The organism is Pantoea sp. E956-1, assembly GCF_982223955.1.
In genome coordinates, this window is sequence record NZ_CEUYZP010000003.1 from 346,030 (window position 1) to 402,310 (window position 56,281).

The window sequence follows — 56,281 nt, forward strand, 5'->3', positions numbered from 1 at the left end:
CCGGGAGGCTGGTCAGGCATGAAAATCAGCCAGTGTGGCAGGATCCGGAAACCGGCTATCTGCGTCGCCACGTTTCACCGGGCGAGATGCCGGTCGATCTGGTCAGCGTCGAATTGCCGGCAAATACCGCTGTGCCGATGCCGGCAATTTCCTATGTTTCAAGACGCCAGCTGATATGGGTAATTGAAGGGACACTGACTTTTGAAGCAGGTTCCAGCACCTATGAGATGGCTGCTGGCGACTGTCTGGAACTGGGTGATCCGGCTGATTGCGTGTTCAGAAATAAAACGACTAACGGCTGTCGATATGCCGTTATCGTACTCCGGCCTGCCTGAGCAGGCAGAGGGCATAACTCCCTGAGTCAATCGACCATTGGCAGAGGGATGTTGTCACTCAGTCCGGCTAGTGATCGCCTTTCAGGAATCAAATCGCCAGCCGGACTGAATCTGATCAGGGAAAGATTATTTCCCCAGAATCTCTCTGCGGACGATCTCAGCGCCCGCACTTAACGCATGCAGTTTGCCATTGGCAACCTGATGCGGCAGTGGAATCATGCCGCAGTTGGTTGAAGGATAGAGATTTTCAGCATCCACAAACTGCAGCGCTTTGCGCAGTGTGTTTGCCACGTCTTCAGGTGTCTCAATGGTATGAGTTGCCACGTCGATGGCACCGACCATCACTTTTTTACCGCGAATCAGCTCGATCAGATCCATCGGAACCCGCGAGTTCTGACACTCCAGTGAGACAATATCGATAGCTGAACGCTGTAATTTAGGGAAGACCTCTTCGTACTGACGCCACTCTGTACCCAGAGTCTTCTTCCAGTCGGTATTCGCTTTAATGCCGTAGCCGTAGCAGATATGAACCGCGGTTTCACACTTCAGACCTTCGATGGCGCGCTCTAATGCGGCGATGCCCCAGTCATTCACTTCGTCGAAAAAGACGTTAAACGCAGGCTCATCAAACTGAATAATATCCACGCCAGCGGCTTCTAATTCTTTGGCTTCCTGATTCAGAATCTTTGCGAATTCCCAGGCCAGCTTTTCGCGACTTTTATAGTGATTGTCATAAAGGGTATCGATCATTGTCATCGGACCCGGCAACGCCCACTTAATAGGGCGATCGGTCAGCTTACGCAGGATTTTGGCATCTTCAACAAACACGGGCTTCTGGCGTGAGACTTCACCCACCACGGTCGGGACGCTCGCATCATAGCGATTACGGATTCGAACCACTTCACGCTTTTCAAAATCCACACCGCTGAGGTGTTCAATGAACGTCGTCACGAAGTGCTGACGGGTCTGCTCGCCATCACTGACGATATCAATACCAGCCCGAACCTGATCGTCCAGACACAGACGTAACGCATCTCTTTTGCCGTCGACTAACTCTTCATTCTGCAGTTTCCAGGGTGACCAGAGCACCTCTGGCTGCGCAATCCAGGAGGGTTTAGGCAAGCTGCCAGCAGTAGATGTCGGTAATAAGGTTTTCATAGCAGGTGACCTTCTATATTTAATTAATCAAAGAACGGATTCAGCAGACCATTGCGCGAGAAGTGTCTGATTCGGTTTGATAAAATGCGTCTCAGTAAACTTACCCTGCTCGACGGCCAGGCGGCTGCGTTCTTCGCGATCGTAAACAATGCGGGTTAACGAATAATCCTGATGCTGCAGCGTGGGTTGATAGCACTGTCCCGCTGCAGAATTCGCGTTGTAAATTTCAGGGCGATAGATCTTCTGGAAGGTTTCCATGGTGCTGATGGTGCTGATCAACTCAAGATTGGTGTAATCGCTGAGCAGGTCACCGTGGAAATAGAAAGCCAGCGGCGCAACACTGCCCTGCGGCATGAAGAAACGCACTTTCAGACCCATTTTTCCGAAATAGAAGTCAGTCAGGGAAGGTTCATCCTGCTGATATTCAATGCCCAATACCGGATGCTGATTACCGGTGCGCACGTAGGTGTTCTTGCTTGATACACTCAGGCAGATAACCGGCGATTTACTGAAGTTCTCTTTATAGACCGCTGAGTTCACGAAACTTTTGAAAATATTGCCATGCAGCTGACCAAAATCATCCGGCAGGCTGAATTCAGTCTGACCTTTGTTATGTTCTGACAGAACAACGCTGAAATCATAATCACGCACATAGGAAGAGAAGTTATTGCCGACAATCCCCTCGCTGCGCTGACCGGTTTTATGATCCACGATATGCGTTTTTAAAATCTCAATCGCCGGGAATGATTCGTCGCTGCTTGCGGGACGAAGATTCAGCTCAGCAGAAATAATCTCAAGTTCAACAGAGTAGCGGTCGCCCTTTGGATTGTCCCAGTGCGCCAGAGAGTTGAAGCGATTGTCGATCATCACCAGGGCGTTGTGCAGGTTTTCCTGACGTTTTTCGCCGCGCGCTAAATTAGCGAAGTTAGTCGTCGCCCGCGTATTTTTCGAAGGATTATAGTTTTCGTCGAAACGAATGCGCTTAAGGGTAAAGGCTAAGTTATTCATCGCTATCGGGTATCCTGGTCGCTGATATGCGTTGTTGCATTTAAGGGTTATCCAGCGTGGCTAGCCCTTTACAACTCATCATATGACTCAAAGTTATTAACAATTCTTACTTTATGCCCTAACGCCCGGTTGAAAAAAAGTGATTAAATTTCAATGAACATGAAGGAAATTCATGTTGAGGCCGTAAAGCGGGGGATTTTTCATGAGGCAGCGAGCCTTTTAACACCTGAGGTAAAATCCGGGTGTCAAAAGCCTCGCATAAAGAGGGCTTAGCAACAGATGTCAGAGGTGGCGAGACCTTTCACCTCCACTTATAGTGCGGAGGCTTTCATGATCCCATAATCATGCACGCCAGCGTGCTGTTAGTCATTAGCGGTAACCAATCGGTATCCCTCGCAGAGCGTTAAAACACAACACGGATGGGGAAACTGATACATCCCGTTCACAGCAAAGCAAGACGACTAAATTTTATAAACGTTATCACACATCACTTTATGTGCGCCTGATTTTACAGAAAGTCTGCAGGCCGCCTCTTTCATCAGTTTTCCCATCTCACTGTCGCGCATCGACTGCGCCAAGCGTGAAGCCGGACCGGTTAATGCCAGCGCCGCGAGCAGTTTGTTACCTTCACCAAACACCGGTACGGAGAATGCCGCGATATGCGGATCGCGGATACCTGACGTGAACAGTGGGAGTTCAGGTACAGAGTCAAACAGGGGTTCATTCAGCCCCCAGTAACGAAGCACCTGTCCGATGGCAGAATTATCCAGCGGCAGATAAGTGCCGGGCAGACGTGTTTCACGCAGTCCTTCAGAGGGCTCCGCTCTGAAAAGACAGAGTCGTTGACCGTTTTCAATCACATACCATGTGGCGCTTTCGCCTGTCGCAGTCGCCAGTGCGTGAAGTTCAGGCTGAACGATACTGGCCAGATGAAAGGATTGTTCATAGAGCTTGCCCAGATAAAGCAGTCTTGGCCCAAGGGTATAAACGCCATTGTCGCGACGAATGACATAGTTCATGCGCTCAAGTGAGTTCATCAGCCGATAAACTGTCGTTTTATGGTACCCCGAAAGCTGCGCCAGCGCGGTCAGCGTCAATGATTCCTCACCAGGCCTGAAACAATCCAGCAGCGCCAGCGCTTTTTCTACGGCAATTACGCCTTCATTCCCCATCGGTACGTCCTCCTGTTTGCGACGGCAGGCAGTTTACCGCGCAATTTGTGATTCACATCGTATTTACATCACAAATGAATGCTTAACACTGGTGCGAACTCAATTAACATCGATATAGTAGTTTTATATTGTACAACTTAGCTGTGCCTGGTAAAACAAAGAGGATTAATCTATGCCCCATGCAGAGAATACCTTCATCAATCGCGACATTATCCGTATCGCACCAGAGCGCGTAAAACAGGCTGCTCAGTTTCAGGCGGCGATCCTTGCTGATGTTGCCGGAAGACGCGGAACGCTGCACGGTCGCGTAAAACCTGTGTCCCCCACAATGAAGGTCGCCGGACCGGCTATCACTGTCGAGGTGAGACCGGGCGACAACCTGGCGATCCACGCCGCGCTGGCGATTGCCCAGCCGGGCGATGTTATTGTGGTCGATGGCAAAGGCGATATCAGTTGTGCATTAATCGGTGAGATAATGTCCACCCAGGCAGAAGCCTCCGGCATCGCCGGAATTATTATTGATGGTGCGGTGCGTGACGCCGATGCACTGAGCGCGAACGGCTTCCCGGTTTTCTCTGCGGGCCTGAATCCCTGCGGCCCGACCAAGTCCATTGCGGGACGCGTCAACTACCCGGTTTCTGTGGCGGGCGCAGCCATTCAGCCTGGCGATCTCGTCATCGGGGATATTGATGGCGTGGTGGTTTTGCCGCGTGAAGACGTTCCTGCGTTGCTCGAACTGGCGCAGAAAAAACTGGATTTCGAAACCAGCCGTATCGCAGCCATTCGTGATGGCGACCTTCGCGCGCCGTGGTTAGAGAAAGCCCTGCAAACCGCTGGCATGCTGGTCGATGGGGAGACGCTCTGATGACCACCTCTTCTACCGTGATCCTGGTGACGGGCAATGACCTGGCACCACAGGCAGTAAGCCTGCTTAGTGACTTCAGCATCGTTTATGCCGGCAAACAGCCCAGTGAAGATAGCCTGTTTCAGCTCTGCCAGCAGCATAACCCTGTGGCGATTATCGTCCGATATGGAAAAATCAACGCCCGCATTATGGATGCCGCGCCTGACCTGCGGGTTATTTCCAAACACGGCAGCGGCATTGACGTTATCGACCAAAAGGCGGCGGCTGAACGTCATATCTGTATTCAGTCAGCGCCGGGGGCCAACGCAGCGGCCGTGGCCGAGCATACCTGGGCGTTGATTTTAGCCTGTGCCAAATCGGTGATACCGCTTGATCAGCGCATGCGCCAGGGGCATTGGGACAAATCGACCCATAAGTCGATGGAGCTGGAGGGCAGAACGCTGGGTCTGATAGGGCTTGGCGCTATAGGTGGTCGTGTTGCCCGTATTGGCCGTGCTTTTGGCATGAAGGTGCTCGCTTATGATCCTTTTGCCCGAACCTTTCCCGATGAGTGTGAATCCTCCTCACTTGACGACCTGCTGCAACAGGCAGATGTCATTTCGCTGCACTGCCCGTTAACCGAACAGACGCAACAGATGATTAACGCTGATAAACTGGCTCTGTTTAAAAAAGGCGCCATCCTGGTGAACACGGCACGCGGTGGTCTCATCGATGAAGAAGCGCTGTTAGCAGCGCTGGATAATGGCACTGTCGCCTGGGCCGCACTGGACAGTTTTGCCACAGAACCCCTGACTGCGCCGCATATCTGGCAGAGTGTCGGTAATGTGATTCTGTCGCCACACATTGGCGGCGTCAGCGATAATTCCTACGTGAAGATGGGTACCGTCGCGGCCAGTAACATATTAAACGTACTGGCAGAACCGCTGAAAAACGAAAGTCCGGTAGCCTGAACCGCCCTCTCCAGCCGATCAGACAGGTAACAGCGCTGTCTGGTCGGCTGGTTAATGGGTTTAATCTGCTGCATTAGAGCGTAATGCTTAGCTGTCAGGTTTTACGACACGAATCTTATTCTGTTCTATGCCGTCCTGGCTTACTTGCCTTCGCCCACATAAATGGGTTTATTACCCTTTAATCGTTAACGACTCTTCTTGGGTATTGAATGAGATGGCTCACTTCCGCGTCTCTTTTGGTGCTGACTGCTCTCTCATTTACGCCTCCACACTTCCTGATGCCCGCTAATACATACAGAAATAAGCATGTCTCTGTGGAGTTGAGCAGTTATGTTTGATGACGATCAAAAAGTTTAATTGATGTCTATATTTCACGAAGATATGTCCGCTATGAGTTTTGATCTCAATCTATTGGTGCAGCACACTGATTGAACCGTTCAACGAATATTCAGTTTTTCAATCGTTGATAGCTTGTCCTTATAGTTGAAATCTTTTAACGTTTATATCTCAGAAGGCACCAGTTAAAGGATACCGAGGGAAATGGAATGAATGCAACAATGCTGGCCCGCTCAATCGTATCAGGCGTTGCTTCTGTACCAATGGATTTCTATCCTGGTCTGGAGCGCCCCTTCAGGATTTGAATCTTTCTGATGGTGGACGAAGTACCCAATCACGTAATATGCATGATGACATCCGGATAGGCCGTGTTGTTTATCAAGCTTTCAAAGACAGGAACGAGATAGCTAAAATCGTAAAGATCATTATTGATGATTCGCTGCAATACCTTCCAGAACCCGTGCTCCGAAAGGTCTATGACACACTCATTGGTGGCGCAACTTCAATGACCAGTCGTACGGCAACACAGCTGTCACTTTCCTCTTACCTGGGTTCTAAAGTCGTAAGTGGCGTCATGCTGTCATTCATTTCCCGTGTGGCACTGCGCGGACTTACCGGCGGTCTGACCGGCGGTGTTATTGCTCAGGGGGTAATCTCACGAGCCTGTGAAGCATCACGGAGATTGCAGATGCAAAATCCTGAATTGTGGAGAAAGCTGCGGATCAACGATTACGACATGCTTTATTTTATGTTTGAAGAACCTCTTCAGAACTTTATCAAAATGGGCGAAATGCTGCGTAAAAATCCTTCAGCCTCCAGAGAGTTTATCCATGCTATCGAAAACTATTAGACTGCTCCGTAAGCTCATTGCAGAAGTATCAGGTGGTTTTGTCTTGATGGCTATGGTGGTTGGAATATTCCTGACAGCCACCCTGAATGAGGGTGCCATGCGCATTATCGGACCATTGCTCATACTCATAGTCGGACTGGTTGTTTATGGACTCACATATCTGATTGCAGACAAAACTGATCGACATTGATTAGCTTTAGCACCGCATGTAGAGAATCAGTCGTTTATTGTCAAAATCTGTCATGACGTGACCCGTTTTCTTGCTATCAGCGCTATGCAACAATTTTAACCAGGCTTGTTTGATGAGCGCAAATATCACGGTTATTGTCTTGATGTCACTGATTAAGGCCTGCATAACAAAGCAGGAATGATGTACCAGTAGGATGATGACACAGGATTTTTTCAAGCGCTGAATCATATCGCCTTCTCATTTGTCGGAGACAGAGATAAAGCCGGAAGAACCCGCCTGCAGACGCGCTGATAAGCGTCTGCAGGCGGGATTACTTTATTTACTGACTGACGAAGCTCTATTTTCAATGTCGATGGTTAACTCTTTTTTGCGGCCCATGACCAGCACAGCAATGCCCCCGATGCCACAGAGGATAGCCAGAGGCACCATGGCCAGCGTATGGCTGCCGGTCGCCTGATTGATAATGCCATAAACGTTGACCATCACCCCACCGCCTATCAGGTTCGCCATCGCACCGATAGCCGCCAGACCGGCTGCAGCGGTAGTCGATGACATCCACCCCGATGCCAGCGCCCAGAAAGGTCCTTTCATTGAGTAGGCCCCGATTAATACCAGCGACAGGATCACCACACTGCCGGTCAGACTATTGGTGATAAAGGCTGACAGCAGGCCACCTGCAATTAAGAACAGGGTTAACGCGGTGTGCCAGCGACGCTCGCCGCTGCGGTCAGAACTTCTGCCCCAGATAATCATCAGAATAGAGGCCAGGCCGTAGGGGATCGCATTGACTAAACCGGTGGTGAAGTTATCCAGTCCAAACGATTTAAGCAGTTGCGGAGACCAGACGCTCAGCGTTGAGCCCGCCGCAGACGCGCCTGCATAAATCAGCGCCATCACCCAGATATGTTTGTGGCGCAGCAACTGCCATAAAGAGATATGACCTATCGCCTTCTTCTTCGCATTTTCAGCTTCAAGAGTGCTGTTCAGCCACGCTTTTTGTTCCTGATTTAACCAGCTGGCATTAGTGGGACGATTGCTCAGTAAAAAGAAGGCTGCAATTCCCAGAATGACCGCCGGAATACCCTCCAGGATAAATAACCAGTGCCAGCCACGCATACCGTACCAGCCATCCAAAGACAAAATCAGACCAGAAATGGGCGATCCAATAAAGTTCGCTGCAGGAATGGCCACCATAAAGGTAGCAATCACGCGTGCACGGTACTTTCCGGGGATCCAGTAAGTCAGATAAAGAATGACACCAGGGAAAAATCCGGCCTCAGCGGCACCCAGTAAAAAGCGCAATATATAGAGTGTATTGGCACTTTCAACAAAGGCGGTACAGACAGAGATGATACCCCACGACACCATGATGCGAGAGATCCAAATCTTTGCGCCAATTTTCTGCATGGCCAGATTGCTGGGTACTTCAAACAGGAAGTAACCGACAAAAAACAGACTGCTCGCAAAACCAAATACCGCCTTCGACAACCCTAAATCTTCGTTCATCTGCAACGAAGCCATCCCAATGTTGCCGCGATCGATAATGGCAATCAGATAACAAACAATCAGGAAGGGCAAAATGCGCCAGACCACCTTCTTAACGGTCTGCTGCTCAATATCGGCAGAGAAAGTCGTGATGTGCTGTTTTTCAGACATGATGATCCTCACAATTTTGTCATCGCTTGACGTGCAATCCGCAAAGCGCCTTTGTTTTACTCTGTAAAACAGTACTGTACTGAGTAAAACCATTATCACGATAAAAACTCTTTCCCGCCGGAAGATGTAATCAGGTTGTGTTATTTGTCACAAAAAAATATTCCTCTGCCCTGGTTTATGTGACGAGCGTGTCGTTAACGGGTGCAGTTCAGCGATCTTTTTAATGAAGTGACGACAGGAGAACGGGAAGGAGTGAGAGGGAACAGAGTAATTTGAGAGCCGCTGTCGGGTTGTGAGGCCTTAGCGCTTGTGTGACGTCATCAAAGCGAATGAAGTAAAAGCTGGCTGGGAGTGACGATGGCACTATCTGTATCATCGCCCTCTCCTGCTCTCAGAATCCGGGCTGTCCATCTTTAACGATGGGTGGTATCAACCAGCGTCTGAGAAGTTTGCAGCTGATGAAGCACTCGTCTGCCACTGTCGAACGGTTACATCATGAAATCCCCTGGCCGAAAACGGCGAGTTTCTCCTCACAGTATTCGATAACGTCATTATTCGCGGTGTTACGATGAAAAGAGAGGGATACGATGAAGTATCAAATTTCTGGTCTGAGAGCAGAACCGTTTGCTCATCTTTTTGGACAGAGCGATGAATATCTGAGAAAACACCATGCAGTACGACAAACGGTAGAGTGCTATCCGGGTTATCCCGACAGAATCTCGTTGTGCGATATCCCCGCTGGAGAAACTGCTCTCCTGATTAATCACATCTATCAGCCTGCAGACACGCCCTATTTTGGCACTCATGCCATCTATATATGGGAAGGATGCACCCGACAAGGCATTTACATTAATGAACTACCAGAAGTCCAGCTAAGCAGAACGCTGTCATTAAGGGCCTATGACGGAAAACACCTTTTAAGAGAGGCGGATATAGCTGAGGGGAAATTTGCTGAAGCTCTTATAGGCCATTTTTTTGCCGATCCGCAGATTAGTTATATCCAGATACATAATGCGAAACGGGGATGCTATTCCTGCTGCGCAGAGCGTTGCGAATGACGGAGCAATTCTGCTCCGGCACACTAAATTCAGGCGCATCTCTTTTAGTCACCTCTTCCTTATCTGTTCAGCAAGTGACGGCAATGACCAGCCTCTCTGCAGCAACGCAAGGGGACGTGGTCGCCGTGATTAAAAGCTGGGCCTCTGTACGGGTTGATCGCGCAACATGAACAAAAACGAGCGTATGGTCCGATTGTTACCAATTGCAGACATTTTATGCCCCAAACGTCATGCCAGCAGTCTGAAGACTTTGTTGTCAGCAATGCCAATGCTGGTCGAGCCGGAACTGCCGAAGAAGCTGCGACCGAATCACGTCGTGAAGCCCACGCCAGATTGACTCCATTTCTTTGTCACAGAGGCTATGGTAGCGAATGTTATAAAGTCTTAATCACCCTTCCAGTCGCGGTCAGCATCATAATGGATCCGGCTGAACGGAAAAGGAGTCGTTGCGCTTTTGCACTGGTGAGGAGCTGGCGTATCCTGAGCGCTGTGAAAATACAAACTGCACCAACACTCAGAGGGACAAATACCGTAAGCGGCACCAGCATTCCTTCCCAAATCTGCAACGATACATTATGCAGAGAGATAACAAGAGGCAGTATCGCCAGATAGTAAGCTATGGTTTCAGGATCCCCAGGCGTTATGGTTAGTCCTGAAAACCAGGCCGAAACCCGTTCTCGTTTTGTCGCTTTCTGTTCAATGTTTATAGCCTGAGGCTGGTGGCTCCAGAATTGCCATGCCAGAATGCATAAATAGAGTGAGGCAGCCCAGTTAATCAGCGTGAAGACGGATGTATAGGTATGCGCGATCACCTCCAGGCCAAATACCGCTACAGATTAATAAATCAAATCGCCGGGAATGAGGCCGGCCAGCATAATAAAGCCGGTGACCCCACCCCCACTTACGCTTCGAGCGACCAATGCTGTCATGCCTGGGCCCGGAATTGCGGCAGCTAAACCGAGTGCAGCCATATAAGAGCTGACGTGAGCCGTTCCAGAGAAAACTATCCTTTCCTGAATGTCATTCGAAGAGAGAGGTTTTTTCAATATTATTAACTAAAGATAACCTGCCCTGATTTAAAACGGGACAGAAATGTCAGTGGTACGCAGATTGCCAGAGATTAAAGAAATGCAGAGTCTGTTTGTGCATAAAGAAATCAAACCACTCGTTAATTATCCTATCAAGAAAATCACTGAATAGGCGATGCCTGCTGGTATAATTAATGTCTCATTCTCAATCCTGCCCCAGGTCGATTTATCGATCAGCGGGCACGGGTTGAAGTGTTGCCTGATGGACCTGGCCTATCCGCTTTGAGCAAATCTGCACATTGTTACGTGAAATGAAAAACACATTCTGAGCGATGTTTTGTCAACAGCATCATGAGGCTGACCTGAATAAATATCATCTCCGGAAAGACAAGATTTTTGCAAAACACACAGCCTCTTCGCGATTTACGTATGGCCCATAATTCTCTATGTGCTCGTAACCCTTTTTCTGATAAAAATTCACAGCATTATGGTTAACAGATCGTGTTTCAAGCCAGATTTAGTCGTACCCCATATTCAAAGCAGATTTTTCGAGGAAAGTAAGTAACGCCTTACCGATAGCCGGGGAACTACGATCGGAAAACATCCTTTTCAGTTCGGCTATATTCTCTGTTAACGGTCTGATTGCTCCGCACCCTACCGCGACACCCTTATTGTTTCTGGCGAGCACCCAGAGCGATCGCTCCTCATCCATCGAGTCCATCGTGAAATTACTTTTGCCATTGTCACCCGTAATCGCTGCGAGTTCTGCTGACAGTTTTGTTATTAAAAGCTGAGATTCAGCCGAGCGAGGATCGGCTTTTTCCAGAGTTATCATGCCCATACCCTTTGTTGATTATTACCGACAGGATATAAAGTGTTGATGCTAAAAGCCACCTCCTGTAAATGCGATATTGAGTCGCTGTCGGTATGAGTTACAGGTCGTTATGTCGGCAGTACGTTACGATTACGCCCTTTGACATGTTGGCCTTTAAGTGGAATAGAAAATCTGCAGAAATTATTCCAGTTTTCCGGTCAGCGGAGGACAGAGTTGCCGCATACTGAGAAGCCTGTGATCTGTCAAAAAAGAGGAATGTCACCCGCAGAGTGATAGCTCTTCATTTTCCGCTGGATACGTTATTTTATGCCAGTGACATAATGGCTACTGCCGTATTGATGAGCGTTGTAGTAGAGGGTACTGGTCTGGAGCTGAGAAAAATTTAGCCATCCAGACGGCGCCATACTTCTGAGCCTTTCTGCCATTTTTTAGATTACCCGATGTGTTTTTTATCCGCCAACATTATGGGCAGCGTGCTGCGCTGGCGGAACCACGCTGCAAAAAAACCGATAATAATGCAAAGCTCGGCAATATCGCCGCCATAATACATCCACTGCGCGGCTGCCTGAATTTCCTCATGGCTGGCTGACGTTCCATGTGGGTAACCGTAGCCGTACATCAGTTTACCGAGAATAGCGTGAGCGGCCGTGGCCAGGAAAATCACTATAAGCCGTACGGACCTCGCCGGTCGGTGTGGCGCGGGATCGGGCCCGGCAACAGACCAGGTAAACAGGTAGCCGGAAACAACAAAGTGCAGATGAAGGAACGCAAACAGATAGGGGTTGTTCATGCTCAGCGCGTAAAAGGGGGTGAGATAAAGAAGATACATCCCGCCAATATCAAGAACAGCAGCAGTGCCCGGATGGATTAAAAATCGCATCGGGCGGGTGCGGAGAATATTCATGATGCCGCGCGCTATTTGTGCGGAAACGCTGCGCAACAAAAGTGAGCCGGGCGCACCAAATACCAGCCCGAGCGGCCCAAACATACCCAGAAACAGATGCTGCAGCATGTGACCACGTAAATCGTGATGGGCCCAGTCAACCAGAGGCGACAGCATGGATGCCACTATTAAAGTAGTGCCAGCTGTAAAGCTGGCTATGCGCCAGAGGCTCCACCGTGCCGTACGGCGCATCCGGATGGCGGCGAGCAGGTAAAAAAAGAGCGTTACGACAGGAAGAATGACAAGAAGAATAAATAGCGCGGCTGAATGGTGCATCACGGGCTCCACAGATTAACCTTCCGTTTCACAGCGCGCAGCCCTGGCGCGGCGATGTATCAGGAAGCCTGCCAACAATAACAGCAGACCAGACGCGTTCCAGATAAGATCATAGAGAAGGATGTTGTCAACGTAGCGGATCTGATGCAGTCTGAGCAGCTTGTGATCAACAATCCCGTCAAACAGCTGAAAAGCACCCAGACCGTAAAAGAAGCCTGCCCATGCCGCCGTCAGGTTAAGCTTTCTGCAGTGACGTAAGTCGGCAACCATAAAAAAGCCGAGTACAAAAAAAATCAGCTCTCCTGAGTGCAGCAATCCATCCGAAAGCAGGCTGAACGCTGGCGTCCCCCAGTCAAAAAAATGATGCCAGGCCAGAATTTGATGAAATACCACTTCATCAATCGCCGCCATCATACCGATGCCAAGCGGAAGCGTGGCTGTTAATGAACGTTTCAGGTCGGGCTGATGGGAGGGAATTGACGCTGGCACGGCGCTCTCCTGAGAAAAGATAAAATTTTTACTTAAGAAGCCTGGCTGAAATCATCGGGTCCCGATCGGTATCCGTAACCCTCGGCGCACCGGCTCAGACACAGAACGATGTTAAGGCGTTTAGCCGGTTTCCCGACAAACCGCATATTTATGGTCGGCCCCGATTAGTTAATATACCGCAATGTCTGTTTTCAGCACGAAGCACTCGCACAATGTCTGGCGGCAAAGCGCCCAGGACGGACATTCCTCTGATTGTAAAATGACAGAAACCGTCCGGATGTGATAAGGCCATTCAGATGGTCGTTAAGCATTGAGCATTGCCCTCAGCCTGCCGTGATCAGACAGTATTTTGATAACAAAACGACGTAATTGTAGAACGAAATGGCACATCATTCTGTGCCGGTCAGATTAAATCAATCCCAAACCCGCGCAGCAGCAGAGCCCAGCCGGCAAACAATAACACGGTCAACCCGCAGCACAGCATAAGCGTTGGCCAGAATCCGGTGTACTGATAAAGCCAGGGAAAAATCACAAACATCGGCAGCGTCGGCACAACGTACCAAAAGGTGTACCATGCATGGCTGGCAATTTTTTCCTGCGCCTGTCCCTCAATTTTCATCCAGATTAATACCAGTATGGTCACTACCGGAAGCGCTGCCAGTAGCCCTCCCAGGCGGTCACTGCGTTTCGCCAATTCAGAAATGAGCACCACCATGCCTGCAGTAAGGGCGTATTTCGATAGTATCCAGAGCATGTTTCTGTCCTGTAAGGTGGCGGTAGAGCAAGCCGTTACTTCATATAGGATCGAATAACCGCCACGATCTCTTCCATGTCATTTTCACGTTGTTCTGAAGTGGCGGATTCATTCAGCAAATGAGCACGGATATGCCCTTCCAGAAGCTCGCTCATCAATCCGTTTACCGCACCCCGTACGGCCGCTACCTGTTGCAAGATCTTCAGGCATTCCGTTCCTGACTCAAGCGACCTTTCCAGCGACTCCGTCTGTCCCTTTATGCGTCTTATACGCGCCAGCAGTTTTTGCTGGTCTTTCAGAATGTGCGACATTCACTGGTTCCTTTCTTATTTAATATACTGGGGTATAGTATATGCTATTCACGTGTTTTCATATTTAAACTCAGGGGCCTTATCACCGGGCCAGACTCTTAACAAAAGGAGGCAGGATGGCCGTTAAGTCACCTTGTACTGATATCTGTATTTTTGAAGGATCGAAGGGATGGTGTGTTGGTTGTGGCCGGACACTTAAGGAGACGCGCGAGTGGCAAAAGTTGTCACCTTACCACCGCAAAGAAATCGAGCGGGCCCTGCCAGCGCGGCTGAAAAGCATTAACAGCACGGAAAAATAGTGCGTTAGCCTCGCGTATTATTTTGCCCCGGAAGCGTCAGCAATAAAGCGTGCCGCTTAGGGCGGCATCAAAACTGGCTGATATGATCCCTGCCCGGTGCCCTGCAGGCGGCAGCCAGAGAGTTAACTGAGGAAGCGTCAAAAAGCGCTCCCGTGTCCCGGTATCCGGTCCTGAAAACAGGGATCAGGCCATCAAAGCGCATCTTGCGTTGACCTGATCGGCTTTATGCAACGTGGAAATGGGTAAGCTGACCGCCGGATGCGCCGACCATCAGCGCTTCTCCGCCCGGATGCCACGCCAGGGTGCTGACGGAATGGGTTATTGCGCCGGTGGCAACAACCAGACGCCGCTTCGGATCATAGATGTACAGACTGCCGTCCTCTGCACCACTTGCCACGTATGAGCGGCGCGGGTGAGAAGCCAGAGCCGTTATGGGTGCCTTGTGAAAATCCTGATAATCAGGTGTCGTTCCTTCCGGGCCCTTTCCTTTACAGTCCCATATAATTAATGCCTCACCGCCTGCGGTAAAGAAAAACCGGCTGTCAGGGCTCCATCCAATCAGCCGGACTTTATTATTATATCCGTCCATCTGGAACTCATTGTTTTTGCGGGTTCTCCAGAAATGTATCGCACCTTCCTGGCTGCCTGCAGCGATGACATGGCCGTTCGGGCTGCTGGCCAGACTCAGCAGGGAACCCTTCCACACATACTCCTTCACGGGCGCGACATGGTCGGGATGCCATCGCAGCACCTGACCGTATCCGCTGGTTAACAGGCTGCCGTCAGTCTGCCACTGGAGGCCGGTCAGCGTGTTGTCAGCCGCAGCGAAAAAACTGACAGAGTGGCCCGCATCATTCCAGATGTTGAGCTGCTTCCCGGTGATCGCTGCCAGCAAACGCTCTGGCGACCAGTCGAGTTTTTCCACCCAGCCACGTCCGCCGGCATAACGCTGCGTAAGGTTTCCTGACTGCGCCTGCCAGATGTTAATAATGCCGTCCTGGCCTCCGCTTGCCAGCGCTGTACTGTCAGGCGCCCACGCGAGTGCTGTGGTGCCCAGACCGTGAACGCAATTGCGCCATAACGGCTCACTGCTCTGAGCGTAAACGGCAACACTGCCATCTGCGCAGGCCACCGCGATCAGGTTGCCATCCGAAGAGAAACAGACCTGATTAATATAATCCTCTTCTGAAGCATGCCAGGTTTCTTCCAGAGTCATGACGGCAGATGTCAGATAAGACATGCTTTGACTCCTTCTGTCAGCGCCTGACGGTTAAGCCCACGTCCGATAAAGATAATTTCACTCATCCTGATTTCGTCCTGCAGCCACTCCCGGTCGGTGTTGAAGTCCATCAACATATGCACCCCCTGAAATACCACGCGGCTTTGCTGTCCGTGAATATTCAGGATGCCCTTGGACCGGAAAATATCCTCTCCCTGAATGGACAGTAAAATGCGCAGCCACTGGCTCAGTTTCTCTCCGCAAAGTGTGCCTTCCAGCGTAATGCCCACAGATGTAATGTCGTCGTCATGGCTGTGTGCCGCACTGAACGTGCGGGCAAGCACAGGTGATGCCACTACGCCGTTATGCTGCAGCGTAAGAGCAAACTCTTCCGGCCTATGCTCGGTTGCCAGGGCATAGCAGCCCTCTGTTTCGATATTGATACACAGGATGGTTTCCTGCGCCTGCGGGACAGGCAGAGCCAGCAGCTGCGCGGCAGGCTGAATACTCTTTTGTGCCGGATGAACAAGATGATCGGCATGAAACAGCGCCTCAGCCCTGGCGATAAAAGCAGAGAACGTATCATCTGATGTATCTTTTACCGGCATGAATACCGCGCCAATTTTTGGGTCAGGACCGTTTGTAATATGCAACGTATGCCGCCCGGGGGTCAGGTGAAAAATGCCTGCCCATTCGAACGGGGATTCCGGCTCAAGAAACCGGGGGCGCTCCTGCAAAATACGCTTCAGGTCAAATCCACCGATATCCAGCACCGTCGGAATAGCGATCTCTGCATTAACGGTGCGGTGCAGGCGTGCAAGAGCATTCATATTGCGGATCCGGCTCTCAAGTACGGCAAGTTCATCCTCTGAGGCAAGATCGGTTTTATTGAGCAAAATAACGTCTGCAAAAGCAATCTGTTCTCTCACTTCATCACTGGTGTCCAGATGAAGTCCCACGTGGTGTGCATCGACCACGGTAATAATGCCATCCAGCTTCAGCGCTGCTTTGATTTCTTCATCGACGAAAAAAGTCTGGGATACGGGGCCGGGATCGGCCATACCCGTTGTCTCGATCAAGATCCGATCGAACTTATCACGACGGCGCATCAGACTGCCGAGTATACGAATCAGATCGCCCCGCACCGTGCAGCAAATACAGCCATTATTCATTTCAAATACTTCTTCGTCGGCATTAATGACCAGCGCATCGTCAATGCCAATTTCACCAAATTCGTTTTCAATAACCGCGATACGCAGGCCATGTTGTTTACTAAGAATATGGTTCAGAAGTGTAGTTTTCCCTGAGCCCAGAAAGCCGGTAAGGACGGTGACGGGAACACGATTATCTTCCATTATGTTTGGCCTCTTTCAGAAAGGTGGAGCGCGTACGGCACGCTGATAAACATGAGAGCGCCATACTGGCCATGCATCAGATACCGGTCTTGTCAGGGATTGACAGGGTAATGATCATGCCACAAAATGTTATGTTATAACATAATGATTATACGGTGGCGTCTGGCTGTGAAAAACAAAATTTTTTTAACGCTGTTTATGCTGTGTAGTGGGCCCGTAATGAGTGCAGAGGCAACGACTTATCCGTTAACCATTGAAAACTGCGGCTTAAAAGAGACCTTTACGTCTTCCCCGACGCGCGTGGTGACTATAGGTCAGCATGAAACTGAGCTACTGCTGGCGCTGGGGCTTGAAAAGAATATTCGTGGCACCGCTGTCTGGTTCAGTAAGCTGCCGCCCGATCTTGAGCAAAAAGGGCGCTCGCTGAAGCGACTTGCGGATAACGCCCCCAGCTTTGAAGCGGTGGCGGCTCAGAATCCTGATCTGGTTCTGGCCCAGTACAGCTGGCACGTTGGGCCACAGGGTGAGGTGGCAACCCGTACGCAGTTTGAGCAGCTCGGCATTAAAACCTGGATTTCACCTGCTGACTGCCTGGGCAAATCCGTCACTGACCGTTCAAACGGGGACGGCGCGCGAACCACGCCCTACACGCTTGATTATATTTTCCAGGAAATCAGAACGTTATCTGCCATATTCAATGTCAGTGATCGCGGTAAACAGCTGGAGAAAACGCTTTCTGACCGCATTGCTGCCGCCCGTCAGCAGGCCGGTAACCCGGCGCAAAAGCCACTCAGGATTGTCTACTGGTTTTCCAGCAGCCGGCTGAAAGGCGACCCGTGGGTGGCGGGAAACGACGGAGCGCCCGGCTGGATAAGCAAAACGCTGGGCGTGGAAAACATTGTGAAGTCACATGAAGAGTGGCCGGCTGTCACCTGGGAACATATTGCGCAGTTGCAGCCTGACATTATCGTTATCGCCAGTATGGAAAGACGGCTTTACCCGGCTGATGAGGTATCGGTAAAAAAAACGTTTCTGCAAAATGATCCGGTCACGCGGGAAATGCCGGCAGTAAAACAGGGCAACATCGTTATTGTACCGGCCATGTCACTGAACCCCTCACTGCGTAACGTGGAGGCGGTGGAACTTATCAGCAGACAGATTGCGGCACGACAGAAAAAATCATGAAGCACAACGTCGACTTATCGGGCCGGGTCGTCCTGTTTATCCTGGCCGGCATAGCCAGCCTGCCATGCATGATGATCCTCGCTTCAGCCACAGGCGACATGCCGGTTTCTTTTGCCGTCACGACAAAAGCCATCAGCAACGGCCTTGGCATCACTCATTTTGTTTTACCGCCCGTTGAAGAAGGCATTATCTGGCAGTACCGCATGAGCCGAACACTGATGGCGGCCTGCAGCGGTGGCGGGCTGGCGCTGAGCGGGCTCGTACTGCAGGCACTGCTGCGCAATCCACTCGCCGATCCCTATCTGCTGGGCATCTCGGCTGGTGCATCCACCGGGGCCGTCTGCGTCATGCTGCTGGGCATAGGCGGGGGCGTGCTGACCACAGGCAGTGGCGCATTTGCTGGCGCCTGTACCGCCTTCGCGCTAATCATATTGCTTTCAGGCGGTATGCGTGAAAACAGCGGGCGGATTATCCTGGCCGGTATTGCAGGTACACAGCTGTTTAATGCCCTTACCGCTTACATCGTCAGCACGTCTGCCAATGCGGAACAGTCGCGCAGCGTCATGTTCTGGTTACTGGGCAGCCTGAGCGGCGTGCGCTGGCCAGATGCCATGCTGGCGCTTGCGGTAACAACGTCAGGCTTACTGGTTATTCTCTGCTATGCGCGCTCGCTGGATACGCTGACCTTTGGAGAAGAGGTTTCCGCCACGCTGGGCACGCGCATCCTGACCGTTCGCATTGTTCTGTTGCTTACCACAGCGCTGATAACCGCCATCATTGTCAGCTCAATTGGCGCGGTGGGGTTTGTCGGGTTGGTCATTCCGCATGTCACGCGTATGTTCACCGGCGCAAAGCATCTGGTTTCTGTGCCGGTGACTTTCCTGGTCGGATGCCACTTTATGATAATGGCCGATCTGGTATCAAGAACGGCAATAACGTATCAGGTGTTGCCGATTGGCGTGGTGACCGCGCTGGTTGGTGCTCCTGCCTTTGCCTTTATTCTTTACCGCAACCGGGGAAAATCATTGTGAAAATGATCGTGGACAGGCTGAGCGTGAAACTGCAGGATCATAACATTCTGAACGATATCTGTTTTGAAGCGGGGCCCGGTGAAACGCTGGGCCTGCTGGGGCCAAATGGCTCGGGAAAATCGACCTTAATCAGGGCGCTCGCCGGCCTGATTTCTTCTGCCCGGCCGCATGTTGAACTGAATGGTTTAACGCTACAGAATACTTCACGGCAACGTCTGGCGCGCAGGGTTGCTTTTGTGCCACAGCATGCGAGTGCCGATGCGGAGCTTAGTGTTGTGGAGATTGTCCGTCTGGGGCGCACGCCTCATCGCGGCGCATTCAGCTGCTGGAGCCGGGTGGACCAGGATGCTGTACAGGAAGCAATGGCGCTGATGCAGCTGGAGCCGCTGGCAGACAGAGCATGGCACCGCCTTTCCGGTGGCGAACGGCAGCGTTGTCAGATTGCCCGCGCTCTGGCGCAAAAACCTGACGTACTCCTGCTTGATGAGCCAACTAACCATCTTGATATTCAATATCAACTGGAGCTGATGCGTCTGATAACCGCTCTGCCAGTAACGGTTATCGTTGCCCTGCATGACCTCAATCTCGCAGCCAATTACTGTCAACAACTGGTCATTCTTAAGGAGGGCCGTCTTGTGGCCGCCGGTACGCCGCCCATGATATTGACGGCAGGACTCATCCAGTCAACGTGGCGGGTCGACGCCCTGATAAATCGCTCGGAAAAAGGAACAATCAACATTTTGTATGCCTGACGGCAGCATGTGTTTGCACGGGTTGAAAAGCTGTCGTTCACGTAAGGAAGATACAGCGCAGGAAGCAACTGACTGCTACCATACTCTTCGGTTTCGGGTGTGTTCTCATCACCCAACGCGCGCAGTCATCCTTGCGCGCTGTCAGCCGCTTCAACGTTGAAAAGCCCGGTATCAGGCGCCTCCTCCAGACAGACCTGCCCGAATGATGATGTCATGATTCTGGCGCATGGATTTAGTGAATACAGGATTGCCATAAGTCCGGATTTTTCATAGTCACTGACGAGATCCACACCCTTCACCTACGGCCAATTCCAATACCGGCCGCATTAGCGGCTAACCCTGTACTTCACATCTATAATTCAGTGACTCAGGCCCATGTGCGCGATCCGGCTAGCCGATTAATCAGCGTAGGGCGCTGGGCTTCATAGTGTCAGCGATATTTCGATATTCACTCCCCTGATGATGCCGGCCGGGTTGAAGACACTCATCATTTACAGAAATAAGGATGCCTCATGATCTTTTCTCTCAAAAATCAGGTTGCGCTGGTTACCGGTGCCAGCTCGGGTCTCGGCTATGCCTGCGCAGAAGCACTCGCTAAAGAAGGTGCCTGTGTGGTGATTAACTACCATAGCCAGGCGGAGCCGGCCGGGGAGCTGGCTGAGAAAATCCGCGCCGATGGAGGCCGTGCAATTGCTGTCAAAGGAGACGTGTCGAAAGAGGCGGATGTAGAGAATCTTTTTGACCAGACGATCAAGGAATTTGGCAGGCTGGATATCCTGGTGGCGAACTCAGGACTCCAGAAAGATGCCCCATCTATTGAGATGACGCTTGAGGACTGGAATACCGTTATGGACGTGAACCTGACTGGCCAGTTCCTCTGCGCGCGCGCTGCGTTGCGGCAGTTCAAGCGCCAGGCGCATCGCCCGGAAATCAGCAAAGCTGTCGGTAAGATTATTCATATGAGCTCGGTTCATCAGCTCATTCCCTGGGCCGGACACGTCAACTACGCCGCATCAAAAGGCGGCGTAGACATGCTGATGAAAAGTCTGGCTCAGGAAGTGGGTGAAGAACGTATTCGTGTCAATGGCGTGGCACCCGGCGCTATCGCTACCGCTATCAACGAGGAAAGCACCCAGGGTGAAGCGGGCAAAGCGCTGTTAAAGCTCATTCCTTATGGGCGTATCGGTGTGGCTGAAGATGTGGCGAATGCCGTCGTCTGGCTTGCCAGTGATCTCTCTGATTACGTTCATGGCACCACACTTTTTATCGATGGTGGAATGAGCCTTTATCCCGGATTTCGCGACAACGGCTGAGTGATGCGTCACTGTCCCTGGTGGGTGACCGACTGATTGATAACCCGTTAGCAGGAAATCTATCCGGAACGGGAAGTCCGGATTACCTGTTCCCGCCGTTCATAATAAAACGCCAGCGGGCTGGAAAGTTCAGTCCAGGCCGCAACGGCCTGGTTAAGGTTGAACGGAAAAGGCATCCATTCAATCTTTACAGGCATCCGGCTTTACAGGCATCCGGGCTGAGCAGACGCGTACTGCAGACCTCCAGAATTTCATCAGCAAGCCCGGAACTATCCGGGCAGGCACGCGAAAGCATCAGGGCACCCACAAGATGCGCGAGCGTATTGATCAGATCCGCACGCGTGACCTGTTCCGTTTCTAAAACGGCAAGCTGTCGTTCAATTCCGGCCGCAAAGGTCTCGCGGATGGATTCAGACTGGCGCGCTGCATCGGTGCCCAGGGCCGACATGACACACCCTTTTGCCATATCATCGCGATGCTGCCGGGAAAGGTAATATTCAACGAACTTTTCCCGACTCGCCCCTTCAGTTTTTTCCGCAGATTGCGCGAAGCCGCAGTTCATCGCTTCGGCTAACAAATCGGCTTTCGACCCAAAGTGCTTGTAGAACCCGCCATGCGTTAACCCTGCGGCTGACATCAGTTCAGCGACGCCTACCCCATCGTAACCCCGCTCACGAAAAAGTTCTGACGCCGTTTCAACGATTCGGTTCCTGTTTTCGCGAACCTGCTCTTTTGACACTTTCATCTTTTCCTCCTGAAACTGAGCTTAAGTATACATTGATGATGATCATAATCAAACCGGTTGACTTTAATGATTACGATCATCATCATTAAATCAGTTTACTGACCCGCTCATCCGCAAAGGAATAACCATGACGAATCAATCCTTATTTCAGCCCTATGAACTGGGATCTGTCACGCTTGCGAATCGCATCGTGATGGCCCCGCTGACACGTAACCGGGCAGGCGCAGGTCTGGTGCCAGGTGAACTGGCAGCGACTTACTACGCTCAGCGTGCCACAGCAGGGTTACTGATTACCGAAGCTACGCAGATTTCAGCAGAGGCTCAGGGCTATCAGGATACGCCGGGGATCTACACGCAGGCCCAGATTGAGGGCTGGCGTAACGTCACAAACGCGGTTCATGCCAGAGGCGGACGGATATTTGTGCAGTTATGGCACACAGGTCGAATTTCACATGTCGATTTACAGCCAGAGGGTGCCGCACCCGGTGCCCCGTCAGCTATCCGTGCTGAAACCAAAACCTTCGTGAATAACCATTTTGTTGATGTTTCAGAACCCAGAGCGCTTGAGCTGAAGGAAATAAAAGGCATTGTTGCCGATTTCAGAAAGGCATCAGCCAATGCGATGACCGCAGGTTTTGATGGCGTTGAGATACACGGTGCAAATGGCTATCTGCTTGAACAGTTCCTGAAAGATGGTGCCAATCAGCGTACCGATGAATATGGCGGTTCAGTTGAGAATCGTGCGCGGTTGTTATTAGAGGTCGTGGAGGCGGTGAAAGATGAGATCGGCGCCGCGCGGACGGGCGTTCGCATCTCACCGGTCTCACCTGCTAATGCAATTTCGTGCAGCGATCCGCAGCCACAATATGACTACCTGGCAGAGCAACTTGATGCTTCAGGTATCGTTTATCTGCATGTCGTTGAAGGTGCGACGGGAGGTCCCCGTGATGCCTCGCCGTTTGATTACGCTTCGCTGCGTCGCCGCTTTAAAAACACCTACATCGGTAACAATGGCTATGACCTGGCGCTGGCGTCTGACCATCTTGCACAGGACAAAGCCGATTTATTCGCGTTCGGTCGCCCCTTCATTTCTAACCCTGATCTCGTCGAAAGACTTAAGTCGGGAGCGCCTCTGGCCCCGCTCAATCCTGAGACACTGTATGGCGGTGGTGCGGAGGGCTACACCGACTATCCATCGCTTAGCGGTAACAGTTAATCACTCTTCAGGTATCACGGTTAACCCTGCATCGCTAACGGCGATTTTTATCAAACAAATGAAGAAGATAAAATTATGACTCGTACATCAGTCCTCATTACAGGCGCATCAACGGGTATTGGTGCTGTTTACGCTGAGCGCTTTGCGCGTCGTGGACATGACCTTGTTCTGGTTGCTCGCGACAAATTGAAATTAGAGGCGCTGGCAGAACGGCTGCGGCAGGAATGTCATATTTCCGTCGATGTGCTGCCTGCCGATCTCACACTGGCGAGTGATTTAGCGGCTGTTGAAGCACGCCTCCGGGAAGACACGCGGATAGGCATTCTGATCAATAACGCAGGTATCGCTCAGTCGGGCTCGTTTACCGGGCAGACGCCTGACTCCATCGAACGCCTTATTGCCCTTAACGTCACTGCCCTGACGAGACTGGCCAGTGCTGCAGCAGGCCGGTTCGCAGAAGCCGGAGAAGGTTCGATCGTCAATATCGGTTCCGTAGTCGGTCTCGCCCCGGAATTTGCAATGACGATTTACGGCGCAACAAAAGCCTTTGTTCTTTTCCTCTCTCAGGGAATGAACGTTGAGCTGTCGTCAAAGGGCGTCTATATCCAGGCGGTGCTCCCTGCAGGTACATACACCGAAATCTGGGATCGTGCCGGTATCGACATCAGTAACGCTTCAAAAATGATGGATGTGGGTGAACTGGTTGACGCCGCGCTGGCGGGTTTTGACCGCCGCGAGCGCGTGACGATTCCGCCATTACACAATGCTGAATGCTGGGATGTTCTTGATGCCTCCCGTCAGGGTCTGCTCTCGGACATCAGACAGGAAGAAGCCGCAGAGCGATACAAAACCCTTTAGCTAAGCCCGGCTCAGCAGAATCTTTTACGGGGTTCCGCTGAGCGGTAAATCGACCATGAATCATTCGTCTCTCTTCTCTGAAGGGAAAATGAACCCAATCACACGAGCGTATCCGGAATGAGTCAACAACGTGTAGCACTGGTGACCGGCGCCTCTTCAGGTATCGGCGAAGCCTCTGCCAATAAACTTTTAGCCGCGGGTTACAGGGTATATGGCACCAGCCGGCGTGGCCCACAACCAGGTCAATACGCCTTTCCACTACTGGCGCTGGATGTCACGGATGACACGTCGGTGAAGAGTGCCATTGAGGAGTTGATTCGGCTGGAGGGCCGAATCGATCTCCTGGTGAACAACGCCGGTTTTGGGGTAGCGCCAGCAGCGGCGGAAGAGAGTTCAGTTGAACAGGCGAAGCAGATCTTCGATACAAATTTTCTGGGGATTGTCAGGCTGACGCGCGCCGTGCTGCCTCACATGCGACGTCAGGGCAGCGGGCGCATCATCAATATCGGTTCCATTCTGGGGATCGTGCCGTTGCCGTATGTGGCCCTCTATGCGGCCAGCAAACATGCAGTCGAAGGGTATACAGGCGCACTTGACCATGAACTGCGCACGCTGGGCATCAGGGTTTCTGTCATCGAACCGGCATACATAAAAACGCAGTTCGAAGCTCACAATATTGAACCGGATGCAAAACTTGAAGAGTACGACCGTATCCGCGCTAAGTTAACGAAGGTGGTCAGTAAGGCAATGGCTGAAGCGGAAAGTCCGGAGGTTGTAGCGGAAGTAGTGGTTAAAGCGGCTCAGACTTTACGGCCACAGGTACGCTACACGGCAGGAACGCTCGCCGCAAAATTGCATTTCATCCTCCGATTTGCCCCGGCAAAACTCCTGGATAAGGTCGTGCGGAACAGCCTTCAGCTGGATGCCAGAAATTAAAAAATCACATTTTCGCCACAGGCCGCCGGTATCTGTTATTTCAGCCGTGTCCGGTTTCGTTGAATGAAGGCATAAGCATATTAACCGGCAAATCCTTATTCCATTATTTATTACGTTGCTCCCGGGAGCCGCTTTTTGCTCAGCAACAGAGGCACCTGAAAGCCGGTACTAAACATCAGAGGATAAACACCAAATGAAAACCAGGACGATGCGAGCCTTTACGTTTAAACGCTACGGGAAATCACCTGAGCTGGGATTTGAAAATGTAGATTACCCTTCCCCCGGTGCCGATGAAATCCTGGTAAAAGTCTATGCCGTTGGTCTGAATCCCATTGATAACATGATCCCCGGCGGAATATTCAAACCGATTCTGCATTTTAAACTTCCGGCAACGTTAGGCAGTGATTTGTCAGGCGTGGTTATTGCAACAGGAAGTCGGGTGACTCGTTTCAAGCCGGGCGATGAGGTCTTCGCCAGCATTTTCGACACGGGAACAGGTTCACTCGCCGATTTTGCACGCGTTCCTGAACATCTCGCGGCTATCAAACCTGAAAATCTGGATTTCATTGAGGCTGCTTCGCTGCCGATGGTTAGCCTCACCGCCTGGCAGGCGTTTACAGAGAGAGCACAGCTGCGGCCTGGACAGAGCGTATTTATTCCGGCAGGTTCGGGAGGCATTGGCACTATTGCGATCCAGCTGGCGAAACATCTTGGCGCAAAGGTCGCGACGACGGCCAGTTCACATAACATAGAGTGGGTGAGTCGGCTTGGCGCAGATGACGTAATTGACTATAAAAAGCAGCAATTTGAAAAGGTGCTGAGTGGTTACGATCTCGTACTCGGCACGGTGCGGGGAGAGGCGATTGAAAAATCCATGCAGATTCTTAAACCTGGCGGAAAGATTGTTTCTCTGGTCGGTCCATTAGACGTTAATTTCGCGCGAGCCAGGCAGCTGAATATCTTGCTGCGGATGATATTTGCCCTGATGAGTCGCAAAATTATGCGACTTTCGAAAAAGCGCGGTCTGGATTATTCATTTCTCTTTGTTCGTCCTGATGGCGATCAACTCACCCAAATCGGCAAACTTATAGAAGCAGAACACATCAAACCGGTGATCGACAGGGTGTTCCCATTTGCAGACACAAAAGATGCCCTGGCTTACCTTGAACAGGGACATGCAAAGGGTAAAGTCGTGGTTAAAATTCATCAGGAATAACAACCAGATCTGACGTGGAAAATAATTATTAACCCTGGCGGTAGCGCCTGAAGTCAGAATGCTGGCCTGCTGACTAAGCATCTGCTTCCCAGACCCCGCTGTCGTTATGCACTCTGTGTTAATGTTAACGTCATACGGTTTTGCTCTGAGGATTGCGACATGTCTCCCTTTTATCAACTTACTGCCACCAGCCTGAATGGCCAGCTTATTCCGATGGCCGACTACACTGACAAGGTGGTTCTGGTGGTAAATACCGCCAGCCATTGTGGATTCACGCCACAATACGCAGGTCTTGAATCGCTCTATAAAAAATACGCGGCTCAGGGGCTGGTAGTGCTGGGTTTTCCCTGCAACCAGTTCGGAAAGCAGGAACCCGGCGGTGCCGAAGAAATCGCGCAGACATGCCACATTAACTTTGGTGTGAGTTTTCCGATGTTCGGGAAAGTTGAGGTCAATGGCACCTCAACGCACCCGATATTTCGTTACCTGAAAGATGAATTACCCGGCGTGCTGGGTGGTCGTATTAAGTGGAACTTCACTAAGTTCCTGATCGGGCGCGACGGCAAACCGATCAAACGATTTGCCCCGACCACCACCCCGGAAAAAATGGAATCCACCATTCTTGCTGCTCTTTGAGCGAGGTATTTTTGCCCTCTCACTGTCAATGACGGGATTACCCCTAAACTGTTTCTATCTGCTCCATCAGGCAGCACCGGTAACTCATCGACGTCTGTTCAGTGCCAGAAACGGGCGTTAACTGTGAGTCGCAGAACGCATAGTCGCGTTATTCCCGGTTTTGTCAGTCAGTCCGGATATAACCGCCAGAATCAGTGCTATAAATGAGAGTATCGCGCCTGCCCGGTCAGGTGACTGAAGACCAAAACCGGCCGCTATAACTGCCCCTCCCAGCCATGCACCGAGGGCATTACCGAGATTAAAGAGACCTATGTTAACGGCTGCAGCCAGCGTCGGAGCCCCTGCCGCCCGCGCCCTGAGTACAAGTGGCATAGCAAATATCCTGTCAGTTAACCTATTTTTTGTCTGAGCTGCGCGTAATACGTGCCGGCTTACGTTTGAAGAACCGGCACATGACACGGCGATGGCAGCAGGGCAGACAGGATATAAGCTTGCTGAAAGTTGAGAAATAACCCTGAAATCGACTGAGTGGTGATAAAAATTCTACTTAAGGGCGCCAAAGTATCCTTTTTCGGCCCGACTTAGCAGTTCATCGACAATAAGCCTGACCTTGGGGATCAGATGCCTTGTCCGGGGCCAGACAACGTTCAGCTCAACGGGTACGGGCATATGATCGGGCATAACAGCAACAAGCCTGCCCTCATCAATATGGCTGTTCACCATCAATTCCGGAAACTGGGCAATACCTGCTCCTGCCAGGCAGGCCTGAAGCATGGCGTCTCCGTCGCTTATCTGGTGTGCCGAGGCCGAGATAAACTTTAATTCCCGCTCCCCGGCTGGCCGCAGCCGCCAGGCAAGCGGTGCCCCCCGCCGGTAACCCATAATGCAGCAGTGTTTTTTTAGCGCATCGACATCAAAGGGCTGACCATGCCGCTCAACATACGCGGGAGATGCGCAGAGCATGAGACGCTGCCGGCTCAGACGACGCGCAATCAGTTCATCGGTGCTTTGCAGTTCGCCCAGGCGCAGTACCAGGTCAACGCCCTCCTCAACCGGATCAATCAAACGGTCGTTAAAGGTCAACACCAGACGCAGGGCTGGATAACGATTCATCACTTCAAGCAACACCGGCATCATCAGATTGCGTCCGAATGATGCTGGCATGTCTATACGCACCGTTCCGGCAGGATTGTCCTGCCGCCGGCTGAGCGTATTTTCAGCCGAGTCCAGAATTTCCAGCGCAGAGAGGCAACTGGTGAGATAGGCCTCTCCGTCACTGGTCAGGCTTAGCTTACGGGTTGAGCGGTGAAACAGCCGCGTTCCCAGCCTCTCCTCAAGCCGCGCCACGCTTTTTCCGACGGCAGATTTTGTAATGCCCAATTGCTCCGCAGCTTCAGTAAAGCTGCTGGACCTGGCCGTTGTGACAAAAGTCGTGATTCCTCGCAAGGATTCCGCTGTAAACCCGGTAGACATAAAGTTGACTCTCTGGCGACTCATAGCGTGTTTATCGATGTGTAATTCTATACCAGGCTTAAGTCCGTTCGAAAACAAAGTGCCGGCACCTGCCGGCGTATCCATATTAAAAACACGGGGAGCAGTCATGTCACAGACAAGACCTTTGAAATTTGTCTCACTGCTGGGCAGTCTTCGCGCGGATTCTTTTAACGCCGTCGTAGCTCGCAATCTTAGCCTGCTGGCGCCGGCAGGCGTGGATGTCAGCGAGCTAAGTTCTGTCGGGGAAATACCGCATTACAACGCTGACCTGCAGGCTCAGGGGTTTCCTGAATCGGTTCTGGAAATGGGACAAGCGATAGCGGCAGCAGACGGCCTGATTATTGTCACACCTGAATATAACTATTCTGTGCCGGGCGCCCTGAAAAATGCGCTGGACTGGCTTTCACGTCTTCCGGATACCCCTGTCGCCGGTAAGCCCGTCGCCATAATCACTGCGTCACCCGGTGCCATAGGTGGCGCAAGGGCGCAGTATCACCTGCGCCAGATTCTGGTCTTTCTCGACGGCAGAGTGCTTAACAAGCCAGAGGTCATGATTGGACAGGCCTCATCCCGGCTTGATCCGGAATCCGGCCGCATAACGGATGCGGATACCCGTGACCATATTTCGGCTCAGCTTAGTGCGCTCGCGACAATGGCGGCCCGCCAGGGCTGATTAATAACATTACTCACATCTGATCAACCACAGGGAGAAAACTATGTCTACCAACGTTATTCGCGGTATGGACCACGTCGGCATTACCGTTTCTGATATTGATGAGGCTACCCGCTTCTTTTCTGACGCCTTTGGTGCAGAAGTTATTTATGACTCCGTCTCGCCTTCAGACGACGACGTAAAAGGCGAAGAAACGGAAAATATTCTTAACCTGTTTCCGGGAACGAAAATTACCACGGTCAGAATGATGAAGCTGAAGCACGGCCCGGGATTGGAACTTTTTGAAATGAAGGGGCCAGAGCAAAGTCAGCCCGTGCGACCCAGCGATTATGGCCTGCAGCATTTTGCTGTTTACGTTGATGACATCAACGAGGCTATCAGCCTGTTTGAGCAGGCTGGCGGGAAAATGTTTACTTCTCCTCAGCCCCTGATGTTTCCAACTGAGGTGGGAGAGAATAACTTTTTCTGCTATGGCCGCACGCCGTGGGGCAGCGTCATTGAACTGATTTCTTTACCTTCAAAGCTGCCGTATGAAGACCATACCTCTCTGCGCCGCTGGAAGCCCTGAGTGTAACCGGGTGCGCCAGCGCAGGCGTACCCGTCAATACTGAACGTCCGCTTCTCGTTCAAAGCTGACATGCCCACGAATAATCTTCGACTCATACCCACGTACAAGACAACTGCTTGCAGCTGGAGTGGCTGGTTTTCCAGGCGGCCCCTGTAACGCCGCCCCGGCACGTATCACATACATGTCCGGGAGGGCCCACTTCTGGTTTCACTATGAATGTTGACACCTGCAACATCCTGCTCACAAGAGAGTGAAAATCATTCCTGAAACCGATTAAGGTTCACAAGTTGTCGCAGCATCTCGATATGAATCGGTTTATCATTAAGCGCCGGTATGTAAGTAAACGATGTTCCACCCGCATGCATAAAAATCTCCCTGTTCTGCTCATCAAGCTCCTCAAGCGTTTCTAAACAGTCTGATGCGAACCCCGGGCTGATTACATGCAGGCTTTTTATTCCTTCATTCGGTAGATTTTTAATTGTCTCATCAGTAAAAGGCGTTAACCATGGCTCTCTGCCGAATCTTGACTGGAACGTCATCAATATTTTCAATGACGGCATATTGATTGCTTCAATGAGTAATTTTGTCGTTAACTCACATCTTTCCTGGTATCGGTCCCCCTCTTTGACAAACCTGACCGGTATACCATGATATGAAATCAACAATGCATCTGGAATGCCGTTAGCTTCGAAAGATGCCTGAACGGATGCTCTTAACGCTTCAATGTAGGCAGGGTGATCGGCATAGTCATTGATGAAATTTATGGAGGGTGTATACCGGTTCTTCATTATCTGCAGGTGACGGCTCACGCTATCCCAGACAGAAGAAACGGTCGAAGATGAAAACTGGGGATACAAAGGAATGACGATAATTTTATCGACGCCTTTTTCCAGTAGCCTGTCAATTGCACCGCCTATACCCGGCTCGCCATAACTCATCCCCAGCTCGACGGGCATACCTGTCACTTCTTCAAGCGCACGGGCTTGCCTGACGCTGTAAACCATGAGAGGGGAACCTTCCTCCATCCAAATCGAAGAATATAATTTCGCCACTCGCCTTGCACGTAATGGGATAATCACGCCATGTAGAATGGGGCACCAAATGATTCTCGGTAAGTTGACCACTCTGTAGTCATGCAGAAATTTAGATAAAAATTTCTTTACCGCAACAGGCGTTGGTTCTTTTGGTGTTCCCAGGTTAACAATCAAAACACCCTGTTTATTCGTCATTAGGTGGGACCCTCAAGGCCATTATCACTAACTCACTCATGCCAGTCACTCCGTAGCAGTTTGTCTTAAAGGCCTCAATTTGAGCTCATTTTGTAGAAATAATTCAAATGCAGATTTACTGTTTCACGGCTTATGATGCTATGAATCTGATTGCAGCCATCGCTTTTACTCAACGATCATGATTTTAGGACATATCATCAATGAAAACATTACTTTCTCTATCGTCAGATTTGATCGGTGCGGGGCTACGCGACGTCATCATTGAAGCCGGGGTGTGGAGGAGTTAGTTGGAGGAAGTGAGAGAAACCGCATCTGGATGCCCGCGCAGATGCATGCCTTAGGCTTGATCTTTTTATGCGTATAAGTGATGAAGGCGACTGACCTGCTCCCTGTTAATTCTTACAGAACGCTTTTAGCAATGTCCGTTACTCGCTCAAAGCGGACTGACACGCCTCAACAACTTACCACTGCTTTTACCAGGCTGGACGAGGTTGCCTGAACTCGTTTCGGGTAATGTCGTCAGCAGGCGAGCCGCGCAGCGGTGCGACAGCAGAATTTAATAGTTACAATATACTAATGCGATTTAATAACCGGCGGAGGATTAGGCCGGCGAACCGGCCTGAGGCATTATCAGATGGCGCAATAAACGCGCGCTTCACGTGGCGTGTAGATACCAAACGTCACCACGCTCAGTAAGCCATTAACAAACGTCTGCTGCACTTCAACCCGGTTAACTTTTTCCTGGCCGCCGCACACCTGCGCCGCATCAATGCTCTTACGCTGACCGATACCTGAAACAAAGAACGGCTGGCTGGTGGTTTTCGTCGCCGCGCCAACTTGATTCTGTTTCATTACGAAAGTCTGCTGCGCACAGCCGGTTAAACTCAGAGCCAACAACGCCGCAACACAAAGCTTGTTCATAAATGTCCTTATCGCCTGAAATGAAAAAATAAATGCTGAGTGAAATCATCACTCAGCCAGCAATCAGGTTATCGACAACGAAAGCGGAAACTTGAGAAAGATTTTTAAGTACGCTTAACGGATACGTTTTGCTGAATAGTACAGCAATAAAAAAAGCCCCTGCACAGCAGGGGCTTTTTGTGTTTACCGCAGCGTTTCCGCTTAGTGAGTCAAATCGTAGAAGAACTTTTTGACGCCATCGAGAAAGCTTTTTGAATGCGGACTGTTCTTCTCGCCCGCCGCACCACCAAAGCGCTATTCCAGTTCACGCAGCAGCGACTTATGCTTCTCGCTCATAGCGGACCCAGGGCTGCCGTCAGTACGTTTTGTGCCAGTAGCGGACGCTGAAGCCGTAATACCATCTTTGCATGATGCAACAGATAACGGTATGTGCATATTTTTTGTAAGGTAAACAAAATCTGATCGGGAATTCATCAACCACCAAGGATAATTGCCCATGCCAACCCCCACACTTACAACAGATCGGTTGCTTTTGAAACCATTAGTCGCCGAAGATGCTAAGCAGATCCAGACGCTTTATCCCCGCTGGGAAATAGTCCGCTATATGGTGGCATCGGTCCCCTGGCCTTATCCAGAGAATGGTGCAGAGAATTACGTCAATAACGTTGCTCTGCCTGACATGGCGAGAGGAATTGCATGGTTCTGGACTATCAGAAATCGTGAGATACCAGATAAAGTCATGGGCTTGATCTGTCTTTACGATGAAGAAGATAACAATCGTGGATTCTGGCTCGCACCGGAATATCAGGGTCAGGGCTATATGCGTGAGGCTAGTATTGCGGCTACAGATTACTGGTTCAATGTGTTGAATAAGCCGGTGTTACGCGCACCTAAAGCAGCCCTTAACAGCCGCTCTCAACGTATTTCGGTCACTAGCGGAATGCGGCTTATCAAAACTGTTAAGAAGGAGTATGTCAGCGGCCTTCTGGATTCTGAGCTTTGGGAAATCACCCGCGATGAGTGGAATGCTCGAAAATTTCAATGATACCAGGAATACCACGTCCGCTTCGCTCTCATAACAGACATGCCGGTCCACTGGCTGCTGCCTGCCAAAAGCGGAGCTCTATAAGAGTTGTAGAAGGTCAACTACCACGATGCTTCTCTAATCGAATAAAAGCGTCATCTAATGTTGTCTTATTACCCCAGCCGAGTTGCATGTAGAATTTGGCCGCACGGCTGTTTTTATCTGTTTCCAGCCAGGCAACTTCGTGATGTTTGAACAACTCTTGTTCCGCAATCTTTGTAAGTCTGCGACCGATGCCTCTGCCTTCATAGGCAGGCAGGACAAAAAGACCGTAAAGCGAGCCTTTCTCCCTTAAAATCATCGAAAAACCCACCACTTCATCATCATCTGTTGCAACCCATGTGCAACGACCCTCTTTGATCATATTGCTCACGGTAGTTTCGGTGATGCCCATCTCCCGCATCTCTTCACGGCTCAAATGATTTTCGGCGACTGATGTTCTGACAGCGAACATACCTTCAACGTCAGACAATTGAGCTGGTCTTATATGTATATTCATTAGTCTTATTCCATTTATGACAAAAATAAATTTTAATCATATCCTTTACAGAATGATTGAACTTTGAGCGAAATCGCTGCTGCATATCATGTCCGCTGCTCGCTCATATTGGACGACCATAATCACATCTCCTAACCCAATGGAGATTGAGCATGACAACATCCCCCTGGAACAAAAGCCGCATTATCGGCCAGAAACGGCCTCTTCAGATCTCTCATATCTGGGGAATTCGTATCCGTCTTGAGCTGGAAGGAAAAGTACGCGATTTAGCTCTGTTTAACATGGCTCTGGACAGTAAACTTCGGGGCTGTGATCTGGTTAAGCTAAAAGTTTCTGATGTGGCCTATGGGCACTCTGTTTCGGGCAGAGCGACAGTGCTGCAGCAAAAAACGGGAAGCCCTGTTCAGTTTGAACTGACTAAGGGAACCAGAGAGGCTGTAGCCGCGTGGATTAATATGGCTCATCTACGTAGTAGCGACTATCTGTTCCAGTCCCGCGTCGGTTCTTCACGACATATCTCAACCAGGCAATATAACCGTATTTTTCATGGATGGATTGATAAGCTAGGTCTCGACGAGACTCTGTACAGTACACATTCTATGCGAAGAACCAAGCCATATCTGATCTATAAAAAAACGAAGAATCTTCGAGTGATCCAGCTACTGTTAGGTCAAAAAAAACTCGAAAGTACAGTCCGTTATCTCGGTATTGAAGTGGATGATGCCCTGGAGATATCTGGGTCTATTGAAGTTTAATTTGTGAGGGCTGCAACAGCAGCCCTGTGCCAGAAGCGGAAGTTGCTCCCCCACAACATTATGCGTTGGTCACTGGGGATCAGGTCGTTTTCAATGAGGTCTATGTTTTTCTGAATGCCAGTTAAACGCAAACGTGATGACTGGTAAGGGCGTTACTGACGTAGCGGTGAATCATCAACGCTGGCGGGTCATTCGGAGGAGGAGAGTTTACTGTTCCAAACCAGACAGGATTAGCGGGGCAAACGGAGCCACAAATGTATGCAGGTATGCCCGCATACGTGCCCGCTATTGGTCTGTGGACATGGCCTGAAGAAATGGCGAGTAATCTGGCCGGGGCGCGTCTAATCAAATCTTCCATCTCAGGCAGACCTCTGCACATCGTTTCGTCTAGCGTTGGTATACCAGACGCAAATACGTGATGGTGTAGAAACAGCAATGACGGAGGGCTGCATGCATCGCTAAGTTGATTATCCAACCATTCCAGATGGTCAGTCACACTGCCGTAATCTTTATAATCAATCGTCGAATCCAGACCAATCAGGCGAATGTCACCAGTGTTATGAATTATGTGCAGGGCTTCTCTTTGGGCATCGTGCGCCCATCTGTTCTCATCCCAAACAGAACGCATCAGACCTCGGTCGTCTGAGTTACCCGGCAGGATCAACGAAGGGTAATTTTGCTGATTAAGGCGGTGAGCTATGTGTTTATAACCTTCCTGGCAATGCCCATCCGTTAGATCGCCTGTAATTACCAGTACGTCCGGCTGCAGATGCGTAAGCCAATTTAGTACCTGGTCGAACCTAAATAGATGGTTATTTTCGGGTGAGGCGTGAATGTCTGAAACTTGCGCTATCAGCATAAAGACCTCATATGATTACTGGGTGGGAACAAGTCTGTTATTCATGGCCATGAATCCGGTTTCAAATTTCATGTTTTTCACCACTATGGCAACAATGGATAGATTAATTAAGATCAGTAATCCAATTGTTACGGTGAATCAGGCTGGCAGCAAAGACGGTAGGAAATTCACAATGAATCGCTAAGTTCAATTCCGACTGCTCATAGCCAATGTTAGCAGGGATGCGCAACGTCCGCTCTTCGCTCAGAGCAGCCAGTCGATGCGCTAACATCACGTTTTCAATCCGTCACCGTTTACTGCGCTGCCTAACGTGTGCGGAACCCCCGCGATTTCTGTTCCTCTGGGCTTCCTTTCTTCCCATAGTCTGCCAATTGGCCTGCAGTTCTGTGCAGGATTTAATCAGCAGAATTTATTGCTGGCACTGGCGGGTCAGCCTGAATGCGCCTATCCGTGGCAGACAAGAACACCAGCGGTGTGGGCTGGTCGCTAAAGACCCTTTCAGAAGCATCGCCTGATGCTTTTTTCCAGGACGTGTAAGCGACGACCTCCTCTCTGCTATTTTTTGTCTCGAAAATAGCGGGGAGAGGCGACCGGCTCATAAAGTCACCTGGAAAACTTTAGCTCACTGCTCACGGTTGACATGACTCTCCGTAACAGGCATACCACTTTGTCAGTTTTGCCGTTAACGAACAGGTGAACAACCGGGAACTTCCGCTATCGAACGATCTGATATTGTGAGTATTTGCGCTCGTCGTCAGAAGCGGAATAATGTCGATATCGGTGGTTTTAATCTGTAGAAGTAACAACTCAGGGCTGAAAGAGCAGGAGATGAATATGCAATCAGTTCGCCTCATGGGTGACGGATACGAACCTCATGTGACACAGGAGGAAGGTAAACTGACCTACTCATTGCCTGTCGATTCTGGTTTTATCAGCTATGAATTTGCCTTTGAGATCAGCCGGCACGATCTGGATATTCTGCTTTCCGATGATTACAGACGTGCCGTGCTCGAAATTACTGCGCATACCTTGCTCCAGCGTTCGACGCTAAAAGGGTATGACCGCCTTACCCAGAAAAACTTCAATAAACTGGTCACGAACACCCTTCACTCCACACCCGATTTCCTGCAAACATTCATTTCTCAGATAAGCCATGAACATCACATTGTTATTGAGCATTACGTGAAAGAAATCATGGACCGACGTTCTGCCTCACAATGAGTACAATGAGTACTAAAGAACACATTTAAACTTTTTGAAGTGAAAGCGACTGTCCCTTCAGGAGGGATATAAAGTGCAAAACAGTGTCCTGCGATAGCTCTACACCTGAACATTCAGATAAAAGGGGGTTTTTACAGAGTGAGTTGTGAGTTCTGTCAGGATCTATGTGTTAAATACGTTATACGGGAACCTCGTCAGTTGAGCCTGGCAATACGTATTGCACATAACGCAGTTAAAGAAGAGATCATTTCCGAAGTTTCAACCATCAATAACTGGAATCAGTACACCTTTTCTGAATGTGCTGAACAGATGATTTGGGGCGATATCGTTGATTACCATTTTGCATGTAATCATTGCGGAACCTCGTTCGTGCTGGGAGCTGAAACCTATCATGGCAGTGGGGGTTACTGGTCTCCCGAAAGTGAAAAACCAACAGAAATAATAAACTGACGCAAAAAATTGCCATACGCGGAGTTGCGCGAACTCACTCAGGCCAGTTCATCACAGACGTTTGAGTGAATTCAGTAACCTGTCTCGCACATAGATGTTGGTCATCAGCAACAGACTTCTTTTTGTGCCTGAAACAGAAAATCTTTCTGCCGTGGCACACGGTTTCAGAATATAAGGCGGGTTAATCAGGCGTTCAGGAAAGGTGTCCTTGCGGGAACAGGCGGCAAAGCGTTAAACGTAAGATCCATTACCATTAAATCCGGAAGGTCATATCAGCAATCATTTGCATCGACTAAGGCTCTTCTGACTCAAAAAACTGATACGACCCATCACGTCGGGCTTTGGCCTGGTACATCGCTTTGTCCGCGTTTTCGAATAATATTTTGGCCGATGCTGTCCCGAAGCGGGCAAGGCTGATACCGATAGCCGCGCCAATGCGCACGTCCATATTATCAATGGCGAATGGCGCGTGCAGACTTTCAATAATACGCAGGGCAATGGCAGCGGCTGTCTCGCGATTTCTGCACTTTGCCGCCACAACAAATTCATCTCCGCCCAGTCGTGCCAGTGAGTCGCCTGGACGCATACAGCGTTGCAGCCGCTCACTGACCTGCTGCAGCAAGGCATCCCCTGTCGCATGGCCCATCAAATCATTCACCGCCTTAAAGCCATTCAGATCGATAAACATCACCGTCGTATAGGCCTCATCATCCACCTTCGCCAGCATGCGGCCGACCTGGTCGTTGATCCAGGCACGATTATGCAGCCCGGTCAGTGTGTCCAGCGTTGCCAGCTTCTCCAGATTGCGCATCCTCTCTTTGTCTCGCGTAATGTCGCGCGAGACCAGAACTGCACCGATATTTTTGCCGGTAGAGGGATTGATGACGCCACAGGCTTTGGTGCCCAGCGTAATGTAATGGCCGTCCCGATGCAGCTTGCGCACCTCAACGACGTCCGGCAGCACGCCTCCATTGAAGATGCAGGCCAGTGCTTCAGAGGCGGGGCCGCGGTCATCGGGATGGAGGAAATCCACCACCAGCTGACCGACGACCTCTTCGGCTGTCCAGCCAATCATTTCGCTATAAGAGGGCGAGATAGAAACGTACCGACCATCCGCGTCGCAATGGGCAATCAGATCGGTGCTGTTTTCAATTAACAGACGGTATTCTGCCGCCGTGCGCAGCGCATCTTCCAGCGCTTTACGCTGTCCGGTCACATCCAGAATGAAGCCGCTATACTGCAGGCGGGACGTGCCAGGCTGGCGATCCGGCAGGCCAGAGACAATAACCCGACGCGTCTTACCATCCAGACAGTTGATCGGCACTTCAATATGAAAAGGCGTCAGGAATTCCAGCGCTGCGGTCAGTTGCAGCGCGATCTTTGCATCGTCGTCAGCCTGGGCCAGTCTCAGCCATGAACTCAGCGTCACACCCTTCAGTTCAGGCATCAGACCAGCAGGGCTTTCCTGACTGGCGACGCAGATACCCTGGGCGTCTGTAGACCAGACAGCGCTAAAAGAGGGTTTGATCATTGTCTTCATGGCGGCCGACTCCGACGTGGCTGGCGATATTAAACAGGCTCAGTACTCGTCGCTACAGACCTGATTATAACCGTTAATGTCCGCCTGTAGCTGAAGGAGGATCCGGGAACAGGTTCATCATTGCGAGAATATCCGCCATTGACGGCGGCTGACGCTGCGCTTGTCCGTCTGCAGCTACTGAGGTGCCGCCCTGCCCGCACAAGAGTGAGCGAACCCGGGATTCAGTGTCAGAAGTATGAGCCAGTGTTTATCGGCCGATCGGGCCAGAATCTTTAATGATGCCACCTCTGCCAAAAGCGCTGGGGTATGATTATTTCGCAGCGCTGCTGCGTGATGTGACATTGAGCAGACCTGCAGCCCGGCAGAGGATCCCGCCGTTTTCAGGTATCCGGTCATACCGCTACACCCTTCTTCAGGACAGTAGCCTGCTGATTAATAGCAACCGGATCATCAGGCGTAAAATCGCTTTACTGTTTTAGTCGTCTCAATCCCTTTTTGCAGCCCGCAGCAAACGCAGGCTGCAACGGTCAACTGACCAGACTGCGATCAGTCTGCCGTATGTGTGTGATAGATCCTGCTGACCACGGTCCAGCGATCGTTCACTTTCAGCAGGATAAAAAAATCAGTGAAACGGAAACCAGAAATGTCGTCGGTATCAATGCGGGCAATGGCGGCAGACCCGACGATGTCTACGCGCACGATAGCCGCTTTTGCTTCGGGTGAAGGACAGAATGCGGTGTCTCATTCAGCAACTTAACCGGTTCAGCCTGGCTTATCTGCACTTTGTTGAAGGCGCAACGGCCACCTCTCGTGATGTGCCTGCCGATGTGGACATGGACACGCTGAGCGCACAGTTCAACGGTCCGTTTATTGGTAATAACAACTATGACCTTGAGATGGCCATCAGCCGCCGCAACGCCGGAATTATTGATGCGGTTGCCTTTGGACGCCTGTTTATTTCCAACCCGGATCTGGTTAAGCGCCTGCGTTACGTTACTGCGCTGACCATCGCGCCGAAAGAAGCCGATTACGGCGGTGGTGCAGAGGGTTATACCGACTGGCCGGAAGCCAGCTATTGATAACGGTTTATGGCGGGTGACTTCCCGCCCCTTTCACCAGAAAGAGAATTAAAAATGAATTACCTGCAACAGAAAACAGCCATTATTACGGGTGCATCCTCCGGGGTTGGCGCGGCTACCGTGCGGGAACTTGCGCGTCATGGCGTGAATATTGTGGCGGCAGCACTGGACCCGAACGGTCCCGATACACTGGTACGCCAGATATAAGCTGAAGGGGAACGCGCTGTCGGCCGGGTAACCGATGTTACGCGTCTGGAAGATACTTAGGCGCTGGTGAAGTTCGCCAGTGACACTTTCGGCTCGGCAGACATACTGATTAACAATGCGGGCCTGATGCTTTTTCAAGCTGGAGTGATGTTGCCTGGGAAGAGTGGAAAAACAGCCCAAACATCGCACTCCGACAGAGCAAATATTACATTAAATCATAGGTTAAACCCCGATTTAGTGAGTAACATGCTGTAATCGAAATTCCTGTCATAGCTTTCTTTAGCTTAACCTTTTCTTAAGATTAATCTTATAACATCGTCTCTGTATTAGCCCATGCTGGGCTTTTCCGGAGTATCACCCTATGCAAAATAACAACACAGCTTCTGACTCTCTCAGTAAAGTTCCGGCCGTTACTGCGGCTTTCTGGTTAACCAAAATCGCTGCGACTACCCTGGGTGAAACCGGCGGCGATGCGGTGACCATGTCGATGAATCTCGGTTACCTGACCGGAACATTGATTTTCGCCATCATCTTTCTGGTCGCGGTGGTGGTGCAGGTAAATCGCCACAGTTTCAACAAATGGATTTACTGGTTCACGGTGGTGGCCACAACCACCGTCGGCACGACGATGGCAGATTTTGCCGATCGCTCACTGGGCATAGGGTATTTAGGCGGCACCGTGCTGCTGAGCACCCTGCTTATCCTCTCGCTTTTCCTGTGGAAAATCACCTGTGGTACAGTCGCGGTCAGTTCAGTGAGCAACGGCGTCACAGAGAGTTTTTACTGGGTCACTATTATGTTTTCACAAACCCTGGGCACGGCCTTAGGTGACTGGACGGCAGACACTGAAGGACTGGGCTACGATGGCGGGATCCTGCTGTTTGTTGGCGCGCTGGCAATCATCTGGGCGGCGAGTCGCTTTACATCACTTTCGCGTACGGGGCTCTTCTGGGCGGCTTTCATCCTGACCCGACCACTGGGTGCCGTGGTCGGCGACTTTCTGGACAAACCCCTTGCCTCAGGCGGACTCGCGCTAAGCCGCTACGGTGCCTCACTGACGCTGGCGCTAATCATCATCGCTCTTCTGGTGATACTGCCCCAGCGTCCGGCAATGAAGACCGCCACGGCGAGTTAAAAACATTACAGGCAGATTTACAGATAACGCATCGACTTAACCGTCATCAGGGCCGCCCGCAATGGCGGCTTTTTTATTATCTGATGGGTAACAGGCTACATCAGACAGATCGCTCAAAGGAGACGATTTGACTATCGGGTGCAGCAGAGAGTACCGGGAGACTTTCCGGTGGCTCAAACATCTTCACCCGAAACGCAGTGTTGCTGGCATCAAGAAAAACGGTTCTGAGATGACGGTTACAGATGAACCATATTTCATCGCGGTCATTTGAAAGAATGTAGTAAGCATCTGACGTTTCAGAGGGGTTAAAACAGCCCAGCGCGCGATAAGCCGTCTGTGGAGTAAAACCGCTGGAAAGCGGCAGTGGCCTTGGGCCATGCGCTAACTCTTCGATCCTGAGATAAAGTCCCTGTTCAAGCCACAACATAATGTCACTCCCTGAAAGTAGAGAAACCGGGCTGAACGTGTCGGCTGCATTACCGCGAAGCAGAATGGCCGTTCACTGACCGATTTAGTGATCGGATAATTTTTCCGACATGCAGAAGCGTTATCCTGATCTGAGCATAGCAGCGGTGCGTTCTTATGCTTTTTTATCTTCTTCCGTTTCCCTGCTACTCAAGACGACTGGCGAGCAGCCGCAGCTGCTCAGCAATCTGCTTCAAATCCCGCTGCTGCTGACCGGCGATACCCGTCGAGCTGCGCACCACCAGTTTTGCCGGAAGGATAGAAGAGGAACGCTGCTCATCCTGCTCACTGGCTAACAACAGACGCGCGACCGCCTCTTTGCCCTGTAAATCAAGATCCAGCGACACCGTGGTCAGGGCCGGATGGAAGAAGGCACTTTCATAGGTGTCATCATAGCCTATCACCGAAATCTGCCCCGGCACCGCTACCCCGCGCTGATGCAGCGCGCTCAGCACACCCAGCGCCATCTGATCATTTCCCACCAGCAGCGCGCTGAACTCCGGCGCTTCACGCAGCAGTTGCAGCACGCCATTGTAACCACTTTGCGCATCCCAGTTACCGTGGCTGACGCTGACCGGCTTCAGACGATAGCTCTCCAGCGTATCCAGCCAGCTCTTTAACCGCAGATTGGCAGACACGGACGCCTCTGGCCCGGCCAGCAGAGCAAATTCCCGATGCCCCTGCTCATAGAGATATTTGACACTGGCACGGGTGCCGTCAGCCGGGTTAAACGAAACGTTAAACACCGCGCTGTAGGGATCAACATCAAGAAACAGGCACAGGATATCGTCGTTCTCCTGCACGATCTGCTCCGCATCACTGCTCTCCAGCGGGACGTTGATAATCACCTTATCCACGCGCTGCGACTTCAGCTCATTGATACAATTCTGCAGACTTTGATTGACGTTCTCATCAATCATGGCGATCAGCACCTGATAGTCAGCAGCATTGGCATATCGTTTAACCGCAGCAGCCACCTGCGAGGGAGCATGCAACGCCAGCGATGTGGTCACCAGACCCAGCGTGGTGCTCTGCTTACCTACCAACTGTTGCGCAAGTCTGTTTGGCACGTAGCGCAGTGTCTCAATAGAGTGCTCCACCTTGCGCCGCGTTGATTCTGAGACGTTTGCCGACTTATTCAAAACCCGCGAAACCGTCTGATAAGAGACGCCAGCATGGCGGGCGACATCCTCTAAGGTGGCATTTTTTGATTTCATAATTCGCATCCCTGATTACCGATGGCGGAATGGTATCACAGCAGCCGAATAAGCCAGGTTACCGCAGTCACATTGCGCAAATAAAAAGTAAAAGTCATACCTTCACATCACGAGATTTGGTGATCTGATTCACTAATCGTTACAAATACCGCCACTTTATTTGCACTGTATCACACATTATCGCGATTTTGTTTGTCACCCATCTGACAAAAAGCGTTAACTGCCGCTGTCATGTGAACGTATTACAAATAAAATTGAGGATAACATGGAAACAAGGTTATGTACTGCTGCTGTGGCGCTCGCTGCGGCCCTGACCTCCCCGACGCTCTATGCTGCTATCGACAACATTGATTTCCATGGCTATCTGCGTGGTGGCGTTGGCGTATCGCAGGATGGCGGTATTGAAGAGTATCAAAAGAACAAGATTGGCCGTCTCGGCAACGAAGCTGACACCTACGGCGAGGTTGAGCTGGGCAGCGAAGTCTACAAAAAGGATGACGTCAGTTTTTACGTCGACACCATGGTCAGTATGTTCTCCGACGGTTCTAACGATAACGAAACCACCTTGGGTGACGATGCGCAGTTTGGCTTGCGTCAGCTCAATCTGCAGATCAAAGGACTGGTGCCGGGTGACAAGAATGCGGTGATCTGGGGCGGTAAACGTTACTACCAGCGTCACGATTTACACATCATTGATACCAAATACTGGAATATCTCCGGCTCCGGCGCGGGTATCGAAAATTACACTCTGGGCCCGGGCGCGATCTCCTTTGCCTGGATCCGTGGCGATGCCAATGACGTCGATTACCGGGTCGATGGCGATAACGACGTCAACATTAACTACCTGGATCTTCGGTATGCTGGCTGGAAACCGTGGAGCGGAGCCTGGACCGAGTTTGGTATTGATTACGCCATGCCGAACACGACCAAAAAGCAGGAAGAGTATGGTGGCCTGTATGATGCGGAAAACGGCGTTATGCTCACCAGTGAAATCAGTCAGGATATGTGGGGCGGCTATCAGAAACTGGTATTCCAGTACGCTAACAAAGGCCTGGCACAAAACATGATTTCACAGGGCGGCGGCTGGTATGACATGTGGAACGATACCCGCAATGCCACCGGCTACCGCGTAATTAATACCGGCCTGTTGCCGATCACCGACAAGTTCTCCCTGAATCAGGTCTTTACCTGGGGTTCAGCGGATGACGTCACCGCGCAGACCAGCAAAAGCACCCTACTGTCGCTGGTGGGACGTGGTCAGTATCAGTTCACGCAATATGTCCGCGGCATCGGCGAAGTGGGTAGTTTCTGGCAGAAAGATGAGAACAAAGTGGGCAGCGACTACAAACAGGCGGGTCAGAAATATACGCTGGCGCTGGGTCTCGCAGCCGGTCCCGAATTTATGTCACGCCCGGAACTGCGTCTGTTTGCCTCTTATCTGAATGACTCAGAAGACGGACACAGTTTTCAGGACAACACCAGTAACAACACCTGGAACTTCGGCGTACAGGTCGAAGCCTGGTGGTAACCGAGCAGTCTCCTCATTGTGATCATTGTTAAGCTCTTATGCAGGGGCTTATTTGGATAACCGGCGACGGTTATCCATTTTTTTTACTCCGGCTGAAGCGGCTTAAAGAATCGGGCTTCCAGCAACTGACGCAGCTGGTCGGACTGCGTACCAAAGATGGCATGAACTTCCTGCCCCAGAATTACCACGCCAATCGCCCCCGCCTTCTGTAATCCTGCCGTATCCACCGCCCTCAGCGATGTCACTTTCACCCGCAGCCGGGTTAAACAGGCGTCCACCTGCTGAATGTTTTCACGCCCGCCGAAGCACTCTACAAGACGCTCCAGCAGCGCACTGTCTATCTCAACCTCTTCCGCCGTCAGCGGCTGCCGACTGAAATATTGCTTAAACGATTTCAGACTCACCATGTTGTTCTCCTCCAGATAATAAAAAGGCGGGCTGATGCCCGCCACTCACGACTGATAAACGAAAACGAGGGGGACTGGCTTCAGGGCACTCACAGAAAATACACTCTTCCTGCCCTTAAACCCTATTCCCCCGCCACAAAGTCCGCAATTAAAGCCACGGCAGAACTTTCCACAAACAACGCCCAGACTCAAAGCGATGGGGGCATATGCCTGGAGCAAAGCATCACGGGCCACGGACAAAAACGCCGGGAGCGTTTTTGAACAACGCAACGCGTTGGCCCGGGAACGGGCGCACCTCAGGGATGAGGTGCGTAATTGGCCGTGTTGAGCGGGCAGGGATGCCATCTTTTGCGTCTTTGCGGAAGGTACTGGCCCCCTGAGCGTCTTCTCAGACTGCCAGCAAACCTAACCAAACCAGCTCGAAATCAACTGTTCCCGCGACCTGCCGCCACAGACAGTGCCCAGACTCAAAGCGATGGGGGCATATGCCCCCTGAGCCAGTGCTCAGACTACCAGCAACGTCCACCTGACCTGCTCCATGCCAGCAAACGGCATTCAACTAACTTTAAAGGCTTGCGCCTTCAGTTAGCGACACACTCAGAACGCGACATCCCCACGGTGCCAGCACCAGCGATCCCCCCACAACCGAGCCATCGATCAAATCGCTGAGCCCAGCAGGCAACGACAGCTGCTGCACCTGGCCGGTAAAATTCTGCACAAAAAGAAACGCCTGTTCGCCATCTGTACGCCGCTGAACGACCACGCCCGGTGGCAGATCCATCGCCAGCGCGCGCGGCAACGCCAGCTGCTTAATCAGCGCGCCATAAAAATCCCGATGGAACGACAGATCATTACGCGACGCGATATACCAGGCTTTGCCCTGCCCCACGCAATTCACCGTCACCGCCGGGGTACCGGCATAAAAGTCGCTCTCATAACTGGCCAGCGCCGTGGCCCCTTCCAGATGAATATGCTCGCAAAGCTCTCGCGCCTGATAAGGCCCGCTCAGGCCCAGCTCATTGCCGCGCACCCCGCGCACGCCATTGAACTCCTCATCAGTCAGACTATCGATCTCTTCTGACCAGATACCGAGCAATGGCCGCAACGGCCCCGGGAATCCGCCGGGATAACACAGATCGCTCTCATTCACGATACCGCTCCAGTAACTGGCAACGAAGTGCCCGCCCCGCTCAAGATGCTGCGCCACCCGTGCCGTAAAACCGTCCCGCACCATATACAGCATCGGCGCAATCACCAGATCGTAACCACTGAGATCGCAGTCGCCGTTAATTACATCCACCGCAACGCCCTGCTCCCAGAAAGCACGATAGTGCTCGTTCACTGTACGTTCATAATGTAATCCGAGATTGCGCGGCCCCTGCGCGTTATCCATCGCCCAGCGACTCTCCCAGTCGAAAATAATCGCCACCCGCGCCTCGACCCGACTGCCCATCACCGGCGTCATCGCGGCGAGCATCCGGCCCAGCTCACTAACCTCACGACCGGTGCGCGTATCAATATGACCGACATGATCCACCACCGCGCCATGAAACTTCTCGACCGAGCCGCGACTCTTGCGCCACTGAAAATATTGCACCGCGTCAGCACCGTGCGCCACCGCCTGCAATGACGACAGAATATGCATCCCCGGCTTCTTCAGCTTGCTGGTCGGCTGCCAGTTGGTGGCGCCCGGCGTCGACTCCATCAACACGAAAGGCTTGCCCTGCTTCAGGGTGCGCATCAAATCGTGGTACATCGCGGTATAACAGGCGAGCGTGGTCTCATCCCTCTCGTTATGCCACATCGGGTAGCTATCCCAGGAGATAAAATCGAGCGCCGGTGCCAGCTTCCAGTAATCGTAGTCGTAGAAATATTCCATAAAATTGGTGGTCGCAGGCAGATCGGGATTGGCCTGCTTCAGCGGCTTAATCTCCTCACGACAGAAATCCGTCACCTGATCGGTCATAAACCGCCGCCAGTCCAGATTCAGACCGTGAATTGACATCTCACCCTGTGGCGCTGGCGACACAATCTGTGACCAGTCGCTGTAGGTATGGCTCCAGAAATCACTCCACCAGGCGAGATTCAGGTTCTCAAGCGTCTCATAACGGCGCTGCAACCAGCCGCGAAACGCCTGCTGACAGCGATCACAATGACATTCTCCGCCATACTCATTGGAAATATGCCAGCCGAGCACCGCCGGATGATGCGCGTAGCGCGCCGCCAGCCGGCTGTTCATCGCCTGCACTTTCTGGCGATACACCGGCGAGGTCATGCAGTGGTTATGACGGCCACCATGCAGGGCCGGCACGCGATCGCGCCCCACACGCAGCACCTCAGGGTAAGCCTGCGACATCCAGGCTGGCCTGGCCCCGCTCGGTGTAGCAAGAAACACAGAAATCCCCTGCAGCCAGAGCGTATCAATCACCTCATCCAGCCAGCCAAATTCATAGCGCCCCTCTTCCGGCTCCAGCTTCGCCCAGCTGAAAATACCCACCGACATAACGTTACAGTTCGCCTGCTTCATCATCATGACGTCGTCATCAATAATGCCCGGCTGGTGCGCCCACTGTTCCGGATTGTAGTCAGCACCATGCAGCAGCCGGTTAACCCGGGCGCTGAGCGGGGGAAATTTATTCATACCTGTTCCTCAGAGGTAGACATCAGCATTTGCGCTAATGGTTAATGAAAAACCTGCAGCGAAGGCAGCGCCTTGCCGTGACAGTCAAACAGCGCCTGGTTTTCGCGGGCGTTACCCTGTTTCCATTCGTCGTGGATATATTTCATGCCAGCGGGTGTCGCCCAGGTATTGCCGGGTGCAGGGATCCACGCCGGTTCCCAGTAGACGACGCCTTTGCCGCGATGGTCTGGCACTGCCAGCACCGCTTTAATCAGGTCATGCAGATAGGCCGCCTGGCCTGCTACGCTGCCAGGATAGCCGCCCGCCTGCTCCTCTTTTGCCTGGAAACTGTTCTCCGCGCTATCGCAGTTTTCCAGCGTGTAGCCATAGGCTGCTTCCACCACCATCACATCTTTGTCATAGCGCCGGGAGATATCATCCATGTTGGCTTTCAGGGCGCTGATAGGGCCGTTCCAGTAGGTGTACATCGACAGGCCAATCACATCGAATGGCACATCACGCTTTACGATCTCGTCAAACCACCAGCGGAACATGTCGTTCTTTGTGCCCTCAGCCAGGTGCAGCATAATCTTCACCTGATGCGGGTCGCTGAGGTTCTCACGCACCCCGCTGATCCCGGCTTTAAGCAGACCCGCCAGCCGATCAAACTCACCGCCGTTCTGGCCCCAGCTTTTGCCTTCCGGCCAGAGCATGCCCCCGTTAAGCTCATTGCCAATCTGCACGATATCCGGCATCACGCCTTCTGCTTTGAAACGGGCGATAGTGTCGCGGGTGTAGTCATGAACCTGAGTTTCCAGCTGCGGAAAAGACAGCGACTGCCAGGCTTTGGGCTTGAACTGCTTGCCTGGGTCAGTCCAGAAATCACTGTAGTGGATATCCAGCAGCAGCTTCAGGTCCGCCGCTTTAACGCGCTTCGCCAGCGCCAGCGTGGTCGCCAGATCGTTGCCGCCGCCACCGTAGGACTGACCGCTGCCGTCGTTAGGATCAACCCACAGCCGCAGCCGGATGGTGTTGATGCCACTGGCTTTCAGGATGGCGATAGCATCCTGCTGCTGGTTATCGGCGTTGTAGAATTTCGCCCCCTGCTTCTCCAGTTCAGCCAGCGAGGAGATATCCGCACCTTTGATAAAATCGGCTGGCCACGGCCCGGCAGAGCCGATGACAGGCTGATCGGCGGCGAGCAGCGGTGTCGCCCAGGCCAGCGCCAGGGCGAGAATCAATGTTTTTGGCGTCATGATTTATCCTTTAGTACTGCCTGAGGCCAGGCCGGAAACGAAGTATTTCTGCAGGGCCAGATAGAATACCGCCACTGGCACGGCGATCAGCACGGCACCGGCGGCATAGGTGGTGTAGCTGGCACCCATTTTTTGCGACACCAGGTTATAGAGGCCAATCGGCAGCGTGAACTGCTCTGGCGTTCGCAGAATGGTGCTGGAGAGGATGAAATCGCCCAGCGGGCCGGTGAAAGAGAACAGCGCCACTACCGCCAGAATCGGCTTCGACAGCGGCATGATGATCTCAACAAAAATGCGAAAGTTACCTGCACCGTCCATGCGCGCCGACTCATCCAGATCTTTGGGAATCGAGTCGAGATATCCCTTCATCAGATAGGTGTTCATCGGGATCATCCCGCCAACGTAGATCAGCACCAGCGCCAGATGGCTGTTGATCAGCCCCAGCAGCTGCGACAGCACGAAAATTGCGATCAGCGCCGAAAACTGCGGAATCATCTGTAACAACAGAAACAGCATCAGTCCGTTCTGCCGTCCTTTAAACCGAAAACGGGAAAAGGCATAGGCGGTACAGCTGACGCTGATCAACGTCAGCACCATGGTCAGGAAACTGATCTTCATCGAGTTCCAGTACCACGTCAGGTAAGGCACGGTGCCATTGAACAGGTCGCGGTAGTGTTGCAGCGACGCATTCTCAGGAATGATCGAACTGCTGAGCAGGCTGTTGCCTGCATTCAGTGATGCTCCTACCGTCCAGACCAGCGGATAGATAATGATGGCCGAGACGGCCAGCACCACCAGCCAGGTCAGCGACAGGCGTATCCACCTTTCGCGTTTAATACTGCCGGACTTCGCCATAACTGCTCCCCTACGCCATCTCATCTTGTTTAAACGACCGAGTCGCGCGGAACTGCCACAGCGCCAGACCTACCACGAAAATCGACAGCAGAATGGTGATGGTGGCGGCGATCGCATATTGCGACGACGACATGGTGAGCTTGTAGATCCACGACACCAGGATATCGGTTCCTCCGGCATTGGATCCCGCTACCGCCGGACCGCCGTTGTTAAACAGATAGATGATGTTGAAATTATTAAAGTTGAAGGTGTATTGCGTGATGATGATCGGCGCAATGGCGTAGAGCACCAGCGGCAGCGTGATGGTTTTCAGCCGCGTCCAGGCGCTGGCACCGTCCATGATCGCCGCCTCATAGAGGTCGTCAGGGATCGCCTGCAGGACGCCGGTAGTCATCGCAAACACAAACGGGAAGCCGAGCCAGGTCTGCATCATAATCAGCGCCGTTTTGGTCCAGAACGGATCGGTCATCCAGGCTTTGGGTGCAATGCCAAAGAAATCGAGAATGGCGTTGTTGATCACCCCAAAGCTGTCGTTGAACATCCCGGCGAACACCAGAATGGTGACGAAGCCCGGCACCGCCCACGGCAGGATAAAGATGGTGCGGATTAGCGGCTTAAAGCGCAGGTCCTTCTGATTGACCAGAATCGCCAGCATGACGCCCACGGTGCACTGCAGCGTGGTAGCGAGCAGCGTCCAGACCACCGTCCACTGCAGCACGTCAAAGAAGGTGGAGCGCCAGATCGACAGGGTAAAAATGTTGATGAAGTTTTTGAACCCTACCCAGTCCACCAGCTTCGCCGGTGGCGTGTGATAGAGGTTGTAGTTGGTGAAGGCGATGGCGAAACCGAACAGAATCGGAAACACCACCACAAACACCAGCAGAATAAAGCCGGGTGAAATCATCAGATAGGGGAAGCCATCGCGCAGCAGTAACTGATACTGCTGACGCACGCTGTTCATCTGCTGACCCTTGTCGCGCTTAACCCCGTTGACCCAGGCGTCGCGCATTGACACTCCCCAGACCGCCACGCCGAAAGCGGCAATCAGCACGCTGATAATGCCCTCTGCCAGCAGGAAAATAGAGTTATCACGCGGCACCGATTCGCCCAGCGTATAAAGCCCCCAGAATCCCTCACGCAGAAAATCGTGGAAGACGCCGGTAAAGCTGCTGAGCAATATCAGAAAACAGAGCCCTTTAGCCCACTGGCGGTGGTAAAACTGGCCGAAGCCAGGCAGCAGTGCCAGCAGCGCACCGGTGGTTGCATGACGACGCGGACGCTTAGCCGTCACCAGATTTTCATCGGAAGATATAGCCACACCCTGATCCTTATCCTGTACGGTTATCCCGCGAACCTGCATTACTGGTTGCTGGCCTGCATCGCTTCAATCTGCATGGTGATCTGCTTCACTGCGTTATCCAGTGCCGCTTTAGGCTCCTGCTTGCCGGAGACGCTCAGCTCCAGCGCAGCATTGGCTGGCCCCCACACTTCCTGCATTTCCGGCACGCCTGGCATCGCTGACGCACGCGCCGCCTGCACCGCGACCGCGTTGGCCTTTTCATCATCTTTGATAATCGGATCGTTCATCAGCGCGGTGACCGGTGGGATCTCCTGGGTTTTCTGATAACGCTCTTTCACGTACTGCGGCTGATTGATGAAGGTGAGGAACTTCTGTGCCAGCGCCTGATCTTTGCTCCAGGTAGAGACCACGTAGCCCTTCACGCCCAGGAAAGAGCTCATCGGCTTACCGTTAGGCAACAGCGGCAGCGGTGCCACGCCGTAGTTGATTCCGGCAGCCTGATAAGGCTGGAATGCCCACGGCCCATTGATCACCGCCGCCGCTTTCTTCTCGGTAAACAGCGAGTCAATGGCGTTGAGGCCGTTGTCGCCCATGATGCCGCCTGGCAGCAATCCTTCACTGAAGAAGCGCTTTAGATAAGTCACCGCTTCCACGCTGCCTGGGGTATTCAGCCCGATATCCTGGGTGTTAATGGCGCCTTTGGCGTCTTTGCCAAAGATGTAAGATCCCATCGGAGCCATCACGCCCCAGCTGTAATAAATCTGGTCAAACTTAGCGAGCAGGCCATACTGCTTCGTCTCGCGCTGCTTCTGTGAGAAGGCACGGTATTCCTCCAGCGTTTTCAGTGGCGATGGCAGCAGATCTTTGTTGTAAATCAGCACCAGCGTTTCCACCGCTTTGGGTACGCCGTAGACTATGTTGTTCTGCGTGAACGCTGCCATTGCCGAAGGGGTGAAGGCGCTCTGCTCTGCCGCATCAATTTTCATCGGTGCCAGTAATCCCTGTACGACCGCGCTGCCGAGCTGGTCATTGGGGATCACCAGGACATCCGGGCCAATACCCGCCGGGCCATCCAGACGCAGTTTCTCAATCTGCTGTGCAAACGGCATCTCCTGAACTTTTACTTCAACACCGAACTGTTTTTGAAAATCGGCGATCGCCGTTTTGATGCCGTCTGATTTTTTAATGTCTTCCCAGACGGTAAGTTGCTGAGCGGCCCAGGCGGATTGATGAAGCATCAATGCTGACAGGAGTAGCGTAACGCTGATTTTGATTTTCATTACTGACCTCATGTGAAGGTATTACATTTTTAGCTGTCATTTGCTGATGTTCTTTTTTCAGACACAAGCCGAATAAGGATTTATTGCGCATGTGAAGAGTGAATAACGTATCGCATTTGAGCCATACGCTACGCGGAATGCGTGCCGCGCTCCAGCCCGTTCGCATCAATGTGTGATCGCTATTACAGAAATCAAAATCAGCGGTAGGGCGCACTCTGGCGGAACGATATAGTCAGCGCAGGCACCATCAGGGCTGACGTGTAAAAAGACAAACTGTTATACTTCGTACATTTTAGCCGCCAAATCCCTTGCCATGAGGATCAGCATGTCCAGCATCAGATTGAGAAACGTCACCAAACGCTTTGGTAAAACAGAAACGCTGAAAAATATTGCGCTTGATATTGAGGCCGGTGAGTTTGCGGTCTTCGTCGGTCCGTCAGGCTGCGGTAAATCCACACTGCTGCGGCTGATCGCCGGGCTGGAAGAGATCAGTGACGGTGAGATTTTGATTGGTGATGAGGTCATGAATGATGTCGCACCCTCGCACCGCGGCGTGGCAATGGTGTTTCAGTCTTATGCGCTTTACCCGCATATGACGGTGGCAGAAAATATCGGTTACGGACTGAAGGTGAATGGCCTGCCGAAAGCGCAGATTCAGCATCAGGTGGAGATGGTGGCGAAGACGCTACAGCTTGCGCATCTGCTGGATCGTAAACCAAAGCAGCTTTCCGGCGGACAGCGTCAGCGCGTGGCGATTGGCCGGGCGATTGTGCGCAATCCCCGTGTGTTTATGTTTGATGAGCCCTTATCGAACCTGGATGCGGAGCTGCGTGTCGATATGCGACTGCATATTGCTAAGCTGCATCAGGAGCTGAAAACCACCATGGTCTATGTGACGCACGATCAGACAGAAGCGATGACGCTGGCCGATAAGATTGTGGTGATGAACTACGGCAAGGTTGAACAGGTGGGTTCACCGATGGAGCTCTATTACAACCCGATTAACCGCTTTGTCGCCGGTTTTATCGGTTCACCAAAGATGAACTTCCTGCCTGCGCGCGTGGAGCAGTGTGGCCCTGCAGGCCTGGTCGCCCTGATCAATGACGGCGAGCATCGGCTGCAGCTCCCCTCGCCCATCCGCCAGCTGCAGCCTGGTGATGAGATCACGCTGGGTATCCGGCCGGAGCAGTTGCAGATCAACGGCGATGCGCCACTGAATATCAATTTCCACTGCGAAGTAGTCGAGCGACTTGGCAACAACACCTATCTGTTTGGTCAGAGCCACGGGCACGACGGCTTCAAGATGCTGCTGCCCGGCGATGTGCATTTCCGTCCTTATCAGACGCTGCGCCCCACCTTCCATCCGCACCACTGCATGGTATTTGATGCTGAAGGTGCGCGTATCAGCGCGGATATCGCGATGCCGCAGGTTCGCGCAGCCTGAAGTAGATGTTTGCAGGGCGTTAAAGAGAGGCCGGAGACGGCCTTTTCTGTGATCAGGCCTGGCATAACGCCTGAATAAAGAGGTCGGGAAAGGGGTTTGCGGGCAAGCCGTGATGACGCGCAGAAGCGTCAGCCTGAGCTTAAGCCTGAACATTGTTCAGACAAGGCATTGCAGGTGTGTTCTGAATAAACTCATGAACCCCACCGGCAACCCCTTATCCGTGTCGATCAGCTAACCGGGCTTATCGACTGAGGCCTTACTTACCGAGGATATTGTTTACTGCTTTCAGGTGGCCAGCCTTGTCTTTGTGGTTTGAAACCACCTGAATAACGGTGAATTTCTTGTTGGCGACCGCCAGCAGCGTGGCCTGCTGCACATCATTCCCCCCCATCTTGTCAGTGGCTTCGATATGGTAGACCGGCAGACCATTGGCATTTTCAGTTTTCTCACTGATCACCTTATAAGACGGTGAAGCCTGCTTCTGCTTGTCTTTGATTGACTTCATGCCGTTGAGGAAATCAGCGTCACTGGCACCGCGGGCAACCGCAGGGATCTCTTCTTCGCCAATGATCAACACGCGTTTTTCCGGCTTGTTCACATACATGGTTCCCGCGCCACCGCCCGGAACAGGCTGCTTTTCATAGCCCTGCAGTTTGAACGTCTGTTTGCCATCCAGCAAAGAGATCGTCTGAGTCTGCGTGTTTGCAGCCTGTGCTGTTTTTGCTTCGGCTGCTGATGCGATCATCGGGGTGCTGCCAAGAGCAGCGGTCAGGCAGAGGGTACCCATAATGTTTAATGATTGACGTAATTTCACCGTGAACTCCTTCGTGTAGTGAATATTTCCATTTCGCTGTCACCACATCAGGTGTCAGCGAGGCAGAGGTGTTATCGGGTCAGGTCGTAAATACAGATCCCTGAGCCGAGCAGAAACAGAATAATCGGCCAGTAGAGAACAGGAATAAAAAAGAAGTTGTGGGTTTTTTCGGGGGCCATCATTGGCTGGCTTTTCGTTGCCTGGGCAAGGGAGTCCAGCCATTTTTCCTGCCGGAGCACCCAGACAAAGGCCGCGCAAAAAAGGGCAGAAATTATCAGCGTAGCGCCTGTCGCCCATAAATGTGCGACAAAGAAACCGTCGTAGTAATAAATATCTAACAGCCATTTACACAGGAGGTAGGCGGCAGAAATTAATACTGCGACGAAAAAACCCACTCCGCTCCATGCGATCATCTTTATGTCCTTCCAGGGTGTGAGGAACGAGGAATATTTTTTTTGAAAATTAACATATTTTTATCATTGTGGCGATATTTTCTTTGGTGCTAATATCAATTACATCCAGCACAGGAGATGTCCGGCCTGTGCAATTTTCACATTACTGATTCTGATGGGTTTATTTTCAAATACTGCTGTTTAACCTGAGTCTGGCACCCGTGCAGCTAATAGCGCACTTAGGGTGCTGCGTGGCTATTTGTACCGTACCGCTATTATTTTTGTGCGAATTAACGTGGCTTCAATGTTTTAAAATTCGTATGTGCTGTTCTGGCGGTCGATGAGCACCATTCATGCGGCTGTCATCCGTCTGAAACAGTGTCGGTCTCTGTAGTTTTCTGCGCAGGATTTTGAGGTAACCATGAATCAACCTATTGAAAATAATAATAAAGTTAACGAAACTAAAGAGTACAGTGCGAAATGGCAGACCCGTTTTGATTTTTTCGACCGTCATGGTGCTCCCAGTACACCAGGCTTCAGACAGGCATTGAAACAACTGCCTTTCAGGCAAAAATTAAAAGTGAACATGAATTTAATTGCCTTCCTTTTCGGCCCGATTTATCTGTTCGTACTCGGCCTGTGGAAGAAGAATATCATGCTGATTTTAATTATGGTGGCGATTTACACTATTTTGATCATCGCCTTAGCGATAGCGGGCATGGAATTTCCACGGTATCTTCAGGTGGGCCTGGGCTATGGCTTTAATGCCCTGTACGGCATGAGCACCAATTACAGTTATTACCTGAAAGAGAAAAAAGGCGATAACGGCTGGAATCCCTTTAAAGGGATGCGGTGGTAATTTTTTCGCACCGCTCTGATGGTAAAATATAGAAATAGGGTGTACCGCGTGCAGACAGATGGGTGGGTTAGCCCTCAGTCAGGGGACCGGAAAAAATAAGTGATGCACACTAACTCAAATTAGTGCTGTTGCGGCAGAACCACCGGAAGCCGCCAGGAAAATAACCTGACGGAAAAGGAAAAAATCGCCGAAAATATCCGGCTATCCCTTTTCAAAACGGGTTCAGACTGGCTTATAATCGCTCTGCAATAATTATAATATCGTGAAGCTCGCATAAATGTTTCCGCACCGTTTAACCGGGGCCAGGATATCCTTTTCGGAATTTCCTGATAGCGGTAGCGTCTCCCTTTCATAGACATGCAGGAAGTTATTATTTTGAATACATTAACGGAATTGAAAAAGGGTTATCTGAAGGTATTTTTCTGGCTGCTGTTCACACTGTTTCTCGTCCCCGTCATTACCCTGTTTTTTGCTGAATATGGCAACAAACAACTTGATCAGCAATACACGCAATTCTTCATGGACGATGCGCGGGAACAACATCAGGATACGGGCAAACTACAGGCGTTTCTGCAGCAGAACCCGCCTTCCAGTGTCTGCGGCCCGGTAGATGAAAATCTGCAGGATTACAAAAACGCCGTCTGCGAACCGCAATCCGAACTGTGGCAGTTCTACATGATGGATAAAGTGGCATTCTGGACACTGATCGGCAGCGGCGCTGTCCTGCTGATGGTGCTGTTGTTCAGTGCGCTGGCCTTTAAAAGCCGCTAGGGACAGGTTATCAGTCTGGCGCTGGCTCGCAGGTTCCTGATGCTGGCCTGTTCGCTGGAAGTCATGGTACAGGGCGGCATGCTGGTATGGCTCTCATTCTGGGGCACCGCCTTTTTCACGCAAACCTACTATCTAAAACTGGTGATGGCGGTCGGCCTGCTGGTGCTGGCCGGCATGTATTACATGATTAAAGGCATCTTCAAAAAACTCCCACCGGAAGAGAGTATTGAAGGCGAAGTGGTGACCCGCGAAGCGGCCCCGGCACTCTGGTCACAGATTGATATGCTGGCCGCCAGAGTGGGCACCACGCCACCCGATCATATTGTTGCGGGTATCGACACCAACTTCTACGTAACTGAAGCTCCGCTGAATGTGAATGGGAAT

At 51.6% G+C, this 56,281-nt stretch carries 55 protein-coding genes and 7 pseudogenes (2 of these 62 running past the window's edge); 29 read left to right on the forward strand and 33 right to left on the reverse strand.

The features are described from left to right. On the forward strand, nt 1-335 hold the 3' portion of the coding sequence (locus AC0T7J_RS12185) for a helix-turn-helix domain-containing protein (RefSeq protein ID WP_473794469.1). 244 nt of this gene lie to the left of the window's left edge; only the last 335 of its 579 coding nucleotides appear in the window; its start codon lies beyond the left edge, outside the window; it ends in the stop codon at nt 333-335. A 126-nt stretch (nt 336-461) separates the two neighbouring features. On the opposite strand, the gene AC0T7J_RS12190 is transcribed toward AC0T7J_RS12185, so the two are convergent. The 3 genes from AC0T7J_RS12190 to AC0T7J_RS12200 all read right to left on the reverse strand — a co-directional run bounded on the left by AC0T7J_RS12190 (nt 462) and on the right by AC0T7J_RS12200 (nt 3,673). Continuing rightward, complete coding sequence (locus tag AC0T7J_RS12190) at nt 462-1,493, reverse strand: methionine synthase (RefSeq protein ID WP_473794471.1); 1,032 nt, start codon at nt 1,491-1,493, stop codon at nt 462-464. A gap of 27 nt (nt 1,494-1,520) precedes the next feature. Beyond that, on the reverse strand, nt 1,521-2,501 hold the full coding sequence (locus tag AC0T7J_RS12195) for a DUF1852 domain-containing protein (RefSeq protein WP_109651211.1): 981 nt from the start codon (nt 2,499-2,501) through the stop codon (nt 1,521-1,523). Nucleotides 2,502-2,962: 461 nt separating this feature from the next. Beyond that, nucleotides 2,963-3,673, reverse strand: a complete 711-nt coding sequence (locus AC0T7J_RS12200; RefSeq protein WP_473794473.1) for an IclR family transcriptional regulator — start codon at nt 3,671-3,673, stop codon at nt 2,963-2,965. 172 nt (nt 3,674-3,845) lie between these two features. Between AC0T7J_RS12200 and AC0T7J_RS12205 the strand changes: the two genes are divergently transcribed. The 3 genes from AC0T7J_RS12205 (at nt 3,846) to AC0T7J_RS12215 (ending at nt 6,674) form a co-directional block, all read left to right on the forward strand. Next, nucleotides 3,846-4,538 (forward strand): RraA family protein, encoded by a 693-nt coding sequence (locus AC0T7J_RS12205; protein WP_137229641.1) that lies wholly within the window; start codon nt 3,846-3,848, stop codon nt 4,536-4,538. After that, nucleotides 4,538-5,488, forward strand: coding sequence for an NAD(P)-dependent oxidoreductase (locus AC0T7J_RS12210; protein ID WP_473794475.1), 951 nt, complete (start codon nt 4,538-4,540; stop codon nt 5,486-5,488). The genes AC0T7J_RS12205 and AC0T7J_RS12210 overlap by 1 nt, the downstream gene beginning before the upstream one ends. A gap of 637 nt (nt 5,489-6,125) precedes the next feature. Further along, nucleotides 6,126-6,674, forward strand: coding sequence for a hypothetical protein (locus AC0T7J_RS12215; protein ID WP_473794477.1), 549 nt, complete (start codon nt 6,126-6,128; stop codon nt 6,672-6,674). A 292-nt stretch (nt 6,675-6,966) separates the two neighbouring features. Here the strand turns inward: AC0T7J_RS12215 and AC0T7J_RS12220 are convergent. Both AC0T7J_RS12220 and AC0T7J_RS12225 read right to left on the reverse strand, forming a co-directional pair. Beyond that, nucleotides 6,967-7,101 (reverse strand): annotated as a pseudogene (locus tag AC0T7J_RS12220) (IS30 family transposase); the annotation flags it as partial. Between the two features lie 78 nt (nt 7,102-7,179). Beyond that, a complete protein-coding gene (locus AC0T7J_RS12225) occupies nt 7,180-8,520 on the reverse strand; it encodes an MFS transporter (RefSeq protein WP_473794479.1) in 1,341 nt (446 codons plus the stop codon). 587 nt (nt 8,521-9,107) lie between these two features. Here AC0T7J_RS12225 and AC0T7J_RS12230 point away from each other — a divergent pair. Continuing rightward, a complete protein-coding gene (locus tag AC0T7J_RS12230; RefSeq protein WP_473794481.1) occupies nt 9,108-9,578 on the forward strand; it encodes a DUF1203 domain-containing protein in 471 nt (156 codons plus the stop codon). A 374-nt stretch (nt 9,579-9,952) separates the two neighbouring features. Here the strand turns inward: AC0T7J_RS12230 and AC0T7J_RS12235 are convergent. Further along, a pseudogene (locus AC0T7J_RS12235) lies at nt 9,953-10,549 on the reverse strand (LysE family translocator). A gap of 121 nt (nt 10,550-10,670) precedes the next feature. Here AC0T7J_RS12235 and AC0T7J_RS12240 point away from each other — a divergent pair. Continuing rightward, a pseudogene (locus AC0T7J_RS12240) lies at nt 10,671-10,778 on the forward strand (Lrp/AsnC family transcriptional regulator); the annotation flags it as partial. Between the two features lie 201 nt (nt 10,779-10,979). On the opposite strand, the pseudogene AC0T7J_RS12245 reads toward AC0T7J_RS12240, so the two are convergent. From AC0T7J_RS12245 to AC0T7J_RS12265, 5 genes and pseudogenes are all read right to left on the reverse strand, one after another. Beyond that, nucleotides 10,980-11,441: pseudogene (locus AC0T7J_RS12245) on the reverse strand (GNAT family N-acetyltransferase). 433 nt (nt 11,442-11,874) lie between these two features. Then, nucleotides 11,875-12,660 (reverse strand): cytochrome c oxidase assembly protein, encoded by a 786-nt coding sequence (locus tag AC0T7J_RS12250; protein ID WP_473794483.1) that lies wholly within the window; start codon nt 12,658-12,660, stop codon nt 11,875-11,877. Nucleotides 12,661-12,675: 15 nt separating this feature from the next. Then, nucleotides 12,676-13,149, reverse strand: a complete 474-nt coding sequence (locus tag AC0T7J_RS12255) for a DUF2243 domain-containing protein (protein ID WP_473794485.1) — start codon at nt 13,147-13,149, stop codon at nt 12,676-12,678. A gap of 403 nt (nt 13,150-13,552) precedes the next feature. After that, nucleotides 13,553-13,903, reverse strand: coding sequence for a DUF3147 family protein (locus AC0T7J_RS12260; protein WP_473794487.1), 351 nt, complete (start codon nt 13,901-13,903; stop codon nt 13,553-13,555). 35 nt (nt 13,904-13,938) lie between these two features. Continuing rightward, entirely contained in the window at nt 13,939-14,214 is a 276-nt protein-coding gene (locus AC0T7J_RS12265; RefSeq protein ID WP_473794489.1) for a metal/formaldehyde-sensitive transcriptional repressor, read from the reverse strand. A 116-nt stretch (nt 14,215-14,330) separates the two neighbouring features. On the opposite strand from AC0T7J_RS12265, the gene AC0T7J_RS12270 reads away from it, so the two are divergent. Beyond that, on the forward strand, nt 14,331-14,513 hold the full coding sequence (locus AC0T7J_RS12270; protein WP_473794491.1) for a DUF1289 domain-containing protein: 183 nt from the start codon (nt 14,331-14,333) through the stop codon (nt 14,511-14,513). A gap of 223 nt (nt 14,514-14,736) precedes the next feature. On the opposite strand, the gene AC0T7J_RS12275 is transcribed toward AC0T7J_RS12270, so the two are convergent. Further along, on the reverse strand, nt 14,737-15,753 hold the full coding sequence (locus AC0T7J_RS12275) for a WD40 repeat domain-containing protein (RefSeq protein WP_473794493.1): 1,017 nt from the start codon (nt 15,751-15,753) through the stop codon (nt 14,737-14,739). Next, entirely contained in the window at nt 15,741-17,087 is a 1,347-nt protein-coding gene (locus AC0T7J_RS12280) for a CobW family GTP-binding protein (RefSeq protein ID WP_473794495.1), read from the reverse strand. The genes AC0T7J_RS12275 and AC0T7J_RS12280 overlap by 13 nt, the downstream gene beginning before the upstream one ends. A gap of 162 nt (nt 17,088-17,249) precedes the next feature. Between AC0T7J_RS12280 and AC0T7J_RS12285 the strand changes: the two genes are divergently transcribed. The 4 genes from AC0T7J_RS12285 (at nt 17,250) to AC0T7J_RS12300 (ending at nt 21,368) form a co-directional block, all read left to right on the forward strand. Beyond that, nucleotides 17,250-18,272, forward strand: coding sequence for an ABC transporter substrate-binding protein (locus AC0T7J_RS12285; protein WP_473794606.1), 1,023 nt, complete (start codon nt 17,250-17,252; stop codon nt 18,270-18,272). Beyond that, nucleotides 18,269-19,303: a FecCD family ABC transporter permease gene (locus AC0T7J_RS12290; RefSeq protein ID WP_473794497.1), complete on the forward strand. Its 1,035-nt coding sequence runs from the start codon at nt 18,269-18,271 to the stop codon at nt 19,301-19,303. Before AC0T7J_RS12285 ends, AC0T7J_RS12290 begins: the two co-directional genes overlap by 4 nt. Further along, nucleotides 19,300-20,055: an ABC transporter ATP-binding protein gene (locus AC0T7J_RS12295; RefSeq protein ID WP_473794499.1), complete on the forward strand. Its 756-nt coding sequence runs from the start codon at nt 19,300-19,302 to the stop codon at nt 20,053-20,055. The genes AC0T7J_RS12290 and AC0T7J_RS12295 overlap by 4 nt, the downstream gene beginning before the upstream one ends. Before the next feature lie 512 nt (nt 20,056-20,567). Further along, nucleotides 20,568-21,368, forward strand: a complete 801-nt coding sequence (locus AC0T7J_RS12300; protein ID WP_473794501.1) for an SDR family oxidoreductase — start codon at nt 20,568-20,570, stop codon at nt 21,366-21,368. 187 nt (nt 21,369-21,555) lie between these two features. On the opposite strand, the gene AC0T7J_RS12305 is transcribed toward AC0T7J_RS12300, so the two are convergent. After that, nucleotides 21,556-22,113: a TetR/AcrR family transcriptional regulator gene (locus AC0T7J_RS12305; RefSeq protein ID WP_473794502.1), complete on the reverse strand. Its 558-nt coding sequence runs from the start codon at nt 22,111-22,113 to the stop codon at nt 21,556-21,558. 127 nt (nt 22,114-22,240) lie between these two features. Between AC0T7J_RS12305 and AC0T7J_RS12310 the strand changes: the two genes are divergently transcribed. The 5 genes from AC0T7J_RS12310 to AC0T7J_RS12330 all read left to right on the forward strand — a co-directional run bounded on the left by AC0T7J_RS12310 (nt 22,241) and on the right by AC0T7J_RS12330 (nt 26,975). Then, nucleotides 22,241-23,329 (forward strand): alkene reductase, encoded by a 1,089-nt coding sequence (locus AC0T7J_RS12310; RefSeq protein WP_473794504.1) that lies wholly within the window; start codon nt 22,241-22,243, stop codon nt 23,327-23,329. A gap of 75 nt (nt 23,330-23,404) precedes the next feature. Beyond that, a complete protein-coding gene (locus AC0T7J_RS12315) occupies nt 23,405-24,187 on the forward strand; it encodes an SDR family NAD(P)-dependent oxidoreductase (RefSeq protein ID WP_473794506.1) in 783 nt (260 codons plus the stop codon). 117 nt (nt 24,188-24,304) lie between these two features. Then, a complete protein-coding gene (locus tag AC0T7J_RS12320) occupies nt 24,305-25,123 on the forward strand; it encodes an oxidoreductase (protein WP_473794508.1) in 819 nt (272 codons plus the stop codon). Nucleotides 25,124-25,316: 193 nt separating this feature from the next. Further along, nucleotides 25,317-26,339, forward strand: a complete 1,023-nt coding sequence (locus AC0T7J_RS12325) for an NADP-dependent oxidoreductase (protein ID WP_473794510.1) — start codon at nt 25,317-25,319, stop codon at nt 26,337-26,339. Nucleotides 26,340-26,498: 159 nt separating this feature from the next. Then, entirely contained in the window at nt 26,499-26,975 is a 477-nt protein-coding gene (locus AC0T7J_RS12330; RefSeq protein ID WP_473794512.1) for a glutathione peroxidase, read from the forward strand. A gap of 117 nt (nt 26,976-27,092) precedes the next feature. Here AC0T7J_RS12330 and AC0T7J_RS12335 read toward each other — a convergent pair. Both AC0T7J_RS12335 and AC0T7J_RS12340 read right to left on the reverse strand, forming a co-directional pair. After that, nucleotides 27,093-27,332, reverse strand: a pseudogene (locus AC0T7J_RS12335) (MFS transporter); the annotation flags it as partial. A 186-nt stretch (nt 27,333-27,518) separates the two neighbouring features. After that, entirely contained in the window at nt 27,519-28,448 is a 930-nt protein-coding gene (locus tag AC0T7J_RS12340; RefSeq protein ID WP_473794607.1) for a LysR family transcriptional regulator, read from the reverse strand. 127 nt (nt 28,449-28,575) lie between these two features. On the opposite strand from AC0T7J_RS12340, the gene AC0T7J_RS12345 reads away from it, so the two are divergent. Together AC0T7J_RS12345 and AC0T7J_RS12350 are read left to right on the forward strand one after the other, a co-directional pair. After that, nucleotides 28,576-29,142 carry an NADPH-dependent FMN reductase gene (locus tag AC0T7J_RS12345; protein ID WP_473794514.1) on the forward strand — a complete coding sequence of 189 codons (567 nt, stop codon included), beginning with the start codon at nt 28,576-28,578 and terminating at the stop codon, nt 29,140-29,142. A gap of 43 nt (nt 29,143-29,185) precedes the next feature. Next, nucleotides 29,186-29,710 carry a VOC family protein gene (locus tag AC0T7J_RS12350; RefSeq protein WP_010670676.1) on the forward strand — a complete coding sequence of 175 codons (525 nt, stop codon included), beginning with the start codon at nt 29,186-29,188 and terminating at the stop codon, nt 29,708-29,710. Nucleotides 29,711-29,967: 257 nt separating this feature from the next. Here AC0T7J_RS12350 and hemH read toward each other — a convergent pair whose 3' ends face one another. The 3 genes and pseudogenes from hemH to AC0T7J_RS12365 all read right to left on the reverse strand — a co-directional run. Next, nucleotides 29,968-30,939, reverse strand: coding sequence for a ferrochelatase (gene hemH, locus AC0T7J_RS12355; RefSeq protein ID WP_473794516.1), 972 nt, complete (start codon nt 30,937-30,939; stop codon nt 29,968-29,970). A 630-nt stretch (nt 30,940-31,569) separates the two neighbouring features. Continuing rightward, nucleotides 31,570-31,860, reverse strand: coding sequence for a Bor family protein (locus AC0T7J_RS12360; RefSeq protein WP_010259114.1), 291 nt, complete (start codon nt 31,858-31,860; stop codon nt 31,570-31,572). Between the two features lie 201 nt (nt 31,861-32,061). Further along, nucleotides 32,062-32,196, reverse strand: a pseudogene (locus tag AC0T7J_RS12365) (molecular chaperone DnaJ); the annotation flags it as partial. Between the two features lie 160 nt (nt 32,197-32,356). Between AC0T7J_RS12365 and AC0T7J_RS12370 the strand changes: the two are divergent. Further along, nucleotides 32,357-32,905 (forward strand): GNAT family N-acetyltransferase, encoded by a 549-nt coding sequence (locus tag AC0T7J_RS12370; protein ID WP_143990876.1) that lies wholly within the window; start codon nt 32,357-32,359, stop codon nt 32,903-32,905. A gap of 97 nt (nt 32,906-33,002) precedes the next feature. Here AC0T7J_RS12370 and AC0T7J_RS12375 read toward each other — a convergent pair whose 3' ends face one another. Then, the gene (locus AC0T7J_RS12375) at nt 33,003-33,443 is read right to left on the reverse strand and encodes a GNAT family N-acetyltransferase (protein ID WP_473794519.1); all 441 of its coding nucleotides are present in this window, start codon (nt 33,441-33,443) and stop codon (nt 33,003-33,005) included. 152 nt (nt 33,444-33,595) lie between these two features. Here AC0T7J_RS12375 and AC0T7J_RS12380 point away from each other — a divergent pair, with 152 nt between their 5' ends. Then, on the forward strand, nt 33,596-34,198 hold the full coding sequence (locus tag AC0T7J_RS12380; protein WP_473794521.1) for a tyrosine-type recombinase/integrase: 603 nt from the start codon (nt 33,596-33,598) through the stop codon (nt 34,196-34,198). A 121-nt stretch (nt 34,199-34,319) separates the two neighbouring features. Here the strand turns inward: AC0T7J_RS12380 and AC0T7J_RS12385 are convergent, their stop codons facing one another. After that, nucleotides 34,320-35,057 (reverse strand): metallophosphoesterase, encoded by a 738-nt coding sequence (locus tag AC0T7J_RS12385; RefSeq protein WP_473794523.1) that lies wholly within the window; start codon nt 35,055-35,057, stop codon nt 34,320-34,322. An 834-nt stretch (nt 35,058-35,891) separates the two neighbouring features. On the opposite strand from AC0T7J_RS12385, the gene AC0T7J_RS12390 reads away from it, so the two are divergent. Further along, nucleotides 35,892-36,278 (forward strand): hypothetical protein, encoded by a 387-nt coding sequence (locus tag AC0T7J_RS12390; protein WP_473794525.1) that lies wholly within the window; start codon nt 35,892-35,894, stop codon nt 36,276-36,278. 198 nt (nt 36,279-36,476) lie between these two features. After that, the gene (locus AC0T7J_RS12395) at nt 36,477-36,728 is read left to right on the forward strand and encodes a hypothetical protein (protein ID WP_010670662.1); all 252 of its coding nucleotides are present in this window, start codon (nt 36,477-36,479) and stop codon (nt 36,726-36,728) included. A gap of 292 nt (nt 36,729-37,020) precedes the next feature. On the opposite strand, the gene AC0T7J_RS12400 is transcribed toward AC0T7J_RS12395, so the two are convergent. Together AC0T7J_RS12400 and AC0T7J_RS12405 are read right to left on the reverse strand one after the other, a co-directional pair. After that, a complete protein-coding gene (locus tag AC0T7J_RS12400) occupies nt 37,021-38,268 on the reverse strand; it encodes a diguanylate cyclase domain-containing protein (protein WP_473794527.1) in 1,248 nt (415 codons plus the stop codon). 546 nt (nt 38,269-38,814) lie between these two features. Continuing rightward, a complete protein-coding gene (locus AC0T7J_RS12405) occupies nt 38,815-38,970 on the reverse strand; it encodes a nuclear transport factor 2 family protein (protein WP_473794608.1) in 156 nt (51 codons plus the stop codon). 29 nt (nt 38,971-38,999) lie between these two features. Between AC0T7J_RS12405 and AC0T7J_RS12410 the strand changes: the two genes are divergently transcribed. The 3 genes from AC0T7J_RS12410 to AC0T7J_RS12420 all read left to right on the forward strand — a co-directional run bounded on the left by AC0T7J_RS12410 (nt 39,000) and on the right by AC0T7J_RS12420 (nt 40,689). Next, nucleotides 39,000-39,347: a hypothetical protein gene (locus AC0T7J_RS12410; protein WP_473794529.1), complete on the forward strand. Its 348-nt coding sequence runs from the start codon at nt 39,000-39,002 to the stop codon at nt 39,345-39,347. 54 nt (nt 39,348-39,401) lie between these two features. Continuing rightward, nucleotides 39,402-39,554 carry an SDR family NAD(P)-dependent oxidoreductase gene (locus AC0T7J_RS12415; protein ID WP_473794531.1) on the forward strand — a complete coding sequence of 51 codons (153 nt, stop codon included), beginning with the start codon at nt 39,402-39,404 and terminating at the stop codon, nt 39,552-39,554. Nucleotides 39,555-39,915: 361 nt separating this feature from the next. After that, entirely contained in the window at nt 39,916-40,689 is a 774-nt protein-coding gene (locus AC0T7J_RS12420) for a COG4705 family protein (RefSeq protein WP_473794533.1), read from the forward strand. A 100-nt stretch (nt 40,690-40,789) separates the two neighbouring features. On the opposite strand, the gene AC0T7J_RS12425 is transcribed toward AC0T7J_RS12420, so the two are convergent. Then, nucleotides 40,790-41,116, reverse strand: coding sequence for a hypothetical protein (locus AC0T7J_RS12425; RefSeq protein ID WP_424998675.1), 327 nt, complete (start codon nt 41,114-41,116; stop codon nt 40,790-40,792). 184 nt (nt 41,117-41,300) lie between these two features. Further along, nucleotides 41,301-42,371 (reverse strand): LacI family DNA-binding transcriptional regulator, encoded by a 1,071-nt coding sequence (locus AC0T7J_RS12430; protein WP_473794535.1) that lies wholly within the window; start codon nt 42,369-42,371, stop codon nt 41,301-41,303. Nucleotides 42,372-42,636: 265 nt separating this feature from the next. Between AC0T7J_RS12430 and AC0T7J_RS12435 the strand changes: the two genes are divergently transcribed. Further along, nucleotides 42,637-43,899, forward strand: a complete 1,263-nt coding sequence (locus AC0T7J_RS12435) for a maltoporin (RefSeq protein ID WP_473794537.1) — start codon at nt 42,637-42,639, stop codon at nt 43,897-43,899. Between the two features lie 83 nt (nt 43,900-43,982). Here AC0T7J_RS12435 and AC0T7J_RS12440 read toward each other — a convergent pair whose 3' ends face one another. From AC0T7J_RS12440 to AC0T7J_RS12465, 6 genes are all read right to left on the reverse strand, one after another. After that, complete coding sequence (locus tag AC0T7J_RS12440; protein WP_010259145.1) at nt 43,983-44,306, reverse strand: PTS sugar transporter subunit IIB; 324 nt, start codon at nt 44,304-44,306, stop codon at nt 43,983-43,985. A gap of 565 nt (nt 44,307-44,871) precedes the next feature. Further along, complete coding sequence (locus tag AC0T7J_RS12445; RefSeq protein WP_473794540.1) at nt 44,872-46,947, reverse strand: beta-galactosidase; 2,076 nt, start codon at nt 46,945-46,947, stop codon at nt 44,872-44,874. A gap of 41 nt (nt 46,948-46,988) precedes the next feature. Continuing rightward, nucleotides 46,989-48,182 (reverse strand): glycoside hydrolase family 53 protein, encoded by a 1,194-nt coding sequence (locus AC0T7J_RS12450; protein WP_473794542.1) that lies wholly within the window; start codon nt 48,180-48,182, stop codon nt 46,989-46,991. Nucleotides 48,183-48,185: 3 nt separating this feature from the next. Next, nucleotides 48,186-49,037 carry a sugar ABC transporter permease gene (locus tag AC0T7J_RS12455; RefSeq protein ID WP_033786803.1) on the reverse strand — a complete coding sequence of 284 codons (852 nt, stop codon included), beginning with the start codon at nt 49,035-49,037 and terminating at the stop codon, nt 48,186-48,188. A gap of 10 nt (nt 49,038-49,047) precedes the next feature. Next, nucleotides 49,048-50,355, reverse strand: a complete 1,308-nt coding sequence (locus AC0T7J_RS12460; RefSeq protein ID WP_473794544.1) for a carbohydrate ABC transporter permease — start codon at nt 50,353-50,355, stop codon at nt 49,048-49,050. Nucleotides 50,356-50,396: 41 nt separating this feature from the next. Then, nucleotides 50,397-51,617, reverse strand: a complete 1,221-nt coding sequence (locus AC0T7J_RS12465) for an extracellular solute-binding protein (RefSeq protein WP_473794547.1) — start codon at nt 51,615-51,617, stop codon at nt 50,397-50,399. A gap of 325 nt (nt 51,618-51,942) precedes the next feature. Between AC0T7J_RS12465 and AC0T7J_RS12470 the strand changes: the two genes are divergently transcribed. Further along, nucleotides 51,943-53,061: an ABC transporter ATP-binding protein gene (locus tag AC0T7J_RS12470; RefSeq protein ID WP_064703812.1), complete on the forward strand. Its 1,119-nt coding sequence runs from the start codon at nt 51,943-51,945 to the stop codon at nt 53,059-53,061. Nucleotides 53,062-53,317: 256 nt separating this feature from the next. Here AC0T7J_RS12470 and AC0T7J_RS12475 read toward each other — a convergent pair whose 3' ends face one another. Both AC0T7J_RS12475 and AC0T7J_RS12480 read right to left on the reverse strand, forming a co-directional pair. Continuing rightward, a complete protein-coding gene (locus AC0T7J_RS12475) occupies nt 53,318-53,875 on the reverse strand; it encodes a hypothetical protein (protein ID WP_473794550.1) in 558 nt (185 codons plus the stop codon). A gap of 71 nt (nt 53,876-53,946) precedes the next feature. Continuing rightward, a complete protein-coding gene (locus AC0T7J_RS12480; RefSeq protein WP_473794552.1) occupies nt 53,947-54,288 on the reverse strand; it encodes a hypothetical protein in 342 nt (113 codons plus the stop codon). Nucleotides 54,289-54,688: 400 nt separating this feature from the next. On the opposite strand from AC0T7J_RS12480, the gene AC0T7J_RS12485 reads away from it, so the two are divergent. Further along, nucleotides 54,689-55,126, forward strand: coding sequence for a DUF2628 domain-containing protein (locus tag AC0T7J_RS12485; RefSeq protein WP_473794554.1), 438 nt, complete (start codon nt 54,689-54,691; stop codon nt 55,124-55,126). A 357-nt stretch (nt 55,127-55,483) separates the two neighbouring features. Then, nucleotides 55,484-56,281 (forward strand): annotated as a pseudogene (locus tag AC0T7J_RS12490) (M48 family metallopeptidase) (it continues 1,080 nt past the right edge of the window).

Excerpts from the sequence above, each read along its gene's own strand:
- AC0T7J_RS12425 (WP_424998675.1), bottom strand. The coding sequence starts at position 41,116 with ATGTTGTGGCTTGAACAGGGACTTTATCTCAGGATCGAAGAGTTAGCG.
- AC0T7J_RS12455 (WP_033786803.1), bottom strand. The coding sequence starts at position 49,037 with ATGGCGAAGTCCGGCAGTATTAAACGCGAAAGGTGGATACGCCTGTCG.
- AC0T7J_RS12200 (WP_473794473.1), bottom strand. The coding sequence starts at position 3,673 with ATGGGGAATGAAGGCGTAATTGCCGTAGAAAAAGCGCTGGCGCTGCTG.
- AC0T7J_RS12190 (WP_473794471.1), bottom strand. The coding sequence starts at position 1,493 with ATGAAAACCTTATTACCGACATCTACTGCTGGCAGCTTGCCTAAACCC.
- AC0T7J_RS12350 (WP_010670676.1), top strand. The coding sequence starts at position 29,186 with ATGTCTACCAACGTTATTCGCGGTATGGACCACGTCGGCATTACCGTT.
- AC0T7J_RS12380 (WP_473794521.1), top strand. The coding sequence starts at position 33,596 with ATGACAACATCCCCCTGGAACAAAAGCCGCATTATCGGCCAGAAACGG.
- AC0T7J_RS12360 (WP_010259114.1), bottom strand. The coding sequence starts at position 31,860 with ATGAACAAGCTTTGTGTTGCGGCGTTGTTGGCTCTGAGTTTAACCGGC.
- AC0T7J_RS12415 (WP_473794531.1), top strand. The coding sequence starts at position 39,402 with ATGAATTACCTGCAACAGAAAACAGCCATTATTACGGGTGCATCCTCC.
- AC0T7J_RS12320 (WP_473794508.1), top strand. The coding sequence starts at position 24,305 with ATGAGTCAACAACGTGTAGCACTGGTGACCGGCGCCTCTTCAGGTATC.
- AC0T7J_RS12440 (WP_010259145.1), bottom strand. The coding sequence starts at position 44,306 with ATGGTGAGTCTGAAATCGTTTAAGCAATATTTCAGTCGGCAGCCGCTG.
- AC0T7J_RS12345 (WP_473794514.1), top strand. The coding sequence starts at position 28,576 with ATGTCACAGACAAGACCTTTGAAATTTGTCTCACTGCTGGGCAGTCTT.
- AC0T7J_RS12305 (WP_473794502.1), bottom strand. The coding sequence starts at position 22,113 with ATGAAAGTGTCAAAAGAGCAGGTTCGCGAAAACAGGAACCGAATCGTT.
- AC0T7J_RS12410 (WP_473794529.1), top strand. The coding sequence starts at position 39,000 with ATGCGGTGTCTCATTCAGCAACTTAACCGGTTCAGCCTGGCTTATCTG.
- AC0T7J_RS12340 (WP_473794607.1), bottom strand. The coding sequence starts at position 28,448 with ATGTCTACCGGGTTTACAGCGGAATCCTTGCGAGGAATCACGACTTTT.
- AC0T7J_RS12480 (WP_473794552.1), bottom strand. The coding sequence starts at position 54,288 with ATGATCGCATGGAGCGGAGTGGGTTTTTTCGTCGCAGTATTAATTTCT.
- AC0T7J_RS12280 (WP_473794495.1), bottom strand. The coding sequence starts at position 17,087 with ATGGAAGATAATCGTGTTCCCGTCACCGTCCTTACCGGCTTTCTGGGC.
- AC0T7J_RS12290 (WP_473794497.1), top strand. The coding sequence starts at position 18,269 with ATGAAGCACAACGTCGACTTATCGGGCCGGGTCGTCCTGTTTATCCTG.
- AC0T7J_RS12450 (WP_473794542.1), bottom strand. The coding sequence starts at position 48,182 with ATGACGCCAAAAACATTGATTCTCGCCCTGGCGCTGGCCTGGGCGACA.
- AC0T7J_RS12470 (WP_064703812.1), top strand. The coding sequence starts at position 51,943 with ATGTCCAGCATCAGATTGAGAAACGTCACCAAACGCTTTGGTAAAACA.
- AC0T7J_RS12485 (WP_473794554.1), top strand. The coding sequence starts at position 54,689 with ATGAATCAACCTATTGAAAATAATAATAAAGTTAACGAAACTAAAGAG.
- AC0T7J_RS12205 (WP_137229641.1), top strand. The coding sequence starts at position 3,846 with ATGCCCCATGCAGAGAATACCTTCATCAATCGCGACATTATCCGTATC.
- AC0T7J_RS12375 (WP_473794519.1), bottom strand. The coding sequence starts at position 33,443 with ATGAATATACATATAAGACCAGCTCAATTGTCTGACGTTGAAGGTATG.
- AC0T7J_RS12315 (WP_473794506.1), top strand. The coding sequence starts at position 23,405 with ATGACTCGTACATCAGTCCTCATTACAGGCGCATCAACGGGTATTGGT.
- AC0T7J_RS12400 (WP_473794527.1), bottom strand. The coding sequence starts at position 38,268 with ATGAAGACAATGATCAAACCCTCTTTTAGCGCTGTCTGGTCTACAGAC.
- AC0T7J_RS12420 (WP_473794533.1), top strand. The coding sequence starts at position 39,916 with ATGCAAAATAACAACACAGCTTCTGACTCTCTCAGTAAAGTTCCGGCC.
- AC0T7J_RS12210 (WP_473794475.1), top strand. The coding sequence starts at position 4,538 with ATGACCACCTCTTCTACCGTGATCCTGGTGACGGGCAATGACCTGGCA.
- AC0T7J_RS12195 (WP_109651211.1), bottom strand. The coding sequence starts at position 2,501 with ATGAATAACTTAGCCTTTACCCTTAAGCGCATTCGTTTCGACGAAAAC.
- AC0T7J_RS12390 (WP_473794525.1), top strand. The coding sequence starts at position 35,892 with ATGCAATCAGTTCGCCTCATGGGTGACGGATACGAACCTCATGTGACA.
- AC0T7J_RS12430 (WP_473794535.1), bottom strand. The coding sequence starts at position 42,371 with ATGAAATCAAAAAATGCCACCTTAGAGGATGTCGCCCGCCATGCTGGC.
- AC0T7J_RS12330 (WP_473794512.1), top strand. The coding sequence starts at position 26,499 with ATGTCTCCCTTTTATCAACTTACTGCCACCAGCCTGAATGGCCAGCTT.
- AC0T7J_RS12260 (WP_473794487.1), bottom strand. The coding sequence starts at position 13,903 with ATGCTCTGGATACTATCGAAATACGCCCTTACTGCAGGCATGGTGGTG.
- AC0T7J_RS12230 (WP_473794481.1), top strand. The coding sequence starts at position 9,108 with ATGAAGTATCAAATTTCTGGTCTGAGAGCAGAACCGTTTGCTCATCTT.
- AC0T7J_RS12265 (WP_473794489.1), bottom strand. The coding sequence starts at position 14,214 with ATGTCGCACATTCTGAAAGACCAGCAAAAACTGCTGGCGCGTATAAGA.
- AC0T7J_RS12445 (WP_473794540.1), bottom strand. The coding sequence starts at position 46,947 with ATGAATAAATTTCCCCCGCTCAGCGCCCGGGTTAACCGGCTGCTGCAT.
- AC0T7J_RS12385 (WP_473794523.1), bottom strand. The coding sequence starts at position 35,057 with ATGCTGATAGCGCAAGTTTCAGACATTCACGCCTCACCCGAAAATAAC.
- AC0T7J_RS12275 (WP_473794493.1), bottom strand. The coding sequence starts at position 15,753 with ATGTCTTATCTGACATCTGCCGTCATGACTCTGGAAGAAACCTGGCAT.
- AC0T7J_RS12300 (WP_473794501.1), top strand. The coding sequence starts at position 20,568 with ATGATCTTTTCTCTCAAAAATCAGGTTGCGCTGGTTACCGGTGCCAGC.
- AC0T7J_RS12325 (WP_473794510.1), top strand. The coding sequence starts at position 25,317 with ATGAAAACCAGGACGATGCGAGCCTTTACGTTTAAACGCTACGGGAAA.
- hemH (WP_473794516.1), bottom strand. The coding sequence starts at position 30,939 with ATGACGAATAAACAGGGTGTTTTGATTGTTAACCTGGGAACACCAAAA.
- AC0T7J_RS12435 (WP_473794537.1), top strand. The coding sequence starts at position 42,637 with ATGGAAACAAGGTTATGTACTGCTGCTGTGGCGCTCGCTGCGGCCCTG.
- AC0T7J_RS12250 (WP_473794483.1), bottom strand. The coding sequence starts at position 12,660 with ATGCACCATTCAGCCGCGCTATTTATTCTTCTTGTCATTCTTCCTGTC.
- AC0T7J_RS12270 (WP_473794491.1), top strand. The coding sequence starts at position 14,331 with ATGGCCGTTAAGTCACCTTGTACTGATATCTGTATTTTTGAAGGATCG.
- AC0T7J_RS12225 (WP_473794479.1), bottom strand. The coding sequence starts at position 8,520 with ATGTCTGAAAAACAGCACATCACGACTTTCTCTGCCGATATTGAGCAG.
- AC0T7J_RS12310 (WP_473794504.1), top strand. The coding sequence starts at position 22,241 with ATGACGAATCAATCCTTATTTCAGCCCTATGAACTGGGATCTGTCACG.
- AC0T7J_RS12370 (WP_143990876.1), top strand. The coding sequence starts at position 32,357 with ATGCCAACCCCCACACTTACAACAGATCGGTTGCTTTTGAAACCATTA.
- AC0T7J_RS12465 (WP_473794547.1), bottom strand. The coding sequence starts at position 51,617 with ATGAAAATCAAAATCAGCGTTACGCTACTCCTGTCAGCATTGATGCTT.